General features: G+C 64.6%; 54 protein-coding genes and 1 riboswitch. Of the genes, 20 read left to right on the top strand and 34 right to left on the bottom strand.

Annotated features, from left to right (window positions below):
• The 11 genes from LCF60_RS14325 to thiM form a co-directional block, all read right to left on the bottom strand.
• Nucleotides 1–1244: molybdopterin cofactor-binding domain-containing protein (locus LCF60_RS14325; protein WP_292292672.1), on the bottom strand; the 1244-nt coding region annotated here is incomplete at its 3' end.
• A gap of 2 nt (nt 1245–1246) precedes the next feature.
• Nucleotides 1247–1705: a (2Fe-2S)-binding protein gene (locus LCF60_RS14320; protein WP_292292671.1), complete on the bottom strand. Its 459-nt coding sequence runs from the start codon at nt 1703–1705 to the stop codon at nt 1247–1249.
• A 156-nt stretch (nt 1706–1861) separates the two neighbouring features.
• Nucleotides 1862–3136, bottom strand: a complete 1275-nt coding sequence (locus LCF60_RS14315) for a DEAD/DEAH box helicase (RefSeq protein ID WP_292292670.1) — start codon at nt 3134–3136, stop codon at nt 1862–1864.
• Between the two features lie 248 nt (nt 3137–3384).
• Entirely contained in the window at nt 3385–3780 is a 396-nt protein-coding gene (locus tag LCF60_RS14310) for a DUF4149 domain-containing protein (protein WP_292292669.1), read from the bottom strand.
• Nucleotides 3777–4490, bottom strand: coding sequence for a bifunctional 2-polyprenyl-6-hydroxyphenol methylase/3-demethylubiquinol 3-O-methyltransferase UbiG (ubiG, locus tag LCF60_RS14305; protein WP_292292668.1), 714 nt, complete (start codon nt 4488–4490; stop codon nt 3777–3779). The genes LCF60_RS14310 and ubiG overlap by 4 nt, the downstream gene beginning before the upstream one ends.
• Entirely contained in the window at nt 4462–5301 is an 840-nt protein-coding gene (locus LCF60_RS14300) for an isoprenylcysteine carboxylmethyltransferase family protein (RefSeq protein ID WP_292292667.1), read from the bottom strand. The genes ubiG and LCF60_RS14300 overlap by 29 nt, the downstream gene beginning before the upstream one ends.
• Complete coding sequence (locus LCF60_RS14295) at nt 5298–6221, bottom strand: FAD-dependent oxidoreductase (protein ID WP_292292666.1); 924 nt, start codon at nt 6219–6221, stop codon at nt 5298–5300. The genes LCF60_RS14300 and LCF60_RS14295 overlap by 4 nt, the downstream gene beginning before the upstream one ends.
• A gap of 145 nt (nt 6222–6366) precedes the next feature.
• The gene (locus LCF60_RS14290; protein ID WP_292292665.1) at nt 6367–7131 is read right to left on the bottom strand and encodes a 3-oxoacyl-ACP reductase; all 765 of its coding nucleotides are present in this window, start codon (nt 7129–7131) and stop codon (nt 6367–6369) included.
• Nucleotides 7121–7933, bottom strand: coding sequence for a bifunctional hydroxymethylpyrimidine kinase/phosphomethylpyrimidine kinase (thiD, locus tag LCF60_RS14285; RefSeq protein ID WP_292292663.1), 813 nt, complete (start codon nt 7931–7933; stop codon nt 7121–7123). The genes LCF60_RS14290 and thiD overlap by 11 nt, the downstream gene beginning before the upstream one ends.
• A complete protein-coding gene (thiE, locus tag LCF60_RS14280) occupies nt 7930–8541 on the bottom strand; it encodes a thiamine phosphate synthase (protein WP_292292661.1) in 612 nt (203 codons plus the stop codon). The genes thiD and thiE overlap by 4 nt, the downstream gene beginning before the upstream one ends.
• The gene (gene thiM / locus LCF60_RS14275) at nt 8538–9326 is read right to left on the bottom strand and encodes a hydroxyethylthiazole kinase (RefSeq protein WP_292292660.1); all 789 of its coding nucleotides are present in this window, start codon (nt 9324–9326) and stop codon (nt 8538–8540) included. Before thiM ends, thiE begins: the two co-directional genes overlap by 4 nt.
• A gap of 65 nt (nt 9327–9391) precedes the next feature.
• A riboswitch (TPP riboswitch) is annotated at nt 9392–9487 on the bottom strand.
• Nucleotides 9488–9661: 174 nt separating this feature from the next.
• Between thiM and LCF60_RS14270 the strand changes: the two genes are divergently transcribed.
• Complete coding sequence (locus LCF60_RS14270; RefSeq protein ID WP_292292659.1) at nt 9662–10840, top strand: cation:proton antiporter; 1179 nt, start codon at nt 9662–9664, stop codon at nt 10838–10840.
• A gap of 32 nt (nt 10841–10872) precedes the next feature.
• Here the strand turns inward: LCF60_RS14270 and LCF60_RS14265 are convergent, their stop codons facing one another.
• Nucleotides 10873–12051: a cytochrome c3 family protein gene (locus LCF60_RS14265; RefSeq protein ID WP_292292658.1), complete on the bottom strand. Its 1179-nt coding sequence runs from the start codon at nt 12049–12051 to the stop codon at nt 10873–10875.
• Between the two features lie 199 nt (nt 12052–12250).
• Here LCF60_RS14265 and LCF60_RS14260 point away from each other — a divergent pair, with 199 nt between their 5' ends.
• The 14 genes from LCF60_RS14260 (at nt 12251) to LCF60_RS14195 (ending at nt 26235) form a co-directional block, all read left to right on the top strand.
• Nucleotides 12251–13438, top strand: coding sequence for a Na(+)-translocating NADH-quinone reductase subunit A (locus LCF60_RS14260; RefSeq protein ID WP_292292657.1), 1188 nt, complete (start codon nt 12251–12253; stop codon nt 13436–13438).
• Nucleotides 13435–14217 carry an RnfABCDGE type electron transport complex subunit D gene (locus LCF60_RS14255; protein ID WP_292292656.1) on the top strand — a complete coding sequence of 261 codons (783 nt, stop codon included), beginning with the start codon at nt 13435–13437 and terminating at the stop codon, nt 14215–14217. Before LCF60_RS14260 ends, LCF60_RS14255 begins: the two co-directional genes overlap by 4 nt.
• Nucleotides 14204–14998, top strand: a complete 795-nt coding sequence (locus tag LCF60_RS14250; RefSeq protein WP_292292655.1) for an FMN-binding protein — start codon at nt 14204–14206, stop codon at nt 14996–14998. The genes LCF60_RS14255 and LCF60_RS14250 overlap by 14 nt, the downstream gene beginning before the upstream one ends.
• Nucleotides 14999–15001: 3 nt before the next feature.
• Complete coding sequence (locus LCF60_RS14245; protein WP_292292654.1) at nt 15002–15667, top strand: NADH:ubiquinone reductase (Na(+)-transporting) subunit D; 666 nt, start codon at nt 15002–15004, stop codon at nt 15665–15667.
• Nucleotides 15664–16278: an NADH:ubiquinone reductase (Na(+)-transporting) subunit E gene (gene nqrE / locus LCF60_RS14240; protein WP_292292652.1), complete on the top strand. Its 615-nt coding sequence runs from the start codon at nt 15664–15666 to the stop codon at nt 16276–16278. The genes LCF60_RS14245 and nqrE overlap by 4 nt, the downstream gene beginning before the upstream one ends.
• Nucleotides 16275–17498, top strand: a complete 1224-nt coding sequence (gene nqrF, locus LCF60_RS14235; protein ID WP_292292651.1) for an NADH:ubiquinone reductase (Na(+)-transporting) subunit F — start codon at nt 16275–16277, stop codon at nt 17496–17498. The genes nqrE and nqrF overlap by 4 nt, the downstream gene beginning before the upstream one ends.
• 1 nt (nt 17499) lies before the next feature.
• Nucleotides 17500–18468, top strand: coding sequence for an FAD:protein FMN transferase (locus LCF60_RS14230; protein WP_292292649.1), 969 nt, complete (start codon nt 17500–17502; stop codon nt 18466–18468).
• Between the two features lie 13 nt (nt 18469–18481).
• Nucleotides 18482–18661: a hypothetical protein gene (locus LCF60_RS14225; RefSeq protein ID WP_292292648.1), complete on the top strand. Its 180-nt coding sequence runs from the start codon at nt 18482–18484 to the stop codon at nt 18659–18661.
• Nucleotides 18658–19050: a CBS domain-containing protein gene (locus LCF60_RS14220; protein WP_292292646.1), complete on the top strand. Its 393-nt coding sequence runs from the start codon at nt 18658–18660 to the stop codon at nt 19048–19050. Before LCF60_RS14225 ends, LCF60_RS14220 begins: the two co-directional genes overlap by 4 nt.
• A gap of 133 nt (nt 19051–19183) precedes the next feature.
• On the top strand, nt 19184–20074 hold the full coding sequence (locus LCF60_RS14215; RefSeq protein WP_292292644.1) for a cation diffusion facilitator family transporter: 891 nt from the start codon (nt 19184–19186) through the stop codon (nt 20072–20074).
• A 332-nt stretch (nt 20075–20406) separates the two neighbouring features.
• Entirely contained in the window at nt 20407–21411 is a 1005-nt protein-coding gene (locus LCF60_RS14210) for a TAXI family TRAP transporter solute-binding subunit (protein WP_292292642.1), read from the top strand.
• Between the two features lie 90 nt (nt 21412–21501).
• Nucleotides 21502–23577, top strand: coding sequence for a TRAP transporter permease (locus LCF60_RS14205; protein ID WP_292292641.1), 2076 nt, complete (start codon nt 21502–21504; stop codon nt 23575–23577).
• Nucleotides 23578–23838: 261 nt separating this feature from the next.
• Entirely contained in the window at nt 23839–24930 is a 1092-nt protein-coding gene (locus tag LCF60_RS14200; RefSeq protein WP_292292640.1) for a carboxynorspermidine decarboxylase, read from the top strand.
• A gap of 48 nt (nt 24931–24978) precedes the next feature.
• Nucleotides 24979–26235, top strand: a complete 1257-nt coding sequence (locus tag LCF60_RS14195) for a saccharopine dehydrogenase family protein (protein WP_292292638.1) — start codon at nt 24979–24981, stop codon at nt 26233–26235.
• 28 nt (nt 26236–26263) lie between these two features.
• On the opposite strand, the gene LCF60_RS14190 is transcribed toward LCF60_RS14195, so the two are convergent.
• The 8 genes from LCF60_RS14190 to LCF60_RS14155 all read right to left on the bottom strand — a co-directional run bounded on the left by LCF60_RS14190 (nt 26264) and on the right by LCF60_RS14155 (nt 34559).
• Entirely contained in the window at nt 26264–26827 is a 564-nt protein-coding gene (locus tag LCF60_RS14190) for a cupin domain-containing protein (protein WP_292292637.1), read from the bottom strand.
• A 71-nt stretch (nt 26828–26898) separates the two neighbouring features.
• Entirely contained in the window at nt 26899–28017 is a 1119-nt protein-coding gene (locus LCF60_RS14185; protein WP_292292636.1) for a substrate-binding domain-containing protein, read from the bottom strand.
• Between the two features lie 37 nt (nt 28018–28054).
• The gene (locus LCF60_RS14180) at nt 28055–29041 is read right to left on the bottom strand and encodes an ABC transporter permease (RefSeq protein WP_292292634.1); all 987 of its coding nucleotides are present in this window, start codon (nt 29039–29041) and stop codon (nt 28055–28057) included.
• The gene (locus tag LCF60_RS14175) at nt 29038–30024 is read right to left on the bottom strand and encodes an ABC transporter permease (RefSeq protein ID WP_292292632.1); all 987 of its coding nucleotides are present in this window, start codon (nt 30022–30024) and stop codon (nt 29038–29040) included. The genes LCF60_RS14180 and LCF60_RS14175 overlap by 4 nt, the downstream gene beginning before the upstream one ends.
• Nucleotides 30021–31532, bottom strand: coding sequence for a sugar ABC transporter ATP-binding protein (locus LCF60_RS14170; protein ID WP_292292630.1), 1512 nt, complete (start codon nt 31530–31532; stop codon nt 30021–30023). Before LCF60_RS14170 ends, LCF60_RS14175 begins: the two co-directional genes overlap by 4 nt.
• Nucleotides 31529–32389 carry a sugar phosphate isomerase/epimerase family protein gene (locus LCF60_RS14165; protein WP_292292628.1) on the bottom strand — a complete coding sequence of 287 codons (861 nt, stop codon included), beginning with the start codon at nt 32387–32389 and terminating at the stop codon, nt 31529–31531. The genes LCF60_RS14170 and LCF60_RS14165 overlap by 4 nt, the downstream gene beginning before the upstream one ends.
• Nucleotides 32374–33504 carry a Gfo/Idh/MocA family oxidoreductase gene (locus LCF60_RS14160; RefSeq protein WP_292292626.1) on the bottom strand — a complete coding sequence of 377 codons (1131 nt, stop codon included), beginning with the start codon at nt 33502–33504 and terminating at the stop codon, nt 32374–32376. The genes LCF60_RS14165 and LCF60_RS14160 overlap by 16 nt, the downstream gene beginning before the upstream one ends.
• A complete protein-coding gene (locus LCF60_RS14155; RefSeq protein ID WP_292292624.1) occupies nt 33504–34559 on the bottom strand; it encodes a sugar phosphate isomerase/epimerase family protein in 1056 nt (351 codons plus the stop codon). Before LCF60_RS14155 ends, LCF60_RS14160 begins: the two co-directional genes overlap by 1 nt.
• A gap of 118 nt (nt 34560–34677) precedes the next feature.
• On the opposite strand from LCF60_RS14155, the gene LCF60_RS14150 reads away from it, so the two are divergent.
• On the top strand, nt 34678–35682 hold the full coding sequence (locus tag LCF60_RS14150) for a LacI family DNA-binding transcriptional regulator (protein WP_292292622.1): 1005 nt from the start codon (nt 34678–34680) through the stop codon (nt 35680–35682).
• A 283-nt stretch (nt 35683–35965) separates the two neighbouring features.
• Here LCF60_RS14150 and LCF60_RS14145 read toward each other — a convergent pair whose 3' ends face one another.
• Both LCF60_RS14145 and LCF60_RS14140 read right to left on the bottom strand, forming a co-directional pair.
• Nucleotides 35966–36550 (bottom strand): HNH endonuclease, encoded by a 585-nt coding sequence (locus tag LCF60_RS14145; protein ID WP_292292620.1) that lies wholly within the window; start codon nt 36548–36550, stop codon nt 35966–35968.
• Nucleotides 36551–36718: 168 nt separating this feature from the next.
• Complete coding sequence (locus LCF60_RS14140) at nt 36719–38191, bottom strand: LysM peptidoglycan-binding domain-containing protein (protein ID WP_292292618.1); 1473 nt, start codon at nt 38189–38191, stop codon at nt 36719–36721.
• A gap of 94 nt (nt 38192–38285) precedes the next feature.
• Here LCF60_RS14140 and LCF60_RS14135 point away from each other — a divergent pair, with 94 nt between their 5' ends.
• Entirely contained in the window at nt 38286–38837 is a 552-nt protein-coding gene (locus LCF60_RS14135; RefSeq protein WP_292292616.1) for a TIGR00730 family Rossman fold protein, read from the top strand.
• On the opposite strand, the gene rarD is transcribed toward LCF60_RS14135, so the two are convergent.
• From rarD to LCF60_RS14095, 8 genes are all read right to left on the bottom strand, one after another.
• Complete coding sequence (rarD, locus tag LCF60_RS14130; RefSeq protein ID WP_292292615.1) at nt 38744–39694, bottom strand: EamA family transporter RarD; 951 nt, start codon at nt 39692–39694, stop codon at nt 38744–38746. The two genes, LCF60_RS14135 and rarD, sit on opposite strands and share 94 nt — an antisense overlap.
• 142 nt (nt 39695–39836) lie before the next feature.
• Nucleotides 39837–40535 (bottom strand): sulfotransferase family 2 domain-containing protein, encoded by a 699-nt coding sequence (locus LCF60_RS14125; RefSeq protein ID WP_292292612.1) that lies wholly within the window; start codon nt 40533–40535, stop codon nt 39837–39839.
• Between the two features lie 199 nt (nt 40536–40734).
• Nucleotides 40735–41343, bottom strand: a complete 609-nt coding sequence (locus LCF60_RS14120) for a superoxide dismutase (protein WP_292292610.1) — start codon at nt 41341–41343, stop codon at nt 40735–40737.
• Nucleotides 41344–41464: 121 nt separating this feature from the next.
• Complete coding sequence (locus LCF60_RS14115) at nt 41465–42037, bottom strand: sarcosine oxidase subunit gamma family protein (protein WP_292292608.1); 573 nt, start codon at nt 42035–42037, stop codon at nt 41465–41467.
• Nucleotides 42030–45047, bottom strand: coding sequence for a sarcosine oxidase subunit alpha family protein (locus LCF60_RS14110; protein WP_292292606.1), 3018 nt, complete (start codon nt 45045–45047; stop codon nt 42030–42032). Before LCF60_RS14110 ends, LCF60_RS14115 begins: the two co-directional genes overlap by 8 nt.
• A 68-nt stretch (nt 45048–45115) precedes the next feature.
• Nucleotides 45116–45445, bottom strand: coding sequence for a sarcosine oxidase subunit delta (locus LCF60_RS14105; RefSeq protein ID WP_292292604.1), 330 nt, complete (start codon nt 45443–45445; stop codon nt 45116–45118).
• A 159-nt stretch (nt 45446–45604) separates the two neighbouring features.
• Nucleotides 45605–45751: a hypothetical protein gene (locus tag LCF60_RS14100; protein WP_292292603.1), complete on the bottom strand. Its 147-nt coding sequence runs from the start codon at nt 45749–45751 to the stop codon at nt 45605–45607.
• A gap of 130 nt (nt 45752–45881) precedes the next feature.
• Nucleotides 45882–47126 carry a sarcosine oxidase subunit beta family protein gene (locus LCF60_RS14095; RefSeq protein WP_292292602.1) on the bottom strand — a complete coding sequence of 415 codons (1245 nt, stop codon included), beginning with the start codon at nt 47124–47126 and terminating at the stop codon, nt 45882–45884.
• 181 nt (nt 47127–47307) lie between these two features.
• Here LCF60_RS14095 and ccmI point away from each other — a divergent pair, with 181 nt between their 5' ends.
• From ccmI to LCF60_RS14080, 3 genes are read left to right on the top strand one after another with little or no spacing between them, the layout of a single operon-like run.
• Complete coding sequence (gene ccmI, locus LCF60_RS14090; RefSeq protein ID WP_292292601.1) at nt 47308–48537, top strand: c-type cytochrome biogenesis protein CcmI; 1230 nt, start codon at nt 47308–47310, stop codon at nt 48535–48537.
• 4 nt (nt 48538–48541) lie between these two features.
• Entirely contained in the window at nt 48542–49018 is a 477-nt protein-coding gene (gene ruvX / locus LCF60_RS14085) for a Holliday junction resolvase RuvX (RefSeq protein WP_292292600.1), read from the top strand.
• 14 nt (nt 49019–49032) lie between these two features.
• Nucleotides 49033–49263 (top strand): DUF1289 domain-containing protein, encoded by a 231-nt coding sequence (locus LCF60_RS14080; RefSeq protein ID WP_292292599.1) that lies wholly within the window; start codon nt 49033–49035, stop codon nt 49261–49263.
• A gap of 89 nt (nt 49264–49352) precedes the next feature.
• Here the strand turns inward: LCF60_RS14080 and LCF60_RS14075 are convergent, their stop codons facing one another.
• From LCF60_RS14075 to dusA, 4 genes are all read right to left on the bottom strand, one after another.
• Nucleotides 49353–49799: a hypothetical protein gene (locus LCF60_RS14075; protein WP_292292598.1), complete on the bottom strand. Its 447-nt coding sequence runs from the start codon at nt 49797–49799 to the stop codon at nt 49353–49355.
• A gap of 106 nt (nt 49800–49905) precedes the next feature.
• A complete protein-coding gene (locus LCF60_RS14070) occupies nt 49906–51015 on the bottom strand; it encodes a calcium-binding protein (protein WP_292292597.1) in 1110 nt (369 codons plus the stop codon).
• A 164-nt stretch (nt 51016–51179) separates the two neighbouring features.
• Nucleotides 51180–51956, bottom strand: coding sequence for a hypothetical protein (locus LCF60_RS14065; protein WP_292292596.1), 777 nt, complete (start codon nt 51954–51956; stop codon nt 51180–51182).
• A 4-nt stretch (nt 51957–51960) separates the two neighbouring features.
• Nucleotides 51961–52959 carry a tRNA dihydrouridine(20/20a) synthase DusA gene (gene dusA, locus LCF60_RS14060; protein ID WP_292292595.1) on the bottom strand — a complete coding sequence of 333 codons (999 nt, stop codon included), beginning with the start codon at nt 52957–52959 and terminating at the stop codon, nt 51961–51963.
• Nucleotides 52960–53038: the final 79 nt, after the last annotated feature.

Genomic DNA, 53038 nt, shown 5'->3' with positions numbered 1-53038 from the left:
TGTACGGTGACGTTGTCCGCAGGAATGCCGGTGATGCGGCTGACATTGGCCTGAATGAAGCGCGGGATCTGCGTGCCGGTCCAGACCTCGGCACGGTTGTCGTCGACGCGCACGATGGCGTTGATCGGCTCCAGCGGCGCATGGGCCAGATAAGGCGCGCGGTACCCGGCGGTGAGGATATCGCCCTCGCCCAGTGCGGTTTCCACATCGCCATCATCGCGTTTCCGGCTGTCCATCGCGTCGGGGGTGAAGGCGGCTTCGAGCGCGGCCCAATGGTCGGTTTGTTCGAGAGGGTATGCGGGGTCTTCCCACGTCACCTGCACAGCTTCTGCCGCGCGGAAGGCGCGCCACGTATTGTCGGCGACGATGCCCAAGCCCCCGGTAATCGGAACAACCGCCTGCACTCCGCGCATGGCGAGCGCTTCGGACGCATCATAGTCTGCCATCCCGCCGCCCTGTGCCGGGTTCATCAGGACGGTGGCGTGCACCATGCCCCCGACCGCTGCGTCGATGCCATAATCCTGCGTGCCGGTGCTTTTCGCCAGCATGTCGATCCGCTGCATCGGCTTGCCGATATAGCGCCATTGCGACGGATCGCGGAGGGGGACGTCCTGCACCACCTCAGCCTCTGCCAAATTGGTGGCGAGACTGGTGTAGGGGATTTTTTGACCATCCGGTAAAATCACGCGACCCGCGCGGGTGGTCAGGTCGGACACCGCCACGCCTTCGCGCTCGGCCACCAAAGCCTTGATCGTCTCGCGGGCAGATGCCCCCGCCAGACGCAGCTTGTCGAACTGATCCGGAACGGTGGTCGATCCGCCGGTGATCTGAAGGCCCATGACCTTCATCACGCTGTTCACGGCACCTTCGGCGATGTTGTGCATCATACCTGCGGCGGGCACCATGAAATCGGCGGCCTCGGCGGCAAGCGCGGTGTTCCAATAGGCGGGGCTGGGCGGGCCGGGATCGGTCTTGATCTGGTCAAGGTCGACATCCAGTTCCTCGGCGATCAGGGCGGCTTGGACGTGATAGACGCCCTGCCCCGAATCTGCGCGCGGCGTGATCAGGGTGATGCCGTCCCCCGTGATCTTGACGTAAGGCGTCAGCACCGCCTCACCCGCTTCGGCGGTCAGCGGGTTCTCGTGCGGTTTGCGCACTGTGTAGACGCCAAAGGCAACGCCGCCGACAACAGCGGCCGAGCCGACAAGAAACGTGCGGCGGGCAATGGTCTTGAGGCGTCCCATGATCAGCCCTCCATCACGCGGGCGGCACGTTTCACGGCGGCACGGATGCGCGGATAGGTGCCGCAGCGGCAGAGATTGCCGGACATGGCGTCGTCGATTTCGGGGTCCGTGGGGTTTGGGTTTTCGGCCAGCAGCGAGGCGGCCTGCATGATTTGACCGGACTGGCAATAGCCGCATTGCGCGACCTGTTCTGTCAGCCATGCGGCCTGCACGGCGTTGAGCGCATCCGGCGTGCCCAGACCTTCGATGGTGGTGATCTCGGCGCCTTCCGCGTCGACCGCCCAAGTCTGGCAGGACCGTACTGCAACGCCATCCAGATGTACGGTACAGGCGCCACATTGCGCGATGCCGCAGCCATATTTGGTGCCGGTCAGGCCCAGCTCGTCGCGCAGGACCCAGAGCAGCGGCATGTCGTCTTCGACATCGACCTCGTGAACGGTTCCGTTGATCCTGAGTTGCATCCTGTCACGCTCCGCCTGTCAGCTTGTGAACAGGGTATCACATAGGTGCCCGGTTGCGCGATGGAGCATTGACCTTGGGTCATGCACAACGAGCCTGCAAAAATGCAAAACGGCCCGCCGATAGGGCAGGCCGTTTGCAAGATCATCGGACCGGGATCAGGCCGCTTTGCGCGACCGGCTGCGGCGGCGTTGGCCGCCGGGTTTGGCACCGGCATTGGCCTGACGTGGCTTGCCGCCTTGCCCCTGACCACCGCGACCGCGCCCGCGCGATTGCTGTGCTGGCCGGGCAACCGGATCCTTGGGAGCCGTGCCGCTGGCGACCGGCACTTCGATCTTCATCAGCTTTTCGATCTGGCGCAGCAGATCGGCCTCGTCGGGCGCGCAGAAGGCGATCGCCTCGCCTTCACGACCGGCACGTGCCGTCCGGCCGATGCGGTGGACATAGTTGTCGGGCACGTCTGGCAGATCGTAGTTGATCACGTAAGCCACGCCGGGAATGTCGATGCCGCGGGCGGCCACATCTGTGGCGACCAGCACCTTGATGTCACCGTCGCGGAACGCCTTGATGGCGCGGTCGCGCTGACCCTGGCTTTTGTTGCCGTGAATGGACGCGGCGTTGTAGCCATCAGCGACAAGGCCCTTCATCAGCTTTTCGGCACCATGCTTGGTGCGCGAGAAGACCAGCGTCAGCGCGTCCATGTCGCGCGACAGGATTTCGCGCAGCTTGCCGGGCTTTTCGCCCTTGCTGGCCAGGTGATGCACCGATTGCGTGACCTTGTCGGCGGCCTTGCCCGGAGGGGCGACCTGAACGCGCTGCGGGTTGGTGAGGTACGCCTTGCTCAGGTCTTCCATCTGTTTCGGCATGGTGGCCGAGAACAGCATGGTCTGGCGCGGCGTGCCGAGTTTCGGCGCGATGCGGCGCAGGGCGTGGATGAAGCCCATGTCGAGCATCTGGTCGGCCTCGTCCAGCACAAGATGCTTGACGGTGCGCAGATCAACCGCCTTGCGGTCCATCAGGTCGATCAGGCGTCCGGGTGTCGCGACAAGGATGTCGGTGCCCTTGAGCAGGTGGTGGATCTGCTTGTTGATGGACTGGCCACCAACGACGACATTGACCTTGAGATGAGTTTTCTTGGTCAGGGTGCGCAGCGCCTCGGCGATCTGGTTGACCAGTTCGCGGGTCGGCGCGAGGATCAGCGATTTCGCGGTCTTCGCGGCGGGGCGGTCAGGGCTGTCCATCAGGTGGCTGACCAGCGGGATGCCGAAGGCCATCGTCTTGCCGGTGCCGGTCTGGGCGAGACCCAGAACGTCGTTGCCCGCCATCGCCAGCGGAATCGCCTTGTCCTGGATCGGGGTCGGGGTGGTGAGGCCGGCGTCTTTGAGAGCGGCGAGGAGAACGGGCTTGAGGCCCAGGGTGTCAAAATCAGACAAAAGCTATCCTTTGCGTCCACAGGCATCATGCCAATGGATGAGGTTCTGCCGCATCATCGCGGCAAACGAGGGTGTCGCAGGACCTTAAGACATCACGAGAGCGCCTCGCACCGTCTGGTACTGCGTCAGGGACCCTGCGTGATGGGGAACTGAATTCATGTATCGCCGGTGCGCCCAAGATGACGGGCGCGGCAAGCTCACGCGGCTGCGCGGCGATAGGGAGCACATGGGGCCTTAAGCCCGGCAAGTCAACCGATAAAGCGGTGCAGCACGGTCGCGGCGGCGACAATGTGGATCAAAGTGATCACAACCGACAGAGCGTGCAGCATGCCGAAGCGGCGCTTGTCGCCGGAGTCGGTGGCGGCGTTGATCGCGGGCATCAGGATTTGCCGGGTCGGGATCGTGGTCAGGGCAATGGCCACCATGATCGCGGCGCTGGTCGGGTCGGTGGGGGCGAGGAAGACCGCCGACAGCCCTGCCCCGGCGATGACGAAGAGGTAGAAATGCGGGAAGGCACGGCGGATCGTGGGGCCTGCGGTCTCGGCGGGAAGGGCCGTGAACAGGAACGCCGCGAAGCCGAAGGAATAGAGCACCATGCCGCCGAAGAGCAGCGCGGTTGTCAGCAAGGCCAGTGTCGTCATCATGCCTCCGGTTTCCGGGCGGTGCCCATGTAGATGATCATCGTGCCCGGCACGCGGCCAAAGGTGAAATCGCCACGCCCGTTGATGCCGCGCGGGCCGAGGCCGACCATCTTGCCCACGGCGAACCCGGCGTCTTGCAATTCGGTGCGCAGCTCGGCGGGCTTGATGAACAATGCCGGATCATGGGTGCCCCCGGGCAGCAGTTTCAGCACATCTTCCGCCATCGTGATCGTGACCAGACGCGCAATCGGGTTGCGGTTGATCGTGTCGAACAGGAACAGCCCGCCGGGGCGCAGGACGCGAGAGACCTCGGAGATGACGGTGGGCAGGCTTTGGACATGCTCCAGCACATCGACGCAGACCACCGCGTCGAAGCTGGCATCGGAATAGGGCAGCGCCTCGCCCACGCCCACGTCATAGCGGATCGACCGTCCTGCGGCGTCGGCATGGGCGGTTGCGGCCGCGATGGCGTCTTTCGCGGGGTCGATGCCGGTGACATGCGCGCCGCGGTCATCCAGAGCCTCGGCCATGAAACCCCCGGCGCTGCCCAGATCGAGCACGTTCTTGCCCTGCCAGTCGATATGCCTGTCGAACCAGCCCAGCCGCCCCGGCACCATGTTCTTGAGCGTGCGGACCCAGCGGATGTCGTCGGACCACCATTGCGCCGCAACGTGGTCGTAAATCTCAAGGTTGTTCCGCAGGGTCTGCGCCATTCTTGCGCTCCTTCGTGGTGAGTTTCGGCAGGACATAGGGCACCGTTTCGCGATAGCGATCAAACGCGGCACCGTAGCGCTGTTGAAAGCGCTTCTCTTTCAGTCGCGGGGCCAGCAGGCAATAGGCGGTGTAGCTGATCGCCAGCGCCAGTTGATCCGGCGTCCAGACCGGCACCGCCCAGAGCGTGAGCGCGAAGGCCACGTAGATCGGCTGGCGGATATGGCGGAAGAGGCCCCGCGTGGGCATGTCCGGGAAGACGGGCCTGATCCTGCCCAGAAGCGACATCCAGCCCAGCGCGCCCGATTGCACCTCGGCGCCGGCGTCAAAGCTGGCCTTGATGAGCAAGAGCCATGTGGCGGCGTAGAGCGTGCACAATGCGGCGAACGCGCCGCCTTCGGCGCGGTACCAGACGATCCCGCTTGGCGTCCAGAGCAGGAACAGCGCCGCCAGTTGGACCGAGGCGATGATGGCGTAGGTGGTCGTTGCCAGCGTGCCGCCATGTGGTCCGGGGATCAGGCGGGCGACGAGGCGTGTGCCGCGTTTCGTCAGCAGGAAGGAGTGCAGCAGCGGAAATTGCAGGATTAGCGCGGCGTTGGCAAGCGCCGCCCAAGGCCACGGGACGGACCCGAAGCTTTCGCTCAGGCCGAAGAACATCGCGACCATCATCGACAGCACCGCTATGGCAAAGATCAGGTGGCAGAGCGCGCCCATGACCAGCGCCAGCGCGATGCGCCCCTTGCCGGGTGGCGGGGTCGCTGCGGCGCGCATCAGCATGATCAGCCGTGCAATGCGGGAATCGTCCAGCGTCATGCGGTCCGGAGGATGTCGTCGGCGATGGCGGTGCCGCTTTGCCAGGCGTGTTCGATCCGGGGGCCAAGGCACCAGTCGCCGCCTGCATGAAGCGTCTTGTCCCGTGACGTGACAAAGGGTTGGCCCAGCGACGTGTCCACCAGCGCATAACGCCAGCGATGGGCGGTCGCATACGCGACATCGGTTGGATCGAGGCCGTGAAGGCCCAGAAACAGGTCGAGCATCAAGGTCGCGATCTCGTCCCTGGACAATTCCAGATGCGCGATGCTCCAGTCGGCGCTGGCCTGTGCCACCCAGCAATTCTGCGTCGGGCGACCGGGTTTGACGCTGTCATGGGCGATCCAGGCGAGCGCATCCGTCGGGTTGGAGCGTGTCGCGGGCGCCTCGAGGTCCCGGTGCAGGGCAACCATCAGCGTGAGGCTCGGCTCGTAGGTCACCGCGTCCAGTGGCCGGGTCAGCGCAGGACCGGCCAGCCGGGTCGTCTGGGGCGCCGGGGCGGTACAGACCACGTGGTCGAATGTGCCAAGCGGTTCGCCTGCCTTGAGATCCCAGCCATCGGCGGTTCGGGTCAGCGCGGTGATTTCCGTACCCTGGTGCAGGTCGAGGCCGTGGCCAAGGTACTTGGCAAGGCCGGTCATGCCCGGAGTGCCGACATGGGTGGTGCTTGCCGTGCCCGGTTCCCATGCCGCGACATGACCCGCCGCCTCTGCCTGATCCAGAACCGTGCGAAACCCATCGCTCTCGCAAGAGATCCCCTGCGCGCCATGATCGAACTGCACTCCGCCTGCGGCCAGGCGGGTGGCGACCCGACCGCCGATCCCGCGTCCCTTGTCGAACACCCTTGGAGCCAGGCCGGCCTGGGCCAGCCGCCGCGCACAGGCCAGCCCCGTGATCCCCGAGCCGATAATCGCAATGTCCATGTGGCCCTGCCCATTCCTTGTTTCCTCTTCGCGGTGGAGAGGTAGCTAAGACAAACAGCCCGCCCGTCGAGGGGCGCGCTGTCGCAGCGTCGGCAATGGTGGTGGCATCAGGCGCCGAAGGCACAGATGCGCGGACCGTCCGGTGTCAGCCGAAGACGAGGCCACCATCGACGATCAGGTTCTGTCCGGTCACGGCCCGCGCCCAGGGCGAGGCGAAGAACAGCACCGCATCGGCGAGGTCTTCGGGCGTGGTGACGCGGCCAAGCGGCGTCTGGCCCGCAATCAGGTCGAACACCATCTCGGGGGTGGCCCGGCTGGCATCGGTGGTGCGCAACAGCCCGCCCGAGACCATGTTGACGGTCACCCCCGATGGTCCAAGCTCCTTGGCGGCGGTGCGGGTCAGCGCCAGCAGCGCGCCCTTGGCAGCGGTATAGTCGTGATAGGGCACCACCGGGTTCTGCACCAGATTGGTGCCGATCGTGATGATCCGCCCGAAGCCGTGCGCTTCGAAGCCGGGCCGCAGCGCCTGCATGCAGGTCAGCGCGCCGCCGACCGCCGTTTCGGTCTGGCGCGCGATCTCGTCCCAGCTCAACCTGTCGAGCGTTGCGCGGGCATCGCCGTTGAAGCTGAAATCGGCCAAAGCGTTGTGGACCAGCACATTCGGCGCGGAAAGGCGGGTCGAAATGCGGTCGACCATGGCGGCGACCTGTGCCGGGTCGGTCACATCCGCCCGGAAGGCGGCGGTGCGGGGTCCAAGCTCGGCCGCCAGCGCCTCGGCATTGTCACGGCTGTTCCGGTAGTTGATGGCGACCTGCGCGCCCTCGCGGGCAAAGGCCCGCGCGATCGCGGCGCCAAGGCCACGGCCTGCGCCGGTCACCAGCACGGTCAGGTCGGAGATGTTACGTGTCATGGGTCTGGTCCCTTGTGAATGTGTGGAAATGATGGGTCGGGCCGTGGCCCTGCCCGACCGACAGCGCGTCGGCATTGGCGATGGCCCCGGCGACATAGGCCTTTGCCCGTGTCGCCGCGTCCCCGAGGCTCAGCCCACGTCCCAGTTGCGTTGCCAGCGCCGAGGACAGGGTGCAGCCCGTGCCATGCGTCTTGCGCGTCGGATGACGTCGGCCCGGCAGCCAGATCAGCCCTTCATCGGACGCCAGCAGATCGGGGCAGTCGCCACCGGACAGATGACCGCCCTTGAGCAACACCGCGCCGGGTTTAAGGTCGAGCAGCGCACGCGCCTGCGCCTCCATCTCGTCGGAATTGCGGGCTTCGGGTTGGTTCAGCAGATCCGCCGCTTCCGGCAGGTTTGGCGTGATGACACAGGCAGACCCGAAATGGTCCCGAAGCGCGGCCACCGCATCGGCATGCAGCAGGCGGTCACCACTCTTGGCGACCATGACCGGGTCCAGAACGATCGGCGCATTCAGGCCGTGGAGCGCCGTGAAGACCGCAGTCACGACCTCGGCGCTGCCCAGCATGCCGATCTTGACGGCGTCGATCCGGATGTCTTCCCGGATTGCCGCGATCTGCGATGCGATGAAATCGGCGTCGACCATCCGGACCCCGCGCACGCCCTGGGTGTTCTGCGCCGTCAGGGCGGTGATGGCCGCCATGGCATAGCCGCCATTCGCCGAGATTGCCTTGATGTCGGCCTGTATTCCGGCCCCGCCAGACGGGTCGGAGCCTGCGATCGACAGGATATTGGGGATCATGCCGCTCTCCATTCATCGAAAAGCGCCCGGGTCGCGGCCTGCGGATCAGCGGCACGGGTCACCGCGGTGACCACCGCCATGCCGATGGCGCCCGTGGCCCTGACCGCTGCCGCATCGCCCGGCTTGAGGCCGCCGATGGCATAGGCCGGCACAGCCGACGCCTCGACGATCCGGGCCAGACCTTCGAAGCCGATGGGGGCTGCGTGATCGGGTTTGGTGGGGGTCGCCCGCACAGGGCCCGCGCCGATGTAATCGACGCCCGCCGGGACGTGGCGCGCATGCTCCACCGTCTCGACGGACAGGCCAAGGATCATGTCGGGGGGCAGACGCCGCCGAATGTCGGCCGGATCGCCATCGCCCTGACCGATATGCAACCCGTGCGGGCGCGTCGCGTGCGCCACCTCCACGCGGTCGTTGACGATCAACCGCGCGCCCAGCACCTCGATCCGTGGCAGAAGCTCGGCCACCAGCGCGGCAAACGCGGCATCGGAAATGGTCTTGTCGCGCAATTGCACGAACGCAGCCCCGCCCCGCGCCGCCGCAAGCGCCTGTTCAACCACCCCGAGCGGCGCGTCGGGATCGGTCACGACATAGACCGGCCCCATCATGCCGCCTCCACGCGTGCCCCAGCCGTCACCTCTTCGGGTGTCAGCGCGTGCAGCGCATCGAGAAATCCCACCTGAAAGCTGCCCGGCCCTTGCGCGGCCTGCGCGGCGCGTTCGCCCGCGACCCCGTAATAGGCCAATGCCGCCACGGTCGCGGGCAGCGCGGGCTGACCCACAAGGAATGCGGCGATCACCCCGTTTAGCGAACAGCCCAGCGCCGTGATACGCGGCATCAGAGCGTGTCCGTTGCGGACCCGGTACGCCACCGCGCCGTCGGTGATGTAATCCACCGGCCCAGACACCGCGACCACAGCGCCGGTCTGGTGCGACAGCTCGCGCGCCGCCGCCTCCGCGGCTTCGACGGGATCGGCGGCATCGGCTCCGCGCCCGGTCGATGCGACTCCGGCGAGCGCGAGGATTTCCGAGGCATTTCCGCGGATCACGTCTGGCCGCAGGTCAAGCAAGCGGGCGCAGACATCCTGCCGGAACGACGTCGCTCCGACGCCGACCGGATCAAGCACCCACGGCCTGCCCTGCCCCGACATGACCCGCGCCGCGGTTTCCATCGCGTCGGCCCAATCGCTGTCGAGCGTGCCGATATTCACGGTCAGCGCCTGCGCCAGCCCGGCGAATTCGCCGACCTCTTCGCGCGCATGCACCATCGCCGGAGAGGCCCCTGCCGCCAACACGACATTCGCCATGATGTTCATCGCCACGTAATTGGTGATGTTGTGGACAAGAGGCGCCGTCTCGCGCATGTGCCGCAGATAAAGTCCGGTGTCTTCCATCATATCCTCCGGCTGGCACAGGAGGCTTCGGAGGACGCCCGGTTGCCGCGTGCAGGGGGCCGGGAAAGATGTCCACCGCAGACTCCCTCCGCCAGCATGATCTGGTTCAGGTTCAAAGGGTGCTTCTCAGCCCGGTTGCCCGGACGCCCCTGTCGCGCCGACACGTGTCGCCATCCCGGACCGGGAAGTCAAGACCACACCTGGGTGATCTTGGGATGGTGTCCCCATCACCACCGATATCGCCCAAGCCGAAATTGCCCTGCACATTATCTGGTTTTCGGAAGCCGTTTCAGTAGAGTACCTGCGAGCACGGCGTTCATCAGGGGAATGACAGCGTGGACGATGGCCTTGTGATCACTGCGCTGGGGGCCCTGTTTCTGGCAGGATTGGCGGCCGACCAGTTCGGTCGCGCGACACGCCTGCCGCGGGTGACGGTGCTTTTGCTCCTGGGTCTGCTGTTCGGGCAATCCGGTTTCGGCATTCTGCCTGAAGCCTCGGCGGACTGGTTTGCGCCGCTGTCCTACATTGCGCTCACGATGGTCGCCTTTCTGCTGGGCGGGGAGTTGACCCGGGAGAACCTGGCACGTCATGGACGGGCGATCTTTTCGATTTCCCTTTGTGTCGTTGCCGGGACCACGGTTGTCGTCTGGGCGGGCCTGGCGCTGTTGGGCGTCGACCCGGGACTTGCCCTTTTGCTGGGGGCAATCGCGACAGCGACGGCACCGGCGGCGATCTCGGACGTCATCCATCAATCCGGCATCCGGAACGGATTTTCGGAAACCCTGAGCGGCATCGTGGCGATCGACGATGTCTGGGGCCTGATCATGTTCAGCCTTTGTCTGGCCCTGGTGCACCCGTTCAACGGCTGGACCGAGCCCTTGCTGGCGGTCGGCTTCGATATCGGGGGCGCCGTTCTTCTTGGCCTCGCCATAGGCATGCCCGCGGCGTATCTCACCGGGCGGCTCAAGCCGGGCGAGCCGTTGCAGACCGAAGCCATCGGCGTGGTCTTCATCACTGCGGGGGTGTCGCTCTGGATGGAAATGTCATTCCTGGTGGCCGGCATGACCGCCGGCGCCGTCATCGCCAATTTCGCGCAGCATCACGAGCGCGCCTTCAATGAAATCGAGCATATCGAATGGCCGTTCATGCTCCTTTTTTTCCTGCTCGCCGGGGCGTCGCTTGAACTGGATGCCCTGTGGTCCCTTGGGTGGCTCACAGCGGCCTATGTGGCGCTGCGCATCATGTCGCGGTTGCTGGCGGGCGAGATCGGCGCGCGGCTGGGGCATGTGCCTGTCAGAGAGCGCCACGCCTACGGACCTGCGCTTCTTCCCCAAGCGGGGGTCGCAGTCGGCATGGCGCTGGTCGCGGCGGAAGCGATCCCGCAATGGGACGCGACAATCATGACGCTGACTGTCGCGGCCACCGTGGTTTTCGAGATCATCGGCCCACCGGTCACCCTGATGGCTCTGCGTTACGTCGATGCCGAGGCAACTTCGGCGGACCGAGCCGACTGAAGCCGGCGTGGCACCCCCCCGAGGCGTCCGGTTTACCGCAGCAGGTTCAAAGCCTCCATATCGGTCCCCAGCGGGCCGCCCAGATCCTCGATTGAGTCGTAGAGAAGTTCGAGCATGTAAGGCGGGTTGTGGACGTAGTTGCCGGGATCGGCGGTGACCAGTTTCCAGTTATAGGCGGCACGCAGGCTGCGCGGCGTCCACGACGTGTAGGCGACGGCTTTTCCATCGCTTTGGTCGACCGCCCCGTCGCCATTCGAATCGGCGAAGAAGTAGGGATAGCGCGTTCCGTCATAGAGGATCGGCGCGTCCGCGACCTCGGCGGCGTAGGCCTTGATCATGTCCAGAAGCGTTGCGGCATTCGCCTCGAGGTCGGACTTGATCCCTTTCGATGTATTGCCGCTGCCGTCATAGCTTTGCCGGGCGATGCGGATGCCTTCGGTGGAATCTGCCTGGTGGCAGGTGAGACACGGCTCGAACGCGACCTCGAGCGTGTGAGGTTCGTGGCAGGACACGCAACTCGACACCGGCCGGGCATGGAAGAACCGACCGGAATAGTCCTTGCCGTCGTAATGATATCCCGACCCGCCATAGCCGCCGAGCCATGTCGCGGCGGCGGTGGCATAATGCGGGTTGATGAAGCGCAGGTCGGCGTTGGGTTCATCAAGATCCAGATCGCCCATCGCCTTGACGACGTTGCTGCCCGCGGTCCGGCCCTGGTGGCAGGTCATGCAGGACGCCTCGACCCCCTGAACCGGATGCATGAGGCCGCTGGGGAAGGCGATCTCTTCGATATCCGCAAGCCCCGCATTGTGGCAGGTGCCGCAATCGACCACGCCACCGGTGTTGATCGGGCCGTCGACCTTGCCTGCCGTTGTGCCATCAAGCCCGTGGTAGTCGCGAAAGCCCTCGCCGGAATGGCAGGTGGCGCAGACGGCGGTGATTTCCTCTTCCTCGTCCCAGTGGCGGAACGCTTCGGCCGCCGCGTCGGCATGGGCCGAGCGAAACCAGTCGGTGATGGATTGGTCGTTCTTGATCTCGATATCGGCCGGATTGAAGGGACCGGATTTGGGCAGTGCAAAGGGCACGATTGTCTCGGCCTCTTCGGACCCGGCCTGGTCGTTCTGGCCCGGCACGGACGGGGCGCCGATCAGCAGGATTGCACAAGATGCGGCGGCGAGAACGAGCCAGGTGGCTTTGGGCGTGTGGGACATCGCGTCTACTCCGGTGTGTATGCCAGCGGGAAACTCGTTCGAAGATTACCACGACTTACCCGGCGGCGGATTGCGGCAGATCAAACGACGTGCCGCGGTTCCGTGGTACCGATGCCGCATGTTCCAGGCTATGTCCCGCTCGGGTCTCACAATTCCTTTCCCCTCGCCGCCACGCACTGCGCATGGCATCGAGGAGGTCATGACGGAGGAGGCAGGCCTTCGCCCGCCGCGTGGCACCGCGCCGCGTGTGTCGATCGAAGCGAAGGATGACGCGGTTGTGGCGGCGGGCGCGCCACTGGCCCGGTTGCGCGACGCGCCAAATGTCTGTTTCGTGGCGCCGATGGCGGCCCGCGTCGCACGGGTCTCGCTGTTGCAGGGGCACCGGCTGTCCGAAATCGTGGTTTTCCGGGAAACCGGCGGCGATGCCATCGTTCATGACACGTCAGGGGCCGACACCGAAGCGGGCTTGCGACGTCTGATGCAGCGGGCCGGATTCTGGCCGTGGCTCCGGCGGCGGCCGTTCGGAGGGATGCCCGATGCCAAGGAGCGCCCGGCCGCCATCGTGGTCATGGCGGCAGACACCCGCCCTTTCGCGCCCGATCCGCGCCTTGCCCTCGATGGGCTGGAAGAGGCGTTCGGCCGTGGACTTCGCGCCTTGGCGTTGCTGACGGACGAAGCTCCGTTTCTGTGTCAACAGCCGGGCCCCGCCTTGATCGACAGCGCCGACGGGCAGAAGGCACATGTCGTATCAATCGGGGCACGTCATCCGCAGGGTGCCGCGGGATTGCGCATTCACGCGCTTTGTCCCGCCGGGCTCGACACGCCTGTCTGGGATATCCATGCCGAGGATGTGGCGGCACTTGGCACCCTGCTGGAGACCGGGCAACTGCCGCTGACCCGGCTGGTCAGCATCGCCGGATCGGCCTTGCGGGAAAGCCGTCTGGTGCGAACGCAAGCCGGTGCCGATCTGCGGGGCCTGACCTATCGCAGCGTTCTGCCCGGAGCGCACAGGCTCCTGTCCGGATCGCCCCTGGACGGCCACGCCGAGCATTGGCTGCTCCCGCGCGACAGGCAGGTCACCGCTTTGCCACGCGACCCGTCGCGCCCCACGCGACATTGGCTGACCGCCGCGCTCACCCGCTCGGCCAGCGCCAGGCCGGTGATCCCTAGTGCGGCACTTGACCAGGCCTTTGGCGGTGCCTTGCCCGCGGCCGCATTCACCCGCGTGCTCAGTGCGGGCGACGATGAAACGGCGATGAAGATGGGGGTCCTGTCGCTGCTGGAAGAGGATTGCGCGCTGGCCGACTACGTCCTGGGGGACGACGGCCATCTGCGGCAGCTTCTGCGCGGCATGCTGGAGCGGATCCGGACGGAGTTCGCTGCATGAACAGGGGAATCTGGACCCGCGAGACAGTGGTGGTCCTGCTGTTGCTGGCCTATCTGCCGCTCGCCCTTTTCTGGCTGTGGTTCGGCAACATTCAGGACATGCACCGCCTGGCGCTGGCGCTGCTGGTCCTGGCGATCTGGCAGCTTGTCTTTCTGCTGGCCCGAGCGCAGCCGGTCTCGCTCTCGGCGGGGATCACGGCTTTGGCAATCGCGATGCTGGCGCCCGAAGGCCTTGGGGGGGTCCGGCTCATCCTCGGCATCAGCTTTGGCGCGGTGATGGGAGAGCTGGTCTTCGGCGGCTGGGGGCGCAACGTGGTCAACCCGGCGACGGTGGCGCTTTCCTTCCTCGGATTCGGTTTCCCCGGCTTCGCCTGGCCCGAGATCCTGTTGCCGGTCGCATGGGCCGCGATCCCGGCGGCAGCGATCGGCCTGATGACCGGGGTGATGCCTGCCGGTGTTCTGCTCAGCGCGGCGCTGGGTGCGACGGGTGCGGTGGCGATCGGCGTGCTGCCGGGTTTCGCCCTGCCCGCGGCGGGTGTCGTGCTGGTCTTGCTGGTGGCCGATCCTGTCACCAGCGCGACGACACGGTTGGGCCGCTGGCTCAATGGGCTGCTCTTTCTCGCGCTGGTGATCCTTTTTGCAAATGCATGGCACGGGGCGGCGCCGGTACAGTTCGCGGTGGCCGCAGCGCTGCTCACATCGCTCGCCGCGCCGGTCCTCGACGAGGTGGCGCTGGCGCTCTGGTATGCCCGAAGACGGAGGCGACATGGCCGACACTGAGCGCAATCCCTGGCGACGATTCCTTGCGCTGCCGAACGAAAGCCGGACCAAGACGCTTGTCATGGCATTCGTCGTGGCGGCGGTCTGCGCCCTGCTGGTCAGCGGCGCGACCGTGTTGCTGCGCCCGATCCAGACCGCCAACCGCGCCGCCGAGGAACAGGCCCGGATCGAGGCGCTGGTGCGCGGCATTCCCGGCATGGGCGATCTTCTGGAGCAATCGGGCGGCACCTTGTCGACGGTGGTGATCGACCTTGACGAGGGGCGCGCCGCGCAGGACGTGACCACCGACACGCTTGACGCCGCCTTGGCCGACACCGTGAACTGGACCGCGCTGGAGGCCGGGGCCGACATCGCCGGTCTGGGCCAGCGACCGGATTACGCCCAGATCTTCCTGCTGCGCCGGAACGATTCGATTTCCCTGGTGCTGCTGCCGATGACCGGACAGGGCTATGGCGGGCGGATCGACGCGATCCTGGCCGTCGAGGGCGACATGAACACCATCGCCGGGATCGCCATCACCAGCCATTCCGAAACCCCCGGCCTGGGCGGACGGATCGAGGATCCCTCGTGGCAATCCAGCTTCCCGGGCACCGAATTGCACGACGATACCGGCGATCTGCGCTTCAACGTGGCGCGGGGCGACGCATCGACCGCCTACCAGGTCGACGGCATCACCGGGGCCACGCGCACCACGCGGGGCATCTCGAACATGGTGCGCTTCTGGCTTGGCCCCGACGGCTACGGCCCGCTGATCCGCGCCATTCAGAGAGGGGAGTTCTGATCCATGGCCGCGCGTTTCGACCTCTGGACCACCCTGACCGAACCGCTGATCCGGCAGAACCCGGTGACGTTGCAGATCCTCGGGATCTGTTCGGCGCTGGCGGTGACCACTTCGCTCGCAACGGCGCTGACCATGTCGGTGTCGCTGACCGTCGTGCTGACCCTGTCGGCGGGGATCATCAGCCTGATCCGCCGCCACATTCCCGATACCATCCGCCTGATCGTGCAGATCGTCATCGTCGCCTCGCTGGTGATCGTGATCGACCAGGTGCTGCAAGCCTTCTTCGCCGATATCAGCCGCGCGCTGTCGATCTATGTCAGCCTGATCACCACCAACTGTCTCGTGCTGGGCCGCACCGAAGCCTATGCGCGTCACCATGCGCCGGTCCCGGCGGCGGTCGACGCGTTCGGCAACGGGCTGGGGTATTCGCTGATCCTGCTGATCATCGGCGGCCTGCGTGAACTTTTTGGCCGAGGGCAGCTTTTCGGCTGGCAGGCGCTGCCTCTGGCGGATGCGGGCGGCTGGTTCACACCGCTGAGCCTGATGCTGCTGGCCCCATCGGCCTTTTTCCTGCTGGGCGGCCTTGTCTGGGCGATCCGGGCCCTTCTGCCGGAACAGGCCGAAGCCCCCGAGCATGAGCCCCCCGCAGACGTGAGGCCCGCCGAATGACGGGTCTCTGGGCGCTTTTCCTGTCTGCCGCATTTGTGGACAACATGCCGCTGACGCTGTTCCTCGGGCTGTGCACCTTCCTTGCGCTCTCCAAACGCCCCGAAAGCGCCATCGGCCTTGGCATCGCAATGACCGGCGTCCTGGGCGTGACGGTGCCGCTCAACTGGCTGATCTATCAGGGCGTGCTGGCCCCCGGCGCGTGGACCTGGGCCGGGATGCCCGATCTTGACCTGTCCTACCTCTCGCTCATCGCCTTTATTGGCGTGATCGCAGCGACGGTGCAGGTGCTCGAAATGCTGCTGGACCGCTTCTTTCCCGCAGTCCATGCCGCCTTCGGGGTCTTTCTGCCACTTCTGACGGTGCAATGCGCGATCCTCGCGGGGAGCCTTTTCATGGTGGACAGGGCGTATACGCTGGCGGAATCGGCGGTGTTCGGGCTTGGCAGCGGGCTGGGCTTTGCCGTCGCGGTCGTGATGCTTGGCGCATTGCGCACCCGGCTGGCCTATGCGGACCTGCCCGCGGGACTTCGCGGGCTGGGCATCGCCTTTGTCATGACCGGGCTGATGTCGCTGGGATTTGCGTCCTTTGCCCAGATGGCGGTGTCGCAATGACGGAGATCGCGGTCGGTTCCCTGGTGATCGTGACGCTGATGCTCGGGCTGGCGATCGGGCTGGTGGTGCTTCGGCAGCGTCTGATCCCGGCAGAGGCTCTCGACATTTCGCTGAACGGCGCGCGGCATATTCCGGCGCAACGTGGCGAGAAGCTGCTCGATGCGCTGCACAATGCGGCCATCCCGATCCCGGCGGCCTGCGGAGGCAAGGGAACCTGCGGGCTGTGCCGCGTCACCGTCACGGGCGACGGCGCGGGCACGGCGCAAGCGACCGAACGCGGGGTGCTGTCGCCGAAAGAGCGGCGCGACCATGTGCGACTTGCCTGCCAGACCAGCCTGCGCGGCGATTGCGCCGTCGAGGTGCCCGAAGGCATCCTCAGCGCGGGGGGCGGTTTTGCCTGCACGGTCCGTTCGACCCGGATGCTGGCGCCACTGATCCGCGAGATCGTGCTGGAGCTGCCCAGCGACCGTCCCACCGCCTTTCATGCCGGCGATTTCATGCAGATCACCGCGCCGCCCTACAGCCTTGACTTCTCAAAGCTCGACCTGCCGGAGGCTTTCCGCGATGCCTGGCAGATCGCCGGCTGGCGCAACATGCACGTCGCGTCCGACACAGAGGTGACGCGCGCCTATTCGCTGGCCAGCCGCCCCGAAGACGCAGGCACCGCCGTCTTCAACATCCGCCTCGCCGTGCCGCCCGCGGGGCGCGAGCGCGAAGTCCCGCCGGGCATCGTGTCGTCCTGGCTGTTCATGCTGGACCCCGGCGACACGGTCACGGCTTCGGGCCCGTTCGGCGAGTTCCACGTCCAGCCCACCGACCGCGAGATGGTTTATATCGGAGGCGGCGTCGGCATGGCCCCGCTGCGCGCGATGATCCACCAGGAACTGGGGCAGAACACCCCCCGGCGTATCCGGTATTTCTACGGCGCCCGCACCGCTGCCGACCTGTTCTATACCGAGGAATTCGAGGCACTTGCCCGTGACAACGCCAATTTCAGTTGGACACCTGCCCTGTCCGATCCCGCCCCCGGCGACCGCTGGACCGGGCCAACCGGCTTCATCCACGAGATCCTGCGCGCAGAGATGGCTGGTCATCCCGCACCCGAAGACTGCGAATACTACCTCTGCGGGCCGCCGGTGATGATTTCGGCGGTGCTGGCGACCTTGGAACGTTTGGGTGTGGAGCCCGACGCCATCTTCTACGACGATTTCGGAGCCTGACATGCACATAGTTTTCCCTTCGAGACGCGCTTTTCTGACCGGTCTGGGCGCAGCCCTGGCCGCCCCGTCCCTTGCCCGCGCAGCGGCGTCCGACCATCTGTCGGGTGCGGCATTCGGGACGCGGTGGAGCATCACCGGCCCGGAGGGGGCCGGGCTTGAGCGGCTGCGCCCCAAGATAGACGCGCTTTTTGCGGAGATCGACCGGGACATGTCGCCATGGCGCGCAGACAGCGCCATCAGCCGTTTCAACGCAAGCCAGTCCGGCTCGCCCGCGAGTTCCGAGATGATCCGGGTTACGCAATCGGCGCTTCGGCTGGCCCGCGAAAGCGAAGGCGCGTTCGACCCGACGGTCGGGCCGCTTGTCGCGCGCTGGGGCTTCGGGCCGATCGAACGGGGTGCGGCCCCGGATTGGCGGAAAGTGACAATTGGCACAGGACGGCTGACCAAGGGCCAGGCCGATCTGACGCTCGACCTTTGCGGTATCGCCAAGGGCCGCGCGCTCGACCGCGCATGGCAACTTGCGCGGGATCACGGCGTGTCCAACCTGCTTTTCGATGTCGGCGGTGAACTGCGCGCGCTGGGCCGACACCCTGAAGGCCGCGACTGGCAGGTGGCGGTCGAGCCTCCCGCGCCGGGCCAGCCCGTTCCGGCGATCCTGCACCTGCCCGAGGGCATGGCGGTTGCAACTTCGGGCCTTGGCGCGCAGAGTTACATGCTGAACGGGCGTGTCTGGGGCCATATCATGAATCCCGCCAGCGCTCGCCCGGTTGAAGGGAACCTGCGGTCGGTCACCGTGCTGGCACATGACGCCATGACCGCCGACGGCTGGGCCACTGCCCTCTTCGCCGCGGGCGATGCGGCCGGACCCGCGCTGGCGCGCACGCATGACATCGCCGCGCTCTTCCTCTTTGAAGGCGCGTCATCACTCCGCCAGTTGCGGACCGGCGGGATTGGCGCGGTGCTGGCATGAGAAAGGCAATCCGATGCTCGAAGTGATCCTTGCCGTGGCGATCATTGCGCTGGCCGTCGGCGGGCTGGGGCTGGGCCTGCTTCTCGGTCGCGGCCCCGTGCTCACGACATGCAGCGCCGCCGCCAACCGCCCCGAGGGACGCTGCGCAGACTGCCCCCTGCGCCGGCGCATCGGGGGGGAAGATACGCGATGACAACGAAACGCGTCACATCGGTCATGCGCAAGGATGTCCTTGTGCTGACGCCGGACACGCCGATCCGCCGCGCCGCCGCCCTTCTGGTCGAGGCGCGCGCGGCGGCGGCCCCCGTGCTTGGACAGGACGATCGGCTTGCCGGCTTCCTCACCCAGAAGGACTGCTTTCGCTCTGCCCTGCACGCAAGCTACTATCGCGAATGGACGGGCACCGTGAGCGATCACATGAGCCGCACGATCATAAGCGTGGAGCCCGAGGATGACCTGATCCACGTCGCCGGGATGTTCCTGTCGCATCCCCACCGGGTTTTCCCGGTCTGCGATGCGGGACAGGTTCTGGGGCTTGTCCATCGTTCCGACATCCTCGCCGAATTGATCCGCCTGGGATAGGATTGATCCGTCAGGGCCAAGGGGCCTTCCGCAAAGCGCAAGGCGGGAACCGAACGGTCGCTGCGCGTGGAATGGCTTGCTCTTGCGCAAGGTTGGGGATAACCGGACCACCCACCATGCGCGGGGCATCACAATGTCCAATACCATCCGGCTGGCCATCGCCAGCATCTTCGTCGGCGCCCTCGTCCTGGGCATCAAGACGCTGGCGTGGTGGCTGACGGGGTCGGTGGCTCTTCTGGCGGACGCCTTCGAAAGCACGGTCAACGTCGCCACGGCCATCGCCGCGCTCATCGCCATCCGCATCGCCGCCCGGCCTGCCGATGCGTCCCACCCCTATGGGCACCACAAGGCCGAGTTCTTCAGCGCGGTCCTTGAAGGCGTGATGATCATCGTGGCCGCCCTGCTGATCCTGCGCGAGGCCTACCTGGGGTTCCTGTCCCCCCGCGCTTTGGACCTGCCCATCGAAGGGCTGCTCGTCAACGGGACGGCCACGATGATCAACGCCTTGTGGGCCTGGGTGCTGACAAGCCGGGGCCGCGCCGCGCGATCGCCGGCACTGGTGGCGGATGGCAGGCATCTTTTCACCGACGTGGTCACGTCCGTGGGCGTGGCGGTCGGTGTCCTGCTTGCCGTTGTCACGGGGTGGTGGATCCTCGATCCCCTCATGGCGGCGCTGGTCGCGGTCAACATCCTGTGGTCGGGCTCCAAGGTGGTGCGCGAGTCCCTGAGCGGGCTGATGGACGAAGCGGTCTCGGAGGAAACGCTGGGCCTGGTGCGCGACATCATCTCGAAAGAAGCCGGTGGCGCGGTCGAGGCACATGACCTCCGGACCCGTCACGCGGGCCAGGCCACCTTCATCGATTTTCACCTCGTCGTGCCCGGGGACACCACGGTATTCGATGCGCATGAAATTTGCGATCGGGTGGAAATTGCGCTGAAAGAGGCTGTCGAGGGTGCCCGGATCACCATTCACGTCGAGCCCGAGCACAAACGGAAACACTCGGGTATCGTGGTGCTCGACTGAGCCGACCGAGCTGCGGGCTTTGGCAAGGTCCGCAACCCGTCAATTTGACGGCCAACCGATTTCGTCTGCGGCGAGCCTGTCAACGTTTCGTGCCGCTCCGGGCGTTCATTTAAGCTGCTTTCCGCTCAAACATGACGGGGTTTTGCAGCCGGGCCATGAGTGTCGAGGGCGTGGATTGCAGACCCCCTTGGTGTCCTTGAATTTTTCCAACTCGGGTCGCCCACGCTTTTGGTTTCCCGATTCGGTTCCCAAGATCTTGCAAAAAAATGCCGTTGTCTTTCAGGTTTATCCTAGGTTAGCTGTCCGATACACCAATCATTCAGGAGGCTATTATGTCGTCTTTCAAGACAGCAATGCTCGCTGCCGCCGCAGCCGTACTGGGTACCGTGGCCACGGCCCAAGAGCCGCAGTTCTTCCGGATCGGGACCGGCGGCACCGCCGGTACCTACTACCCGATTGGCGGTCTCATCGCGAACGCGATCTCAAGCCCGCCGGGCTCGCGCCCCTGCGAGGAAGGCGGCTCCTGCGGGGTTCCCGGCCTGATCGCCACCGCGCTGTCGGCGAACGGATCGGTCGCCAATGTCAACGCCATCGCCGGCGGCACGCTCGAGTCGGGCTTTGCCCAGTCGGACGTGGCAACCTGGGCCCAGACGGGCACCGGCATCTGGGAAGATCGGCAAGCGGTCGAGGAACTGCGCGCCATCGCCAGCCTCTACCCCGAAACCATTCACCTCGTGGCGTCCGCAGAGTCCGGGATCAGCAGTCCGGCCGACCTCGCCGGCAAGACCGTGTCCCTCGACGAGCCGGGATCGGGTACCCTGGTCGACGCCCGCATCATCCTCGATGCCTATGGGCTTTCGGAAGATGACATCGAGGCCGAGTATCTCAAGCCCGACCAGGCCGGCGAGCGGATGCGCGACGGTGCCATGGACGCGTTCTTCTTCGTGGGCGGCTTCCCCGCCGGCGCCATTGCCGAACTGGCCAGCCAGACCGACATCACCATCGTGCCGATCAATGGTGACCCGGCCGAGGGTATTCTGAACGAATACACCTTCTTCGCAGAGAACACGGTCCCCGGCGGCACCTATGAAGGCGTGAGCGACGATGTCACCACGCTCTCGGTCGGCGCCCAGTGGGTCACCAGCGCGGAGCAGCCCGATGATCTGATCTACGAGATCACCAAGGCGCTCTGGAACGACAGCACCCGTGCATTGCTTGACGCCGGACACCAGAAGGGCGCGGCGATCACCGCAGAGACGGCGCTCGACGGGATCGGCATTCCGCTGCACGCCGGCGCGGAGCGCTTCTACCGCGAAGCAGGACTTCTCGAAGAGTAAATCTCCGGCTGCGGCCCCCGTGCCGCCCGACAGCTGACTGCCGCGGCCGGTCATCCGGCCGCGGCGCATGAGAACCGGGAGCAAGCAGACATGTCCAGCCGTAGTGAGAGCCTGACCGAAGAGGAAATGAAGGCCCTCGAAGAGGAGTTCGACGCCGAGGTCCGCTTCCGGCCACTCCCGCCGGCCCTCGGATGGCTCGTCGCCGGGACACTCTTCGCGCTGGCCTGTTATCACTACTACACCGCCGGCTACGGCATTCCACGCGCGACCACGCATCGCGGCGTCCACATGGGCGTGACGCTGGCGCTGGTCTATTTCTCATTCATGGCCTTCGGCCGGCCCCGCGCCGTCAAGCCCGGCATCCTTGCCCCGTTCGGCCTGCCGCTGATCGACTGGGTCCTTGCCATCGCGGCCCTTGTCTCGGCGCTCTACGTGCCGTGGATCTTCGAGGATCTTGCCTTCCGGGTGGGCAACCCGCTTCCCATCGACGTCGTCATGGGCACGATCCTCATCGTCACCCTTCTCGAGGCGACCCGGCGCGCCATGGGCTGGCCCCTGCCGGTGATTGCCTGCCTCTTTATCGCCTATGCCTATTTCGGGCAGTCGATGCCCGGCGTGCTGACCCATCCGGGGTCCGACTGGACCGGGATCGTCAACCACCTCTACTTGACCAGCCAGGGCATCTACGGCACCGCGCTCGGCGTGATCTCGACCTATGTGTTCCACTTCGTGCTGTTCGGTGTGATGGCCACACGGATCGGGCTGGGGCAGCTCTTCATCGACCTCGCCTCGTCGCTCGCGGGACGGTTCGCGGGCGGACCGGCCAAGGTCTCGGTCCTGTCCTCGGCGATGCTGGGGTCGATCTCGGGCTCGTCCATCGCCAACACCGTGACCACCGGGTCACTGACCATCCCCGCGATGATCCGGATCGGCTATCCCCGCCACTTCGCGGCGGCGGTCGAGGCGGCAAGCTCCACCGGCGGGCAGATCACGCCACCGGTCATGGGAGCGGTCGCCTTCCTGATGATCGAGTACCTCGGCGTGCCGCTGACGACGATCCTGACGGCCGCGCTGGTCCCGGCCTTCATGCACTTCTTCGGTGTCCTCGTGCAGGTCCACCTCGAGGCGCGCCGCCGGGGGCTGCGCGGTCTGACCAAGGACGAACTGCCGGTCGCCTGGACCGTGTTCAAGGCCGGCTGGCTGACCACCCTGCCGCTTTTCGTGCTGGTGGCGATCCTGCTGTCCGGCAAGACGCCCTATCTTGCCGCCTTCTGGGGGATCACCGCCTGTATCGGCGTGCTCGCGATCCAGTCGCTGGTCAAGCATGGAACCGACATCCGCGGCGCGGTCACCGAGTTCGTCGTCGGGCTCTGGGATGCCTTCGTGCTCGGCGCGAAATATTCGCTTTCTGTGACAGCCGCCGCCGCCCTCGTGGGTGTCGTCATCGGGGTCGTCACGCTAACCGGCGTCGGCTTCAAGATCGCCTACATGGTCACCTCTGTCGCCGGGCAATGGGCCGAGACGGTTTCCGCCGGCTTTTCCTTCCTGCCTTTCGCTGTCATGTCCGTGACCTCGCTGACGCTGCTGTTCACCCTCATCATGACGGCGATTGTCTGCGTCCTGATGGGCTGCGGCATCCCGACAACGGCGAACTACCTGATCATGATCGCCGTCGCGGCGCCGATCCTCGGGCTGCTCGGGGTCGAGCCGATCGTGGCGCATTTCTTCGTCTTCTACTTCGGGGTCCTGGCGGACATCACGCCGCCTGTCGCGCTGGCCGCCTATGCGGCGGCCGGGATCGCCGACGCCAATGCCTTCAAGGCGGGCAACACGGCCTTCCGGCTGGGCATGGGCAAGGCGCTGGTGCCGTTCGTCTTTGTCTTCTCGCCGTCGATGCTGCTGGTCACGGAAGGCTTCACGTGGTCGGAATTCTTCCTCTCCACGCTGGGCGCGATGGCGGGCATCTGGATGCTGTCCTCGGTCTTTGCCGGCTGGCTTTTTGCACCGCTGCGCGGGTACGAGCGGCTTCTGCTGACGATCTCGGCACTGTTGCTGGTCGTGCCCAGCGTCTGGCCGACGGTGATCGGGATCCTGCTGGTCCTGCCCGCTGTGATCCGGCAATTGCCCCTTATCGGCAAGTCCGTGTCGTACCGGGAGTCGACATAGGACCAAGCCGCGCGACTGCGATTTGCTGGCCAATGGCCACGCGCGTTTGCGCAGCCGGGCGGCCCGCCTGTTCCATCACAACAGCCGCCCCGACGAACGCATCTGATCGTGACCCACAGGGAACGGCCCTGGGCCCGCGGCCCGTCGCAGGCGACATTTTCCTGACAGGTGCATTGCGCACCGGGGCCGATCCGAATAAACGGCCCCGGCATCGACCGGTCCGATGCATTCCCGTTGCGACCCGTGAAAGGCTCGACGCGCATGCAGACGCCCTATTACCTGATCGACAAATCCCGTCTTCTTCCGAACATGGAAAAAATCGCGTGGCTGCGCGAGCACTCCGGCGCGAAGTCCTTGCTGGCGCTCAAGTGTTTTGCCACCTGGTCGGTCTTCGACTTGATGTCCGAGTACATGGACGGCACCACGTCCTCCTCGCTTTTCGAGATGAAGCTGGGGCGCGAGAAATTTCCCGGTGAGACCCATGCCTATTCGGTGGCCTGGGCACCGCATGAGATCGACGAGGTGCTGGCTGGGTCCGACAAGGTTATCTTCAACACCGCGCAGCAGTTGTTGCGCTTTGAAGAGGTGAGCCGGGACCATGTGCGCGGGTTGCGGGTCAATCCGGGTGTGTCGACCTCGGGCTTTGATCTGGCCGATCCGGCGCGGCCCTTTTCGCGGCTGGGGGAACACAGCGCCGAGGGGATCGAACCGGTGGTGGATCTGGTCAGCGGATTCATGTTCCACAACAATTGCGAGAACGACAGCTTTGAGCGGTTCGACGAGATGCTGGGCCAGATCGAGACGCGTTTCGGACATCTGATCCGCCGGATGAAATGGATTTCGCTTGGCGGTGGCATCCATTTCACCGGCGAGGGCTACCCGCTTGATCGTCTGGCGGAGCGGTTGAAACGCTTTGCCGGCGAGAACGAGGTGCAGGTCTATCTCGAGCCGGGCGAGGCGGCGATCACCAACTCCACCACGCTCGAGGTGACGGTGCTCGACACGCTCTACAACGGCAAGAACCTTGCTATCGTCGACAGTTCGATCGAAGCGCATATGCTCGATCTGCTGATTTACCGCGAAAGCGCCAAGATGGATGAGAGCGGCGATCGCGACTGGATGATCTGCGGCAAGTCCTGCCTTGCGGGCGATATCTTCGGCGAGTTCCGCTTTCCGCAAGACCTCGAACCCGGTGACCGTTTGTCCATGCAGGACGCGGCCGGTTACACAATGGTCAAGAAAAACTGGTTCAATGGCGTACAGATGCCCGCCATCGCGGTGCGCGAGCTCGATGGAACCGAGCGCCTCGTGCGCGGCTTCACCTATGACGATTTCGCGGCGGCCCTGTCGTGATCTGACCGCGCCCTGATGGGCGCCTCATCATCTCAAGGGAGTTCTGTCTTGAAGAAGACCATACTTATCATCGGCGCCGGCGGCGTGGCCCAGGTTGTCGCGCATAAATGTGCGCAGAACAACGACGTGCTGGGCGATCTGCATATCGCCAGCCGGACGAAATCGAAATGCGACGAGATCATCGCCAGCGTCCACGAGAAGGGCGCGATGAAGGTCGAGGGCCGTTTTGACGCCCATGGCGTCGACGCCACCGATACCGATGCCGTGGCCGCGCTGATCAATGACACCGGTGCAGAGATCGTCATCAACGTGGGCACGGCCTTTGTGAACATGCATGTGCTGGATGCCTGCATCGCCACGGGGGTCGCCTATATCGACACCGCGATCCACGAAGAGCCCGACAAGATCTGCGAAACCCCGCCCTGGTACGCGAACTACGAATGGAAACGGCGGGATGCCTGCGCCGAAAAAGGCGTGACCGCAATCCTGGGCGCGGGGTTCGATCCCGGCGTGGTGAACGCCTATGCGCGCTTTGCCATCGACCAGATGGACGAGGTCAAAAGCATCGACATCGTCGACATCAATGCAGGCAGCCACGGCAAGTATTTCGCGACGAATTTCGACCCCGAGATCAATTTCCGCGAATTCACCGGCACCGTCTATTACTGGGAAGACCAGACCTGGAAAGAGCTGTCGATGTTCGAGAGCGGGCGCACCTGGGATCTGCCCGTGGTGGGACCGTCCAAGGCCTACCAGTCGGGCCATGACGAGGTGCATTCCCTCGCGGTGAACTACCCGCAGGCGGATGTGCGGTTCTGGATGGGGTTCGGCGATCATTATATCAACGTCTTCACCGTGCTGAAGAACATCGGTCTGCTGTCCGAACAGCCCGTCACCACCGCCGAGGGCCAGGAGGTGGTCCCGCTCAAGGTGGTCAAGGCCTGCCTGCCCGACCCGGCCAGCCTTGCACCCGATTACACCGGCAAGACCTGCATTGGGGATCTGGTCACAGGCACCAAGGACGGCCAAGACTTCGAGCTCTTTGTCTACAACGTGGCCGACCACAAGGACGCCTATGAAGAGGTCGGCAGCCAGGGCATTTCCTACACCGCCGGTGTGCCGCCCGTGGCCGCCGCCATGCTGGTGGCCACCGGGGAATGGGATGCCAAGACGATGAAGAATGTCGAGGAACTGGATCCAAAGCCATTCTTCACCCTGCTGGACCGCATCGGCCTGCCGACCCGTGTGCTCAAGGGAGGTCTGGGCGGCGAGGACATGGCCTGGAGCGATTACGAATCCGGGTGACCGCCGTCAGCGATGAAAACCACCTGAGTCAGGACGTCGCGTCGAGTCCGTCGCGGAAATCGTTCCATCCGGCATCCACCGACGAGGCCGCGTCGCGCCACTGCGTCAGCGGTCCGCCGGTGACCGGGTCCGTCGCCGGGATCGGCAGGGACATGATCAGCTTGGCCGCGGCCCGGAAGTCTTCGGCGCTCAGGAAGGCTTCCTGGATGTTGTCCCAGTCGCGCCCCTCGGGGTAGCCGCCGACGACCATCACGTCGTCGGAATTGCCGACCATGGCATGAGACACGCCTGCCGGCATCACCACCACGTCGCCGGCCTCGACCCGGACTGTCTTGACGCCCTTGCCGAAAAGTTCGAGCTCCATCCAGCCCGCTGCGACGCCCAGGCATTCATGGCTGGTCGAATGGAAGTGGTGATAGAGGTAAATCCCCGGATACTGCCAGTTGTTCAGCCATCCGTTCTTCTGAAAGCGGTCCCGCACAGCGTCGGTGCCGCCGCCCGGCACGCCGCCGCGATGGATGAGCAGCGGAAAGCGGCTGTTCGGCACGCGTCCGTTCGGATGTGATGTCAGTTCTTCGATGTGTCCGGACATGCCCGTTCTCCTTGGTTGCAAGGTCATCATGCACGTGAAAAGGGGCGGCTTGCGCCGCCCCTGCCCTCGGATCAGTTCCCGCCCCAGGCTTCGGGATAGTTCTCCATCTCTTCACAGCCGCACATCGCATAGTGCAGCGGCGGCATCGCCGGGTTCACGAACTCGTCCAGGTTGTCCTGGGTGATCGCGGGCTGCGGCAGCACCCATTCCGGCCCCGGAACCGCTTCGCCTTCGATCACGCGCGCGGCGGCGATCACGGCGGTCCGCCACTGGTAGGTCGGATAGGTCGGCGCGATGGCCGTCATGTCCTCTTCCTGCCATTTGCGCAGGAAGTCCTGTTGGTCCTCACCGACGAAAACCGGGATGTCGTAGCCGGAATCCTCGAATGCCTCGATCGCGGCAACCGCCGTGGCGCCGGCATCCATCCAGACCGCGTCGATCTCGCCGCGCTGGAGGTAATCCTCGACGATGGACTTGGTCTTGGCGTTGTCGCCGTCGGTGAATTCAGCCCCGACGATGTTCATGCCCGCTTCGTCCAGGATGCGGCGACCGGCCGAATAACGAGTTTCGAGCACATCGACGCCCGGCAGGATCCGCAACATCAGCACGTTGGAGCCTTCCTCGACATTGTCGACGATGAATTCGGCACCCTGGATGCCAAAGCCGTAGCCGCCCACGGGGTGGACGAAGGTGACGGGACAGTCGGTGTTGACGCCGCGGTCGAACACGATGACCGGCATGGCTTCGCAGGCGCGCTCCACGGCCGGGGTCAGCGCGGCCGTGGTGTTCGGTGAGACGATCATCACGTCACAATCGCCGCCTGCCAGAAGATCGTCGATATCGGCGATCTGCTTGTCGTCCGAGCCTTCGGCATCGACGTGAATGAAGTTCTCGATCGACTCGTGGTTGGCCACCTCTTCGGTCATGTTGGTATAGCCGACGACCCGCCAGGGATTGTTCACTCCCGCGTTCGAGAAGCAGACGGTGGCCGGAGCCTCGACCCCGAGGTCCGCGGTCTCGACCATCGAGTCGCCGATATGCTGAAGCCAGGGCTGGCCTTCAGGGCCCATCGGCTCGGCCTGAAGCTGTTCCTGCTGCTTGGCGAACTCCTCGGGGTCGTTGAAGTTCTGGGCGTGAAGGGGCAAGGCGCTGATGGCCAGCGCGCTTGTCGCAACGATGATATGTCTCATTTCTCTCTCCCTAGCGATGGGGCCACATGGCACCCATTCAAGTTCCCGTCTGTTTCCTTCGGTGCATGGCCAGCGCGACAGCCGCGATCAGGATAAGACCTTGCACCACCTGCCGGACGGGTTGCGGCAGGCCAAGAAAGTTCAGAAGCGTGAAGATGGCGGTCAAAGCGAGCGCGCCGCCAAATGCGGCCGGCACCGAGCCCTTGCCGCCCAGAAGCTGCGCTCCGCCAAGCACGGCGGCAGTGATCGCCTGAAGTTCGTAGCCGGCACCGACATCGGTGGACACACCGGCGAAACCGCCAAGCAGGATGCCCGCGATTGCACCCGACAGGCCCGAAATCATGAATGCGGTGATGCGGACACGGTTGACAGGGACACCGGCAAGCCGCGCCGCCACCGGGTTGTCGCCAATCGCATGGATGTGGCGGCCCAGATTGGTGCGGTGCATCGCCCATGCGAACACGCCAACCACGACGATCAGCACGAGGACAGACACGGGGATGAACCGCACCAGCGGCACGTCACGTATCAGTTCGCGCCCGAAAAAGCGGAACGTGTCCGGCAGATACCCGCGCGGTGCCCCACCCGACCACAGGAACGCCAGGCCGTTCAGAGTGATCATCATGCCAAGCGTGGCGATGAGCGACGGCACCCGTAGGAAGCAGACGATCAGCCCGTTGATCGCGCCGACGCCGAGGCCCATCGTCAGCATCAGGGGAATGACCCAGTAGGTTGCAGCGGGATCGTTGTTGGTCAGCATCGACGATCCGACGACGACCAGCGTGATGAGCGACCCCACTGAGAGGTCGAAGCCGCCGGACACGATGACATAGACCTGTCCGGCGGCAAGAATGGCAAGCGGTGCCGCGCGCTTGAGGAAGTTCATGTAGCCGGTCGGTTCGACGAAGCGCGGATTCATGAAGATGATCGCCGCGATCAGGAGAACGAGCAGTACCCAGACCGGGTTGATCTGCGACAGCCTGCGCCGCAGCGCGGAGCTTCGGGGGGAGCCGGTGTCGGTCATGCCACGATCCGCTTCGAGTTGATGGCGTAGAACGCGACGGCGGCCACGATGATGACGCCGCGCAGCACCTGCTTGGCGTAGCTGTCGACGCCCGCGATGTTGAAGACCGAGTCGATGAGCGAGAAGATCAGCATGCCCGCCATCGTCCCCCAGATGCCGCCGCGCCCGCCGGCCAGAATCGTCCCGCCGATCACCACGACAGCGATGCTCTCAAGATCGTAGACGCCGTCCGATCCGATCCAGGGCGCGCCGGAGCGCAGCCGGGATGCGAGGTAGAGCCCAGCGATGGACGCACAGACCGAGCAGATGATGTGCGACAGGATCACGATGCGCCCGGTCTTGATGCCCGCAAAACGCGCCGCTTCCTCGTTCCCGCCGACGGCATACATGTCGGACCCGAACTTGGTGAACCGCAACACGCCCCACGCGAGCACGGCCAGGGCGGCAAGGAACAGGAGGGCGAAGGGAAATGGCCCGACCTCGCCATAGGCGAACACTTGAAACGCCGACGGCACCTCGCCCGCGAAGTTCGAAACGAAGGCGGACAGGCAGCCCTGGATGATCAGGCTCATCCCCAGCGTCGCGATCAACGGATTGACCTTGAGGCCGATGATGACCAGCCCGTTCGCCAGTCCGACGATGCCGCCCAATGCGATGGCAGCCAGAACCGCCGGCAAGATCATCGCCGGTGAGCCATCCATGACAACCGAGGCAAGCACGGCGGTTGCGGAAATCAGGCTGGCGACGCTCAGATCGATGGACGCGACAAGAATGACGAAGGTCTGGCCGATGGCCGTGATGCCAAGCGCGATCGACCGCCCGAGAATGGCGATCAGGTTGTCGAAGGTCAGATACTGTGTCTGTCCCGTCGCGATGGCAACGGCGACGTAGATCGAAAAGGCTCCGCCCAGAAGCAGGAGCGGCGCCCAGCGATCGAACCGGAAGCCCTTCCTGGTTGGTCGGGTGTCGCTTGCGATGCTCATGCGGCCACCTCGGTTTCGGCGGTGGCGGCGTGCATGATGTCCTGCTCGGATGCATCATGCGGGAACTCGGCAACGATCCGGCCCGACTGCATGACCAGCACGCGGTCGGCCACGCCGATGACCTCGGGCAGGTCGGACGAGATCATCAGGATCCCTGCCCCCTCGCGCGCCAGATCGCGCATCAAATGATAGATGCCCGCTTTGGAATTCACGTCGATGCCGCGTGTCGGTTCGATGAAGATCAAGAGCTTCGGACGCATCGACAGCCATCGGGCGACGATGGCCTTCTGCTGGTTGCCGCCCGACAGCGCGCGGATGTCCTGTTCGTAGGAGGCGGCGCGGATTTCCATCTGGTCGAGCAACGCATCCATGCGCGTCGTATCCGCGTTGTCGTTGCGCTGGTCACTGGTCCAGAGCGGCGCAAAGGCACGCGAGGTCAGCATGCCGTTGTCTCGGACGGATTGCATCAGGACGAGCCCTTCGCTCTTGCGGTCGCCGGGCAGCAGCCCGATCCCGCCCGCGATCGCCGCGCGTGCCGAGCGGAAAGAGACCGCCTCGCCCGCCAGCGTGACGTCGCCCGTCGCGAACGGCGCTTCGCCGAACAGCGCCATGGCCAGCGCCACGCGGCCCGCGCCCTGGATTCCGGCCAAGGCGACGATCTCACCGGCACGAATGTCCAGATCGATGTCGCGCAGCACGTCATTGCCCGCGCCCCGGACCGTGAGAACGGGGTCGCCGATTTCATCCGGTTTGGCCTTCGGCGCAAAAAAGTCCTCGATGTCGCGCCCCACCATCGCCCGGACGATCGCATCGGGGCTTGGCAGAGTGTCGAAAGAGGCCGCGACCTCGCCGTCCTTGAGCACGGTCACGCGGTCGGCAAGGCGCGCGATCTCGCGCATCCGGTGGGTAATATAGATGATGGCCACACCACGGTTCCGCAGCGTATCGACGGTCGCGAACAGCTCTTCGCATTCGGTTTCGTTCAGCGCGGCGGTCGGTTCGTCCATCACGACCACACGTGCGCCCGTCGACACCGCCTTGGCGATTTCGACAACCTGCTGTGTCGCCACGTTCAACGACCCGACAAGACTGTCCGGATCGATATGCCCGGCGGCGGCGAAAAGCGACAGCACCTCTCGTGCCTCGGCGCGCATCCGGGATGTGTCGATCAGGCCCAGCCGGGTCCGCGGTTCGCGCCCGAGAAAGAGGTTCTGCGCCACGCTGCGTTCCGGCAGCAGGGAAAATTCCTGGTAAATGACGGCGATCCCCGCGCGCAGCGACTCGACGGGATGGGCGAAATGTACCGCCTCGCCGTTCATGTGCACCTCGCCTGCATCGGCGTGATAGACCCCCGACAGGATCTTGATGAGCGTCGACTTGCCCGCGCCGTTCTCGCCAACCAGCGCCTGGACCTCGCCTGCGCGCACATCGAAGCTGACATCGGACAGGGCGCGGACGCCGGGGAACGACTTGGTGATGCCGTTCATCGCGATCATGGGAGCGGTCATGCGGCCTCCCAGCTGCTGCGGATGAAGTCATGCGCCTGGGTGAAAAGCGTTTCGAAATCCGGGAACAGCGGTCGCCAGACCCTTGTGGCGGCGGCAAGCTCTGGCAGACCGGCGCCGAACGCCTCCACCACGACCGGCCCGTCGAAACCGGTGGCCTTCACGGCGCGGAACACGGCGGCAAAGTCGATCTGACCCCGCCCCGGAATGCCCCGGTCATTTTCCGAGACATGCAGCACGTGCATCCTGTCACCCAGATGCCGGATCGCGTCGGCCTGGTCGCGTTCCTCGATATTGGCGTGGAACGTGTCATACATGATGCCGAAGGCCGGATGATCGACGCGCTCCGCATAGGCGCGCGCCTGATCCATCGTGTTGAGGAAATAGGTCTCGAACCGGTTGAGATGCTCAAGAGCAAGAATGTATCCGCCGCGCGCCGCCCGTTCGGCCATCGCGCGATGTGCCTGAACCCCGTTCGCGATCTCGTTTTCGGTTGGCCCTTCGCCGGTAAAATGCCCGATCGGGGCATGGAACGGCCCACCGACGGTCTGCGACCCCAGCGCCTCGGCGCAATCCTGTATCCAGTCGAGGTGATCGAGACCGGCTTGCCGGATCGCGGGGTCGCCCGAAAGCGGGTTCGCCGAAGGGTCCGGCACGATGGATGTCTGCGCGCGCCCCAATCCGAACCCGGCAAGCCGTTCACCCAGCCAGGCATAGTGATCCGGCGTGCCCCGCATCACCGGCACCTCGACATGATCGTATCCGATCTCGGCGATCCGCTCGATCATCGGCAGATGGCTCTCGTCGATATGCCCGGCGAGGCAGAGAAGGTTGATCCCGAGCTTCATGGCGAAACCCACGCGCTGTCCTGCCGGGACGACCGGACACAGGCGTCGATGAACCGCATCCCGTCCATGCCGTCCTCCAGCGTCGGAAACAGCAGGTCTTCGGGCATCGCGTCACCGCTCCGATGCGCATGGATGGCCCGCGCGGCTTCGGTATAGAGGTTCGCGAACGCCTCGAGATAGCCTTCGGGGTGCCCACCCGGAACGCGGCTCATGCGGATGTTGTCCTCGGTCGCTCCGGCACCGTTGCGCGTCAGCAGGCGTTTGGGTTCGCCCAGGGGCGTGAACCACAGCCGGTTCGGATCTTCCTGCGACCAGTCAAGCCCGCCCTTGTCGCCGTAGATGCGCAGCCGCAGCGCGTTCTCGTTGCCCGGCGCGATCTGGCTGCACCAGAGCATCCCCTTGGCCCCTCCCTGCCAGCGCAGCAGGACATGGGCATTTTCGTCAAGCGTGTGCCCCGCGCCGAAGGCATCGAGATCCGCGGCCAGCCGGTCGAGCGTCAGACCCGACACGAAACACGCGAGGTTGTAGGCATGTGTGCCGATATCGCCGATTGCGCCCCCTGCGCCCGACCGGGCCGGGTCCACACGCCATTCCGCCTGCTTGCCCTCGGCCCCGCCGGTCATCCAGTCCTGCGCATATTCCACGTTGACCAGCCGCACGTCGCCCAGTTGGCCGTCACAAACCATCCTCCGGGCCTGCCGGATCATCGGATAGCCGGTGTAATTATGTGTCAGCATGAACAGCGCGCCCGACCTGCGGGCGGCGTCAGCCAGCCTTTCGGCATCCTCCATCGTCGATGTGAGGGGCTTGTCGCAGATCACGTGGATACCGCGTTCCAGAAACGCGATGGCCGCGTCGGCGTGCACATGGTTCGGGGTCACGATCGCGACCGCCTCGACCCCGTCATCGCGCGCGGCCTCGGCCTCGGCCATTTGCGCAAAACTGTCATAGCTGCGGGGCACTCCCAGCGCCTCTGCGCTGGCGCGCGCCCTCTCGGGCGTCGAACTCAGGGCGCCCGCAAGCAGGATATACTTGCCATCGAGCCGCGCCGCGATCCGGTGCACGGCCCCGATGAACGCGTCGGCACCGCCGCCGACCATTCCCAGTCTGATCGGTGTTTCCGCCATCACTCCAGCCCCAGCATTCTGCGGTTCGCCGCATCGTCCGACCCGCCATCCGCGAAATCGTCGAAGGCGCGTTCCGTCACACGGATGATCTGATCTCGCACGAATTTCGCGCCTTCACGGGCTCCGTCCTCGGGATGCTTGAGCGCACATTCCCATTCCACGACCGCCCAGCCGTCGAATCCCAGTGTCGTCAGCTTGGAGAAGATCGCACCGAAATCGACCTGCCCGTCGCCCGGACTCCGGAACCGGCCCGCGCGGTCTTTCCAGGACTGGTAGCCGCCATAGACGCCTTGTTTTCCGGTTGGATTGAACTCGGCATCCTTGACGTGAAACATCCCGATCCGATCGGCGTAATCGTCAAGATGCGCGATGTAGTCGAGACATTGCAGGACGTAATGCGACGGATCATACAGGATGCGCGCGCGCGGATGCTGTTCGACGCGGTCGAGGAACATCTCGAAGCTGATCCCGTCATGCAGATCCTCGCCGGGATGGATCTCGTAACAGATGTCGATGCCGTTTTCCTCGGCATGATCGAGGATCGGACGCCAGCGGGCGGCAAGTTCGTCGAAGGCGGCGTCAATCAATCCCTCGGGCCGTTGCGGCCAGGGATAGATATAAGGCCAGGCCAACGCGCCCGAAAACGCGCCGAGCGCCGAAAGTCCAAGGTTGCGCGACGCATCAAGCGCGAGCCTCACCTGCTGGACGGCCCATGCCTGACGCGCCTTCGGATCGCCGCGCACGTCAGGATCCGCGAAGCCGTCGAAGGCGATGTCATAGGCCGGGTGAACCGCGACCAGCTGGCTTTGCAGATGCGCCGAAAGCTCTGTCACGGACACGCCGTTCTCGGCTGCGGTGCCTTTGAACGTGTCGCAGTAATCGCGCGAGGTGGCGGCGGTTTCGATGTCGAAAAGACGTTTGTCCCAGCTTGGCACCTGCACGCCGTCATAGCCGCAATCTGCCGCCCAGCGTGTGATCGCATTCCAGTCGTCAAATGGCGCTTCGTCCGACGCGAATTGCGCCAGAAACAGGGCCGGACCCTTGATCGTCTTCATGAAACCTCCCAACGGCACCATCCTCCCCGGCACCATTGAAATCGATTACATCCGATTCACCACGCGATTGCAATGAATTTTGCAATCGATTACCAGTCGATGAAATTTTGGAGGACAGATGGTACCCAGGGTGAGGATCAAGGACGTTGCGATGCTTGCTGGCGTGTCCACCGCAACCGTCAGCCGAACGCTGTCCTCGCCCGAGACCGTCGGCCAGAAGACGCGGGAAAAGGTCATCAAGGCGGTCAAGGCCACCGGCTACCGCATCAACGGAGCCGCCCGTGACCTGCGCCAGCGACGCGCGCGGTCCATCCTCATATTGGCGCCGAACCTGTCGAATACCTTTTTCAGTCAGATCTTCGCAGCCATCCAGGAAGAGGCAAGCGAGGTCGGACTGACCGTGCAGATCTCCGACAGCCGCATCGGTCGCGACCGACTTCTGTCGCTGGGACAGGACGGCCGCGCCGACGGGATCGTGCTTCTTGACGGCGGCCTTGATCCAGATGTCGTGAACGGCTGGAACCTGCCATTGATCCAGTTGAGCGAATGGAACATTGCCTATGATGCGCCACGGCTTGGCATCGACAATCACGCCGCCGCAGACCTTGCGGTCGAACACCTCGCCGGGTTGGGGCATCGCAGGATTCTGCACGTGAGCGGACCGCAGGAGAACGTTCTTGCCGTCACGCGCCAGGAAGGCTTCCTGGCCGGTGCGAAAAAGCGCGGGATCGACCAGTCGGTGTTTCCGGGTGACTTCACGCTTGAGGCCGGCGCAGAGGCGGCGCGGTTCTGGTCCACCATGCAGCATCGCCCGACCGGAGTGTTCTGTGCCTCGGACGAATGCGCGCTCGGTTTCATTTCGGAATGCGCCCACATGGGGTTCGAGGTTCCGGGCGACGTTTCGGTCATCGGCTTTGACGACATCGACTTCGCCGACCGCTTTCTTCCATCACTCACCACGATCCACCAACCGCGCAACGAAATGGGGCGTACTGCCGCCAAACGCGTGATCGCGATGATGCGCGCCGCGCAAGGCGAAGATGCTGAACCGGCACCGGATTTGAAGGACTCGATCAAAGCCACGCTGGTAGACCGCGCATCCACCGGACGGGCTGCTTTGTGATATCACGGCAGCGTCGAAAGGCACGAATGGCTGCAAGCCAGTCGCCTGACGATGTCCGGCAAGAAGGATATCCCTGCACACCAGTTTCGCCGCGGTCTGATATTCTGCACAAGAGCGCGTGGTTCATGGCGCACTGTATCCGAGAAGCCGTGGGCTTTCAGGGTGCGATGGCCTTCGGCGCTGGCGGCACTGACCGCACCATCAAGCCGAGTGCGTGAAGTGTCGAGCAAAGCAAGCAATGCATGCTTTGGGTCGATTTACACCTCCCCGCCCAGCGGCGGCGTCACGCCTCCAGTTCGGCGTCCCAATACAGAAAGTCCATCCAGCTGTCATGCAGATGGTTGGGCGGGAACTTGCGGCCCATGTTCAGCAGTTCCTGCGCCCCCGGACGGCGCGGCGGTTTGCGCAGGGACAGCCCGGCCTGTCGCAGGCTCTTGGATCCCTTTCGCAGGTTGCAGGGCGCGCAGGCCGCAACGACGTTTTCCCAGGACGTGATCCCGCCCGAGGCGCGCGGCACCACGTGATCGAAGGTCAGATCCCCCTTGGCGCCGCAATACTGGCACAGGAATTCGTCCCTCAAGAAAAGATTAAAGCGCGTGAAGGCCACGCGCTTTTGCGGTTTTACGTAATCCTTGAGCACCACGACGCTTGGTATTCGAAGCGTCATCGACGGGCTGCGGACCACCTCGTCATACTCGGCGACGATATCCACCCTGTCGAGGAATGCCGCCTTCACCGCATCCTGCCAGGGCCAAAGCGAGAGCGGATAATAGGACAAGGGCCTGTAATCCGCGTTCAGCACAAGCGCCGGGTGGTGTCGCAACGCGCCCGGTTCGCGCACAAAAGCTGTTCTGAAAGTGCCATCCATCGGGGGATTCGTCTCCTGCCCTGTCTGCCTGTTTCAGCGTCAGGACGGGAGCCCCGCCCCAATCTCTGTGTAACACTATATATCGCGGAAGTGATTGGGCAACCCCAACAATATGCAGTGTATGTCGCAGCGGTACGCGGTGAAAATCACAAGATCATGACAGAGCGGTCATTCCGGGATCGAAAAGACCTGCCCGGGGTAGATCAGATCGGGGTCGCGGATGCTGTCGCGATTGGCCTCGAAGACCTTCACATAGGCCAGCCCTTCGCCGTAACGGTCGCGGGCGATCGCCCAGAGCGTGTTGCCGGGCTGCACCGTGACCAACTGGATGACCGACCGGCCACCCGACCGCTGGGCCGCTTCGGACAGGGCCACTGGATCTTCGCGTCGGAACGGGCTTTCCACCCGCGACGTGACGGTGCCTGCTGAATCGACGGCATCGACGCGCAGCGTGTAGGTGCCAGTGTCCACATCCGGCAGTTCGGCGCGCCATTGCCCGTCGGTGCCGACCCGCGTGGTCTGGATCGGCTGGTTGTCGAGATAGATGCGCACGAATTCCGTCGCCGTGCCGCGCCCCGACAGCGCCACGTCGCCCGCATCTTCGTAGGTGATCGCATCCAGCGCGATCTGATCGAGCGGTTGCGCCGGCGTGCCACCCGGTTGCAGCACGTTCACGCCCGCTTCGGTCGACAGGATGACGGCGGGGGCGGAAGGCGCATCGGGACTTTCCGGAGCGACAACGCGGCTGCCGGGTACCGGCACCTCCGGTGCTGCGGATTGCGGCGCGGCGACATTCGGCTGGGAAAGGGCCGTTGTGACGTCGGGCGCCTCTTGTTGTGTCACAGGATCCCTGTCCCGAGGGAGGGTCGGGTCGGCATCCGCGATGTCTGCCGGCGCCATGTCCAGGGCGGGCTCGACCGCGGTCTGATCCGCGGCGCCGTTTTCGGGCAAGGCCGCGGTATTCACGGGACCGTCCGGTTCGGCGACTTCGGCAACCGGCGCGTCCTCGGCGGGAAGCGGCGCATCGGCAACACGGGTGACCGGGGCAAGGATGACCTGGTCGTCGCTTTCGATCCGCCCCGCCTCACCGTCCGAGACAAGGTTGACAACCCGCGGGTCGGTGCTGTCCGGCAGGTCGAGGAAGGCCACGAATTTTCCCGACCCATCGACCTCTGCGCGGCCCATTTCCTGTCCATCGACCAGAACCGTCACCTCGCGCGCGCCGGGTGCGCGACCGGCGACAAGCGTCTGGCCGTCGGGAGACACGCGCACGATGTCGAACGCCGGTGCAACCGGCTCCGGCGCAACAGGCTCCGGCGCGCCCTCCTCCGGTCCCTGGCCCTCGGTCTCCTCTGCGCTGGCAGCATCGGCATCCGAAGTTCGCGGGTCCACCGCCGGGGCGGCGGTCTCGGGGGCGGGATCAGCTGGGTCAGTCGTGGTGGCGGGAGCTGTCGCGGAGCGGTCGGTTTCAGGTTCGGCAGGCGTTTGCGTGACACGCGCCTCTGGCGATGACTCGGGGAACAGGGACCTGCTCAGGTACAGGCCCAGGACAACGGCCCCAACCGCCGCCACTCCGCCCAGAACAAGCCCGGACGTGCCGTATGCAAAATCGGATTTGCGCATCTCACTCCAGATGTCCATGACCGAACGGCGTTTTGCCATTCGCGCAGTTGAGCGTCTCTATCAACGCGCGTATCACGAGGCAACTTCCCAAGCCTTGTCAAGGATACCGCCCATGATCTCGAAATCCATATGTGTCTATTGCGGCTCACGTCCGGGGCAGAATCCGGCTTATGCCCGCGAGGCAGAGACCCTTGGGCGCGCCATCGCCGAAACCGGCTGGCGCCTGGTCTATGGCGCGGGCGATGTCGGCCTGATGGGCACCGTTGCACGGGCGGCCAAGGACGCGGGCGGAGACACGTTCGGAGTGATTCCGACGCATCTTCTGGAACTGGAGGTCGGCAAGACCGATCTGACGCGGTTCATCGTTACCGAAACCATGCATGAGCGCAAGAAGGTCATGCTGATGAATGCCGATGCCATCGTGGTGCTGCCCGGCGGGGCCGGATCGCTGGATGAATTCTTCGAGGTGCTGACCTGGCGCCAGCTTGGGCTTCACGCCAAGCCGATCATCCTGCTGAGTGTCGACAATTACTGGGCACCGCTCACGGCGTTGATGGATCACGTGGTCGATCAGGGTTTTGCCGGGGCATCGCTGCTCGAGTTCGTGGCGACGACCACCTCGGCTTCCGACACCATGACCGCCCTGCGCCGCGCCCTGTCCTGACCATAGGCGCTCCCGGAATAGATCGCGAGGGCGGTCCAGATCAGGGCGAAGGCGACCAGGTGGATCGGGCCGAAGGGTTCACCGAAGATCAGCACGGCACAGAAGAACTGCAAGGTCGGATTGATGTATTGCACGATCCCCACCGTCGACATCGTCAAGCGCCGCGCGCCGTAGGAGAACAGGATCAGCGGCAAGGCGGTGATCGGCCCGGAGGTCATCAGCAGCGCCGTTTGAACCGCGTCTTCACCGTAGACCCCGCCCTGCCCGGAATGCAGGAAGATCAACCACCCCGCGGCAAGCGGCGACAGCAGCAGCACCTCGGCCGTGACCGACACCACGGGCCCCAGATCGAGCCGTTTCTTGATCAGGCCGTAAAGCCCGAACGTCGTGGCCAGAACCAGCGAAATCCACGGCACGATCTGCAGGCCGATGGTCAGCGACAGCACGGCGACCGTCGCCAGCGTGATGGCGATCCACTGGGCGCGGCTGAGCGTCTCGCCAAGCACGATCCGCCCCAGCAGCACGGCGACAAGCGGAAAGATATAGTACCCCATCGAGGCTTCGGTGGCCCGGCTCACGAAGACCGAATAGATGAAAAGGAACCAGTTGGTCGAGATCAGCACCGCCGCCAGCGCGATCACGCGCACCGATGCAAGGGACGAAACCGCATGCCACAGGGCGCGAAGCCGCCCTTGCAGGGCCAGGACCCCGGTAAAGAAGGCGCAGGACCACAAGGTGCGGTGCGCCAGGACCTCGAGCGGGGCGATATCGCTCAGCGCCTTGTAGAAAAGCGGCGACAGGCCCCAGATCGTGCAGGCGGCGACAAGGGCGAATACGCCTTTTTTCGTTTCGGTCATCGGGGCTCCTTCACCCACGCCCTACTGGGATGCGCGGCATTGGGCAAGAGCACCGAGCCTGAGCCTCGAAGGCTTTGCGTGGTTCTTTATTGCAGGATGGGTCCCGGACAGCGCGACGCGGCCGGTGACCGGCGAAGGCGCGTCAGGCGGGCGTTTTCACGCGCGCGTTCATCTCGGTTTCGTGGCGCACCGGACGCGCATAATACCCGTCGAGGAAATCATATTCCGGTGCCGTATACGCCATGAGGCGCTCAAAACTCTCCGGGCCGAGATCTTCGACCCCGATTTTCGGACCGCCGGTCTGGGTATGCGGGATCTCGACAGTCTGCCCGATCCGCGCTGACAGGTCCGCGGCGAGGCGCGGAAGCTCGTCCGTGCGGTACACCGCATCGAGAAGCGCAAGATCGGGGCCGACATAGGTGCTGACCGGGTCGGTATGGCTGCGAATGGAGTGCGAAAACGCGCGGTACTTCTCGAGCTTGCGCAGAAAGACGTCGATCGACGGGGTCAGGGACAGGCCACGCATTGCCGCGCGCAATCGGGCCCGCGGCATCTTCTGCATGTCCCGGTGGTGCAGAACCCGGTTGCTGTAGGCCGACAGGATACGTTTTGCCGGATCGCGCACGATCGTGAATTTCCAATAGCCGTGCAGCGCCTCGATATCCTCGCGCGTGACCGGGATTTTCACCTTGTAGAGCTTGTGGATATTGCGTCCGCCATAATCGGCCGGATCATAGGGCTTGCCGTACAATACAACATGAAAGGCGTGTTTGACGGAGGTGCTTGCCGCCTTGGGAACATTGAAAAAGGCTATCTTGTGGTTTTCCAGAATGACCGGCACCGGCATCTCCCCATGGCTTGCAATGGTCGCCTGCGAACAAAGCTTGCGAGGGGGAACACGGGAGACGACACAAAAGTTCCAGCCCGCAACTCCGGCGCGTACGGTTTCGTCGCGGCAGCACCCAAGAGGGCGCGTTGACGGTCGGAAACGGAAAAGCCCCGCCGAGTGGCAGGGCTTTCCAACAAGATTTCTAAACCGGTCAGGCCTTGGACAGACGCTCTGCCACGTTTTCCCAGTTGACCAGGTTGTCGAGGAAGTTCGCCAGGTAGGCCGGGCGCTTGTTGCGGAAATCGATGTAGTAGGAATGTTCCCATACGTCGCAGCCCAGAAGCGCGGTCTGGTCGAAACAGACCGGGTTCACGCCGTTTTCGGTCTTGGTGATCTTGAGCGAACCGTCCTTGTCCACGACAAGCCACGCCCAGCCGGACCCGAACTGCCCCGCACCCGCGGCGGAAAAGTCTTCCTTGAACTTCTCGACCGAGCCGAACGCGTCGGAAATGCGGGATTCCAGGTCGCCGGGCATCTTGTTGTCGCCCGGTCCCATCATTTCCCAGAATTGGTTGTGATTCCAAAGCTGGCTGATGTTGTTGAAGATGCCGTTCTGCGCCACGGCGTTGGGATCATAGGTTCCCTTGATGATCTCTTCGAGGGATTTTCCCTCCCACTCGGTGCCCGACAGCGCCTTGTTGCCATTATCGACATAGGCCTTGTGGTGGATGTCGTGGTGATACTCGAGCGTCTCTTTGGACATGCCCTTGTTTGCCAGCGCGTCATGGGCGTAGGGCAGATCAGGAAGTTCGAAAGCCATGTTGGTGTCCCCTCGTTGGTGCGTCATATTACACAGGCATACCTGATGTGGCGCACCGGCAAGGTCAAGCCCGCCGGTGCACCAATCGGGGATTTTACCCGCCTGTCCGTCGGTCAACGCGTCAGCGGGTGAAATGGTTCACGGCAGATGCCTCATCGGCCGATATGCTCAGAAGACCGAACATGTAGGCCGCGACCGACCGGAAGCAGACGATGCGTGCCGTGCTGGCATCGTCCATCCAGAACGCGGCAGCGACCTGTGCCATGCGGGTCCGGCGGACCATGCCGGGCCCAAAGGCGCCCGGGCTCATGTCGACCGGGGCCAGCTTGGCGATCACCTCGCGCAGCATCGTGCCCTTGAGCCGGAACACCGCGCGGGCGTCCGAGACATTGACCACCAGCGCATGTGCGCCTTGCAGTTTGGCCGAAAGGTCATCGGTTTTTTGTCGGGCCAGGTCAGCGGGGCACAGCAACAGGGCTTCGTCGGGGGACATCCATAGCGCGCCCTGCGCACCGTCGATGGCGGTTTCGCGTATGCCCGGCAGGGTCACGCCGAAGACGTCCCTGACGGCGGTGACGATGGCGTCGTCGGTCAGGTCGCCTCGCAGGGTGATCATGCCCTGCCCGGCCAGTTCTTCGACCTGCACGAGACCGTCGAAAGATGCGCCGCCAAGCGCCAGTTGCACGTCAGACATTCTGCTTCTCCCCGTCCGGATCAAAGAAGACCGCGTTCACGATTTTCGCCTTGATGGTGTCGTCACCGCCAGCGGTGAATTCGATCACCTCGCCCATGCGATCAGGACCGTCAAGCACCAGACCCATCGCGATGCCCTTGCCCAATGTGGGGCTGTGATATGTCGAGGTGACGCGCCCTTGCGTGTTGCGCTGGCCGTTTTCGTTTGTGCCTGCGGCAATCGCGTAGGCCCCGTCCATCAGGGTCGACCCGTTCAGTGTTTCCAGACCTACCAGCTTCCAGCGCCTCGGATCGGTCATGTGCGACCGCGCCTGCGCGCGCTTTCCGATATAGTCGTCTTTCTTCTTCGAGATCGCCCAGTCGAGGCCCAGATCCTGCGGGATCACCGTGCCGTCGGTTTCATCCCCGATCATGATAAAGCCCTTTTCGGCGCGCATGATGTGCAGCGCCTCGGTGCCATAGGGGGTGATGTTCCACTCTTGTCCGGCTTCGAGCAGCTTGTCCCAGAAGGCGCGGCCCAGATTGGCGGGCACGGCGATTTCGTAACTGAGTTCGCCCGAGAAGGAGATGCGGTAGACGCGCACCGGGAAGCCGGCCAATTCGCCGTCCTTCCATTCCATGAAGGCGAGGTTTTCTTTCGAAACGTCCATGCCGCCCAGTTTTTCCAGCAGCTTGCGGGCGTTGGGGCCAACAACGGCGACCTGTGCCAATTGCTCGGTCGCGTTGACGGTCCAGACCTTGAAATCCCACCATTCGGTTTGCAGCCATTCCTCCATATGGGCATGGATGCGATCCGCGCCGCCGGTGGTGGTGTGGCAAAGAAACGTGTCCTCGTCGATGCGCGCAACCACGCCGTCATCGGTCAGAAATCCGTTTTCGGTGCACATCAGGCCGTAGCGGCATTTGCCGACTTTCAGCGTGCTCATCATGTTGGTGTAGAGCATGTCGAGGAAGCGGCCCGCGTCGGGACCCTTGACGATGATCTTGCCAAGGGTCGAGGCGTCGAGCAGACCGAGGCTGTTGCGGGTGGCCAACACCTCGCGGTGGACCGCGTCCTTGACGCTCTCGCCCGATTTCGGGAAGGCATAGGGGCGCCGCCAATGGCCGACCGGTTCCCAATGCGCGCCGTTGGCTTCGTGCCAGTCGTGCATCGGCGTCTTGCGGATCGGCTGAAAGATCTCGCCGCGCGCCTCGCCTGCGATCGCACCCATCGAGATGGGGGTATAGGGCGGCCGGAACGTGGTGGTGCCGACCTGCGGGATATCTTCACCCAATGCATTCGCAAGTGTCGCGAGGCCATTGATGTTGCTTAGCTTTCCCTGATCGGTCGCCATGCCAAGCGTGGTATACCGCTTGGTATGCTCGACGGATTCAAAGCCCTCCTGCGCAGCAAGCTGCACATCGGACACCTTGACGTCGTTCTGGTAATCCAGCCACGCTTTCATGCGCAGCTCTTTCTTGGCGCCCTGCGGCATCATCCAGACCGGGACCAAGGGTGCCTCATCGGGCGCATCTGCACCTGGGGCGTCGATGTCGCCGCTGTCGAAACCGGCCCTTTGGGCGGCGGTTTTCCCGGCGTTTGCAGCGTTTTGCAGGACGTTGTTCAGATGCATTTCGCCATCCGCTGATCCAGCGGTGATCACGAACGGGTTGCCATCATGGCTGGTCGGCGCGCGGGTATGATCCGGGCGGAAGGCAGCCTGGGCCGCATCCCAATTCAGCTTGCCACCGCAATGGGACCACAGATGCACCACGGGCGACCAGCCGCCGGACATGGCGACAGCATCGCAGAAGATCTCTTCAAGCACCTCGCCTTCGCCTGCCTGCACACCGCGACAGACGGAATGCACGCGTTTCGCGCCCTTGACCTTGACCGCCGCCGCGCCGGTTTCGACCCCGATGCCAAGCGCCTTGGCCTCCTCCATCAGCGCGCCGCCGCCTTCGGGACGGGCATCGAGGATCGCGGGCACCTTGAGACCGGCCTGCACCAGCGCGATGGCGGTGCGGTAGGCGTCGTCGTTGTTGGTCACGACAACGGTGCGATCGCCGGGGCTGACGCCGAAATTGACGAGGTAGTCGCGCACGGCGGAGGCCAGCATCACGCCGGGAATGTCGTTGCCCGCAAAGGAGAGCGGGCGTTCGATGGCCCCTGTCGCGGTGATGACCTGTGCCGCGCGGATGCGCCAGAGGCGGTGGCGCGGGCCCGCCATTTCAGGCGCGTGATCGGTCAGGCGTTCATAGCCCAGCACGTAGCCGTGATCGTAAACCCCGGCCCCCATGGTGCGGGTGCGGATCTGCGCATTGGGCAGCGCGTCCAGTTCTTCGCGGGCCTTGGTGACCCATGCGTCCGGATCCATCCCGTCGATCGTGCCGCCATCAACCGGCGCGCGGCCTCCCAGATGGGCGGTCTGTTCCAAAAGCAACACCTTGGCCCCGGCGCGCGCCGCGGTCAGCGCGGATTGCAGACCGGCAACACCGCCGCCGATCACCAGCACGTCGGTGAAGGCATAGAAATGCTCGTAGCGGTCGGCATCGCGGGCGTCTTTGTCAGGCGCTTTGCCAAGACCGGCGGAATGGCGGATGAACGGCTCGTAGACGTGTTTCCAGAACGGGCGCGGATGGATGAACATCTTGTAGTAGAAGCCCGCGCTCAGGAACCGCGAGAGCGTGTTGTTGACGATGCCCACATCGTAGTTCAGCGACGGCCAGTGGTTCTGGCTGGTCGCGGTCAGGCCGTGGAAAATCTCGGTTGTGGTGGCGCGCTGGTTCGGCTCGAAGCGATTACCCTCGCCCAGCCCCACCAAGGCGTTGGGTTCTTCCGATCCCGACGCCACGACGCCGCGCGGCCGGTGGTACTTGAAGCTGCGGCCCATCAGCATCTGGTCATTGGCCAGTAGCGCGGAGGCGAGCGTGTCGCCCTGACAACCCTTCAGGAGCGCGCCGTTGAACTTGAAGGACACGGGACGGTCGCGATTGATCAGGCGGCCCTGGGTTTGAACGCGGGTGCTCATAAGTCAGACCTTGGCGCTGGCGGAGGTGTGGGAGCCTCCGGCGGGAGTTTTCTTGGCAAGATGAAGGGTCATGTCAAATCCCTCCATCTGAATCCGGGGCGTTTGGCGCGGATCGTGTCGAGGATGTCCTTCGGCGGCGTGGTCGTCTGGGCGCTGTAGGTGCCGAACACTTCGAGCGTGTCGGTCGCACGCGCCGCATGGAACCACTTGCCGCAGCCGTTCACGTGCCGCCAGCGTTCGAAATGTACGCCTTTCGGGTTTTCGCGGTGGAACAGGTAGCTCGTGAACTCGGCGTCCGAACTGTCCGGGCCAAAGCGCGTCAGGTGGGCTTCGCCGCCTGCATGGAGTTCGGTTTCCTCGGCCTCCACGCCGCAATAGGGGCAGGTGATCAGGAGCATTTCGGGGTCTCCAATGAAGAGAAGGAGGGGCACGCGGAAAGACGCGCCCGGCAGGGGGTCGGGCGCGTGCGCTGGATCGGGCCACGCGAAACAGGGCCCGTCGCGGTTGCGGCGCGGGGCGCAGACGTGAGCGGGCGCGGGTCGGACGACCCGTCGCGCTCAGCCGTCTTCGCTGTCGGTCTCGTCGACGGCTTCCGTGTCGGGTTCCGTGTCGAAACGCTCGGCGGGTTCGGGGTCCCTGAGAAGGTTCCACCCGAGAAGGCCGAGAACGACGACCAATGCGATGATTGCCCACATTTTCGACATGCGCTTTGCTCCGTTTTGCCTGTTGGAACAATCGCGGCGGACGCGATGCGTTCCAAGGCGTCGGGGCAAGGCGCGGCAAAACACCCGGGACCAGACAGAGGCCCGGCGGAGACAGACAGCGAGATCGTCATCAATGCGCCACCCCCGCGGCCACGGATTCGTCAATGAAGCGGCCTTCGCGGAAGCGGTCGAGGCCGAATTCGGCGGTGAGCGGCGAGTGGCCCTTGGCGATCAGCTCGGCCATGCCCCAGCCGGAGCCGGGGATCGCCTTGAAGCCGCCGGTGCCCCAGCCGCAGTTGATGAAGCAGCCGTCAAGCGGTGTCTTCGACAGGATGGGCGAGCGGTCGCCTGTCATGTCGACGATGCCGCCCCACCAGCGCAGCATCTTGAGGCGCGAGATCATCGGGAAGGTTTCGACCAGCGCGCGGACGGTTTCCTCGACGTGGTGGAAGGAGCCGCGCTGGGTGTAGTTGTTGTAGCCATCCGCGCCGCCGCCGATGACCATTTCGCCCTTGTCGGACTGGCTCATGTAGCCGTGCACGGTGTTGGCCATGACGACCACGTCCATGCAGGGCTTGATCGGCTCGGAGACAAGCGCCTGCAGCGCCACGGATTCGATGGGCAGACGGAAGCCCGCCATTTCGGCCAGCACGCCGGAATGGCCGGCGACGACGATGCCCAGCTTGTCGCAGTCGATCTCGCCCTTCGTCGTCGTGACGCCCTGCACCTTGCCGCCTTCCTGGCGGATCGCGGTGACTGCGCATTGCTGGATGATGTCCATGCCCATGTCCGAGCACGCGCGGGCATAGCCCCAGGCCACCGCGTCATGGCGCGCGGTGCCGGCACGGGATTGCCAGAGCGCGCCCAGGACGGGGTAGCGCGGGCCCTTGAGTTCGATGATCGGGCAGAGGCGCTTGACCTCGGACGGGCCGATGAATTTCGTCTCGACGCCCTGCAGGTTGTTGGCATGCGCGGTGCGCTGGTAGCCGCGCACCTCGTGTTCGGTCTGGGCCAGCATCATCACGCCGCGGGGGCTGAACATGATGTTGTAGTTCAGGTCCTGGCTCAGGGTCTCGTAGAGGCTGCGCGCCTTTTCGTAGATCGCGGCGGACGGGTCCTGCAGGTAGTTCGAGCGGATGATGGTGGTGTTGCGGCCCGTGTTGCCGCCGCCCAGCCAGCCCTTCTCGATCACCGCCACGTTGGTGATGCCGAAATTCTTGCCAAGGTAATAGGCCGTGGCAAGCCCGTGGCCGCCGGCGCCGACGATGATGACGTCGTATTTCTTCTTCGGCTCGGGCTTGCGCCAGGCGCGTTCCCAGCCGGTCTGGTAGCGCAGGGCTTCTCTGGCAACGGCAAAGGCGGAATAGCGTTTCATGGGCGACTCGGGGCTTGGGTGATCTGACGGATATGTGGACTGAACTGGCCCGGGTGAGGATACGCTCAGCGTCCTTTTACCGTGATTTTGCGACATGGCGCTTTGTCACGGGGGTTTGCCCTTTTTTCAAGCGGCTTGCGGTTATACATGGCTATGAAACAACTCGTGGATTTTGCGCAAGATGACGTTTTTCTGGATCGCGACCATCGTTCTGGCCATCGGCATGGCGGGGCTTCTTGCGGTGGCCCTGTTGCGCGGCCATCGGCAGACCGGACCGGCAGAGGCGTTCGACGTTCAGGTCTACCGGGACCAATTGGCCGAAGTCGACCGCGAGGTACAGCGCGGGGTGATCTCGGAAGAAGACGCGGACCGCCTGCGCACCGAAATTTCGCGGCGCATCCTGTCTGCCGATGCCAAGGCGCAGAGCGGCGGAGCAGCGGGTGGACAGCCGAAAACCCTTGGCCTTGCGATGGCGGCATTGATGGCGGCCACGCTGATCGGCGGCAGTTATTGGCTCTATTCACAGCTTGGCGCGCCCGGCTACGGCGATCTCGGGCTGGCGGCCCGGATGGAAATGGCCGAGGCGGCGCGCGAGACCCGGCCCTCGCAGGCGGACGCCGAAGCGCAGCTTCCCGTCAGCGAGGACGCGGAGATGCAGGAGGAGTATGCGGCCCTTGTCCAGCGCCTGCGCGGCGCCGTGGCCGAGCGTCCGGATGATCTCCAGGGGCATATCCTGCTGGCGCGGTCGGAGGCGGCCTTGGGCAATTTCGTCGCGGCTTACGAGGCGCAGCAGCGTGTCCTGTCGATCAAGGGCGAGGCCGCCACCGGCAAGGATTACGCCGATCTGGCCGACATGATGGTGCTGGCGGCTGGCGGCTATGTGTCGCCCGAGGCCGAACGGGCACTGGAAGCGGCGCTGACGCGCGATCCGCAGAACGGCGTGGCACAGTATTACATGGGCCTGATGATGGCGCAGACGGGCCGACCCGATGTCACGTTCCGCCTGTGGGACCGCCTGCTGCGGCAAAGCCCGGCCGATGCCAGCTGGCTGCCTCCGATCCTGGCGCAGATCGAGGAAATCGCCTTTCGCGCGGGGGTGACGAATTACCAGGTGCCGCAGCGGGCCGGCATGCCCGGCCCGACCGCCGAAGACATGGAGAATGCCGAAGAGATGAGCCCGGAGGCGCGGCAGGAGATGATCCGCGGCATGGTCGCGCAATTGTCGGACCGGTTGGCCACCGAGGGCGGCCCGCCCGAAGACTGGGCGCGGTTGATCTCGTCTCTGGGTGTTCTGGGTGACGAGGCGCAGGCCATCGCGGTGTGGAACAACGCCCAGGAGGTGTTTGCCGACAATCCGGACGCGCTCGAGATTGTGCGCGAAGGCGCGCGCGCCGCAGGACTGGTGTTGTAAGCCGTTGATCCATGACGATATCATCGAGTTCGCGGGCGCCCTGCCCCCGATGCGCGCGATTGCCGGGCTGGACCTTGGCACCAAGACGATCGGCGTGGCGGTGTCGGACGGGATGCGCAGCGTGGCGACCCCGCTCGAGACCGTGACGCGGCGCAAGTTCGGGCTGGATGCGGAGGCGCTTTTGGCGATCCTGGCCAAGCGCGACATCGCCGGACTGGTGCTCGGCCTGCCGCGCAACATGGACGGATCCGAAGGGCCGCGGTGCCAGTCGACCCGCGCCTTTGCCCGCAATTTCGCCGTCCTGTGGGACCGGCCCATCGGGTTCTGGGACGAACGCCTGTCCACGGTTGCGGCAGAAAGGGCGCTGCTGGAGGCGGATACGACACGCAAGCGTCGCTCGGAAGTGATCGACCACGTCGCGGCAAGCTATATTCTGCAAGGGGCGCTTGACCGCTTGCGCCATATCGAGGCCCGGCAATGAAGGAGCCGACAGGCATGAAAGACGACGTTTGGAGCCGCAACGAGATCGAAAGCCCCTGTGTGAAGGTCTGCGTCGTGCATCCGGAAAGCCGTCTGTGCACCGGCTGCCTGCGCACCATCGACGAGATCGGCGCGTGGTCGAAGATGTCGCCGGAGGCGCGCCGCGCGATCATGGCGGAGCTGCCCTCGCGCGCCGGACAATTGACCAGACGTCGTGGCGGTCGCGCCGCACGCCTGCTGCGCTAGCGCGGGACTGTCGGGCAGGGTTTTCCGCAGGACAAAAAACCGGGGCACAAGGCCCCGGCATGTCACTCGTTACTCTTGGGAATGTGTCGTCAGTCCAGTTCGAGCACACAGGTGCAGAACTGCTTGGCTTTCCAATGCGCCTTTTTGCTGACCTTGACGTTGTACAGGATCTGGTAGGTGTCATCCGGTTTCGCCAGGCAACAGGCGGTCACCTCGATGTCTTTCGGGGCCTGGGCGCAAAAATTCCGGCCGAGGTAATACATATCGGGCTGCACATCCGCGGTGAACATCGCGCGGCGATGGCCGTTTTCGTCGGTCACACATTTGACCTTGGGACAGGACACCGGGGCCGGTTTCGGCGCGCGCGTGATGTCACGCCGTTCACGGGACTCCTCGGACTCTTCGGGTTTTTCCGGCCGATCCGGGGTCGTCGGGCGGTCGAATGTCGGCTTTTCGTATGTCGGCTGATCTGGAGGCAGATCCAGCGCGAACGCCGGGGCCGCGATCACCGCGAAAATCAGCAGGGCAAGTCTCATATCATTTCCCTCTTCGGACCGCTTGAGCTGCGGCCTTGTCTACCATGTGCCCTTACCCGGGAGAAATCACTTCTCGGGGCACGGGCAGAGTGTTCACCCTGTCGGATCAAGCAGCCGATGCCTGAGCGATATTGATGCTTTCCACCACGAGGATCTGCTCGAGCGAGACGGTACCGGCGCCGGCCGCAACCGTTGCGACGGTCTGGCCATTTGCCTGAACCAGCGTGTCTCCGGAGTCTGCATCGGTTCCAAGCGTGATTTCGGTCTCGGCAGATGTTCCGACCGGAACCGAAACGATCACCACTTCGTCCTCTTCAAGGTCGACGATCTGCGGCGCATTGGCCGCGTCGACCCATGTGCCGGTAAAGAAGATATCGCTGCCGCCTTCACCGTAGGCGACGTCGCCGCTGCCCATCTGGATGTCGTCATTGCCGTCGCCGCCCAGAAGCACGTCGGGATCAGGAAGATCCTGTGCTTCGATCACGTCGTCGTCATTGCCGTCCCAGATGCCGAAGATCTGGTCATTGCCCGCTCCGCCATCAAGCGTGTCGGCCCCGGCGCCACCAACAAGGGAATCGTCGCCTTCGCCGTCCATGATGCTGTCGTCGCCATCATTGCCGAAGATCGTGTCATTGCCGGATCCGCCGAACATCGTGTCGTCACCAAACCCGCCGACAAGCTGGTCGTCGCCCTCCTGGCCGCTGATCACGTCATTGCCTTCGTCACCGAACATGGTGTCGTTGCCCAGTCCGCCGAACAGCTCGTCATCGCCGGTTCCGCCCGCGACAAGATCATCGCCGGAATTGCCGTTGAGCTGGTCATTGCCCGCGCTGCCGAAGACCTGGTCGCCGCCATCGCCGCCCAGCACGGTGTCGTCACCCTCCTGACCATCGAGGATGTTGTCCGCGGCGCTGCCGGAAATCGCATCATCGCCACCGGCACCGACCACGGTGTCCGCGCCATCGGTGGCGCTCAGGGTGTCACCGGATTCCGATCCGAAGGTCACCCCGTCCGACGTGACGATGCCGTCATCGGCCCCGCCGGTTCCGCCATCGCCGGTATCCGTTCCGTCGCCGGTATCGGTTCCATCGCCGGAATCGGTTCCGTCATCGCCGGCGCCGCCGGTGTCGGACCCGTCGTCATCATCGCCGCTGTCGGCGAATACACTGGCGGCCACACCCAGAAGGGTCAAAGCCAGAAGAGCTGCAAGTTCCATAGCACGTTAATCCCAAGATTACCGAATAGCCCTCAAACTACCCCTTCCGCCCGACCCGCTCATAATGAAATCGACAATTTGACAGGCATTGTTCGACAATGCGCGACAGTCTTTTTTGACGACGCGGCATTGTCCCGGATTGCCCGTTGGAATGTGGCGGTGCCTTATTTTTGCCGTATCCAGACAGGCCCTGTCTGACCTGATTCAGGCCGCAGGTATGCGACCATGCGCCCTTGCCTGGATGCGGTCGCCAGCGGCTGCCACGGGGCCACCCCATGCAACAGGAACGGGTTGAGCAGGACAGCCTCGCCCGGGCGGGAAAACAGCGCAACGCGGCGACAGGAGGAAAACACCTGCGCCCTCGCGGCGTGATAGAAATCGGTGATATCAATCTGCGCCCAGTCGGCCTCGGGTCGGTCAGCCAAAGCACCCCTCATCGCGCGCTGAAGGATTTCGTGGCTGCCTTGCCACACCACCAGAGGGCTGGCCCCGGGGGACGCTTCGGCAAGAGGAAGCCCCAGGATCCAGTCATGCCGCTCGCGCAGGAACCGGCGTTTCGGCGTACCCTCGGCCAACAGCCCGTCCATATGCGCCGCATCGCGGTTCCGCCGGTAGCGAAAGGCAGCCTCGCTCTCGCCCCTGCGTGGGCGCGGATAGCCGGGATAGGTGATCGACAGCTGCGCCGGGTGCAGATCGGACCTCGGGCCAATCCGTTTCAGAGCGGGGCCCGCCAGCGGCACACCGGATATCGACCCGTCCGGCATCGACGGAAGCGCATCGACCCCGACGAACCAGGTGCCTTCGCATTGCAGCCAACGGTCGATCATGTCCGGCTCCTGCGCCACCGCGCCACCGATGCGCCGCGCCGCCTGTGACCATCGGTACGTGTCGGAATCCCAGGGGAACCGGATGTAGCCGCAGTCCGGCCAGTCGGTGATCATGCCATCAGCCCGCCAGCCTGTCCGGATCCTGCATCCGCTCCAGCGCCTCATCGAGAAGCGCCACGCCGGATTCGGGCCGGTTTGCCTTTTCCGACAGCACCCGCCGCCAGGTCCGCGCGCCGGGCTGTCCGGCGAAAAGGCCCAGCATGTGCCGCGTGATCTGGTGCAGCTTGCCGCCCTGCTCAAGATGATCGGCGATGTAGGGGCGCATCCGGTCGATGACCTCCTCGCGTGACACAGGTGGCGTTTCAGTCCCGAAGATCCGCCGATCGACCTCGGACAGCAGATCCCAGGGGCGGTGATAGGCCGCCCGTCCGATCATCGCGCCGGTCATGCCACCCGCGATCAACTCCTCGGCCAGGTCAAGCGACTCGATCCCGCCATTGATCGACATCGGCAGATCCGGGAACCGGTGCGCCATCTCCAGGACAAGCGCATAGTCGAGCGGCGGGATGTCGCGATTTTCCTTGGGCGATAGCCCCTGAAGCCAGGCCTTGCGCGCATGGATGACGAGGTGGTCGCAGCCCGCATCCTGAACCTGCTTGATGAACTCCGGAAGGATCTGCTCAGGTTCCTGATTGTCCACGCCGATCCGGCATTTCACCGTCACCGGAACATCGACCTCGGATTTCATCGCCACCACGCACCTGGCCACCAGCTCCGGCGATTTCATCAGAACCGCACCAAACGTACCCGATTGCACCCTGTCGGAGGGACAGCCGACATTGAGATTGATTTCGTCATACCCGGCCTCGGCCCCAAGGCGCGCCGCCTGCGCCAGCTCCCGCGGATCCGAGCCCCCCAGCTGCAAGGCAACCGGGTGCTCGTTGGCGTGAAACTGCAACAGATGCACCGCCCCCCCCCGCACCAACGCAGGCGCGGTGACCATCTCGGTATATAAAAGCGCCTGTCGCGTGATCTGTCGGTGGAAATACCGACAATGGCGGTCGGTCCAGTCCATCATAGGGGCCGTGGATAATCTAGCGTGTTGATTTATTTGCATTTTTTGTGTATCTTCAAACTGTTGGCGGCGGATGCTGCTACGCTGGAATACGCCCCAATATCCCCGAATTTGCCCCTCT

It is taken from the genome of Marivita sp., assembly GCF_020055635.1.
In the GTDB taxonomy this organism is placed as follows: Bacteria; Pseudomonadota; Alphaproteobacteria; order Rhodobacterales; family Rhodobacteraceae; genus Marivita.
The sequence above is the reverse complement of the archived record's forward strand: the minus strand, read 5'-3'. Positions and strand labels throughout refer to the sequence as shown.

Coding starts and splice junctions, on each gene's coding strand:
- LCF60_RS14320 (WP_292292671.1), bottom strand. CDS start 1,705: ATGCAACTCAGGATCAACGGAACCGTTCACGAGGTCGATGTCGAAGAC.
- LCF60_RS14310 (WP_292292669.1), bottom strand. CDS start 3,780: ATGATGACGACACTGGCCTTGCTGACAACCGCGCTGCTCTTCGGCGGC.
- ubiG (WP_292292668.1), bottom strand. CDS start 4,490: ATGGCGCAGACCCTGCGGAACAACCTTGAGATTTACGACCACGTTGCG.
- LCF60_RS14300 (WP_292292667.1), bottom strand. CDS start 5,301: ATGACGCTGGACGATTCCCGCATTGCACGGCTGATCATGCTGATGCGC.
- LCF60_RS14295 (WP_292292666.1), bottom strand. CDS start 6,221: ATGGACATTGCGATTATCGGCTCGGGGATCACGGGGCTGGCCTGTGCG.
- LCF60_RS14290 (WP_292292665.1), bottom strand. CDS start 7,131: ATGACACGTAACATCTCCGACCTGACCGTGCTGGTGACCGGCGCAGGC.
- thiD (WP_292292663.1), bottom strand. CDS start 7,933: ATGATCCCCAATATCCTGTCGATCGCAGGCTCCGACCCGTCTGGCGGG.
- thiE (WP_292292661.1), bottom strand. CDS start 8,541: ATGATGGGGCCGGTCTATGTCGTGACCGATCCCGACGCGCCGCTCGGG.
- thiM (WP_292292660.1), bottom strand. CDS start 9,326: ATGGAAGACACCGGACTTTATCTGCGGCACATGCGCGAGACGGCGCCT.
- LCF60_RS14265 (WP_292292658.1), bottom strand. CDS start 12,051: ATGTCCCACACGCCCAAAGCCACCTGGCTCGTTCTCGCCGCCGCATCT.
- LCF60_RS14260 (WP_292292657.1), top strand. CDS start 12,251: ATGACGGAGGAGGCAGGCCTTCGCCCGCCGCGTGGCACCGCGCCGCGT.
- LCF60_RS14255 (WP_292292656.1), top strand. CDS start 13,435: ATGAACAGGGGAATCTGGACCCGCGAGACAGTGGTGGTCCTGCTGTTG.
- LCF60_RS14250 (WP_292292655.1), top strand. CDS start 14,204: ATGGCCGACACTGAGCGCAATCCCTGGCGACGATTCCTTGCGCTGCCG.
- LCF60_RS14245 (WP_292292654.1), top strand. CDS start 15,002: ATGGCCGCGCGTTTCGACCTCTGGACCACCCTGACCGAACCGCTGATC.
- nqrE (WP_292292652.1), top strand. CDS start 15,664: ATGACGGGTCTCTGGGCGCTTTTCCTGTCTGCCGCATTTGTGGACAAC.
- nqrF (WP_292292651.1), top strand. CDS start 16,275: ATGACGGAGATCGCGGTCGGTTCCCTGGTGATCGTGACGCTGATGCTC.
- LCF60_RS14230 (WP_292292649.1), top strand. CDS start 17,500: ATGCACATAGTTTTCCCTTCGAGACGCGCTTTTCTGACCGGTCTGGGC.
- LCF60_RS14225 (WP_292292648.1), top strand. CDS start 18,482: ATGCTCGAAGTGATCCTTGCCGTGGCGATCATTGCGCTGGCCGTCGGC.
- LCF60_RS14220 (WP_292292646.1), top strand. CDS start 18,658: ATGACAACGAAACGCGTCACATCGGTCATGCGCAAGGATGTCCTTGTG.
- LCF60_RS14215 (WP_292292644.1), top strand. CDS start 19,184: ATGTCCAATACCATCCGGCTGGCCATCGCCAGCATCTTCGTCGGCGCC.
- LCF60_RS14210 (WP_292292642.1), top strand. CDS start 20,407: ATGTCGTCTTTCAAGACAGCAATGCTCGCTGCCGCCGCAGCCGTACTG.
- LCF60_RS14205 (WP_292292641.1), top strand. CDS start 21,502: ATGTCCAGCCGTAGTGAGAGCCTGACCGAAGAGGAAATGAAGGCCCTC.
- LCF60_RS14200 (WP_292292640.1), top strand. CDS start 23,839: ATGCAGACGCCCTATTACCTGATCGACAAATCCCGTCTTCTTCCGAAC.
- LCF60_RS14190 (WP_292292637.1), bottom strand. CDS start 26,827: ATGTCCGGACACATCGAAGAACTGACATCACATCCGAACGGACGCGTG.
- LCF60_RS14185 (WP_292292636.1), bottom strand. CDS start 28,017: ATGAGACATATCATCGTTGCGACAAGCGCGCTGGCCATCAGCGCCTTG.
- LCF60_RS14180 (WP_292292634.1), bottom strand. CDS start 29,041: ATGACCGACACCGGCTCCCCCCGAAGCTCCGCGCTGCGGCGCAGGCTG.
- LCF60_RS14175 (WP_292292632.1), bottom strand. CDS start 30,024: ATGAGCATCGCAAGCGACACCCGACCAACCAGGAAGGGCTTCCGGTTC.
- LCF60_RS14170 (WP_292292630.1), bottom strand. CDS start 31,532: ATGACCGCTCCCATGATCGCGATGAACGGCATCACCAAGTCGTTCCCC.
- LCF60_RS14160 (WP_292292626.1), bottom strand. CDS start 33,504: ATGGCGGAAACACCGATCAGACTGGGAATGGTCGGCGGCGGTGCCGAC.
- LCF60_RS14155 (WP_292292624.1), bottom strand. CDS start 34,559: ATGAAGACGATCAAGGGTCCGGCCCTGTTTCTGGCGCAATTCGCGTCG.
- LCF60_RS14150 (WP_292292622.1), top strand. CDS start 34,678: ATGGTACCCAGGGTGAGGATCAAGGACGTTGCGATGCTTGCTGGCGTG.
- LCF60_RS14145 (WP_292292620.1), bottom strand. CDS start 36,550: ATGGATGGCACTTTCAGAACAGCTTTTGTGCGCGAACCGGGCGCGTTG.
- LCF60_RS14140 (WP_292292618.1), bottom strand. CDS start 38,191: ATGGACATCTGGAGTGAGATGCGCAAATCCGATTTTGCATACGGCACG.
- LCF60_RS14135 (WP_292292616.1), top strand. CDS start 38,286: ATGATCTCGAAATCCATATGTGTCTATTGCGGCTCACGTCCGGGGCAG.
- rarD (WP_292292615.1), bottom strand. CDS start 39,694: ATGACCGAAACGAAAAAAGGCGTATTCGCCCTTGTCGCCGCCTGCACG.
- LCF60_RS14120 (WP_292292610.1), bottom strand. CDS start 41,343: ATGGCTTTCGAACTTCCTGATCTGCCCTACGCCCATGACGCGCTGGCA.
- LCF60_RS14115 (WP_292292608.1), bottom strand. CDS start 42,037: ATGTCTGACGTGCAACTGGCGCTTGGCGGCGCATCTTTCGACGGTCTC.
- LCF60_RS14110 (WP_292292606.1), bottom strand. CDS start 45,047: ATGAGCACCCGCGTTCAAACCCAGGGCCGCCTGATCAATCGCGACCGT.
- LCF60_RS14105 (WP_292292604.1), bottom strand. CDS start 45,445: ATGCTCCTGATCACCTGCCCCTATTGCGGCGTGGAGGCCGAGGAAACC.
- LCF60_RS14100 (WP_292292603.1), bottom strand. CDS start 45,751: ATGTCGAAAATGTGGGCAATCATCGCATTGGTCGTCGTTCTCGGCCTT.
- LCF60_RS14095 (WP_292292602.1), bottom strand. CDS start 47,126: ATGAAACGCTATTCCGCCTTTGCCGTTGCCAGAGAAGCCCTGCGCTAC.
- ccmI (WP_292292601.1), top strand. CDS start 47,308: ATGACGTTTTTCTGGATCGCGACCATCGTTCTGGCCATCGGCATGGCG.
- LCF60_RS14080 (WP_292292599.1), top strand. CDS start 49,033: ATGAAAGACGACGTTTGGAGCCGCAACGAGATCGAAAGCCCCTGTGTG.
- LCF60_RS14075 (WP_292292598.1), bottom strand. CDS start 49,799: ATGAGACTTGCCCTGCTGATTTTCGCGGTGATCGCGGCCCCGGCGTTC.
- LCF60_RS14070 (WP_292292597.1), bottom strand. CDS start 51,015: ATGGAACTTGCAGCTCTTCTGGCTTTGACCCTTCTGGGTGTGGCCGCC.
- LCF60_RS14065 (WP_292292596.1), bottom strand. CDS start 51,956: ATGATCACCGACTGGCCGGACTGCGGCTACATCCGGTTCCCCTGGGAT.
- dusA (WP_292292595.1), bottom strand. CDS start 52,959: ATGCAAATAAATCAACACGCTAGATTATCCACGGCCCCTATGATGGAC.